This is a genomic window from Amycolatopsis nivea (genome assembly GCF_004522235.1).
Lineage (GTDB): Bacteria > Actinomycetota > Actinomycetes > Mycobacteriales > Pseudonocardiaceae > Amycolatopsis > Amycolatopsis nivea.
Genome location: NZ_SDLT01000049.1, coordinates 1 through 57264 on the forward strand (window position 1 = coordinate 1; position 57264 = coordinate 57264).

Consider the following 57264-nt stretch of genomic DNA (forward strand, 5'->3'; position numbering starts at 1 on the left):
ATCCTGCTAACTCGGTGTCCACGACCCGGGGTGAACCTCAGCAGGCGGCACCTCAACCCTCGTAGGCGCAAGCACGACTTCGGCATTCAACGTAGGAAACACCGTCGGCCCGTGGCTCGGCGGCACCACGATCAGCGCGGGAATGGGATTCTCCAGCGTCGCCTGGGTAAGCGTCGCACTCGGCGCACTAGCCGTAGCCGCCCTCACCGCGGCCCTGCGCTTCCACCAACGCGACACCGCACCGGAACTGGTGGCCGCCTAAAAAGCGAATGGCCCCGCGGGAACACTCCCGCGGGGCCATTCGCAGCACCAAACTCAGATCCCGAGCGCGTGCACTCCACCGTCGACCATGATCATCGAACCGGTGGTCGCAGGCATCCAGTCGGACAGCGCGACGCACACCGTCTTGGCGGTCGGCTCCGGGTCCGCGGAGTCCCAGCCAAGCGGGGCGCGGCCGTCCCAGCCGCCTTCGAGTTCGCCGAAGCCGGGGATGGACTTCGCGGCCATGGTCTTCATCGGGCCGGCGCTGACCAGGTTGACCCGGATGCCCTGCGGGCCGAGTTCCTTGGCCAGGTAGCGGTTCACCGACTCCAGCGCGGCCTTCGCGACGCCCATCCAGTTGTACACCGGCCAGGCGACGCGCGCGTCGAAGTCCATGCCGACGATCGAGGCGCCGCGGCCGAGCAGCGGCAGCGTCGCGACCGCGAGCGACTTGAACGAGAACGCCGAGACGTCGACCGCGACCTTCACGTCGTCGCTGGGGGCGTCCAGGAACGGCGCGCCGAGGCAGCTCTGCGGCGCGAAGCCGATCGAGTGCAGCACGCCGTCGAGGCCGTCGACGTGCTCGCGGACGCGGTCGGCGAGCGAGTCGAGGTGCTCCTGGTTCGTGACGTCCAGTTCCAGCACCGGGGCGGGCTCCGGCAGCCGCTTGGCGATGCGCTCCACCAGCGACAGCCGTCCGAAGCCGGTGAGCACGACCTTCGCGCCCTCCTGCTGGGCGATGCGGGCCGCGTGGAACGCCAGCGAGGCGTCGGTGATGACGCCGGTGATCAGCAGCCGCTTGCCTTCGAGCAATCCGGGCAACACGTCCTCCAGGTCGTGGGGTGTTCTTCTCGGGAAAAGTCAGTGGCCGAGGCCGAGGCCGCCGTCGACGGGCAGCACCGCGCCGTTGACGTAGCCCGCCTCGTCCGAGGACAGGTACCGCACCGCGGCGGCGATCTCGGCCGGTTCGGCGTAGCGGCCGGACGGGACGTTGGCGAGGATCTCCTTGCGCCGGTCCTCGCTCAGCGCGTCGGTCATGTCGGTGTGCACGAAACCGGGCGCGACCACGTTCGCGGTGATGTTGCGCGAGCCCAGCTCCCGCGCGAGCGAACGCGCGAAGCCGACCAGGCCCGCCTTCGAGGCCGCGTAGTTCGCCTGCCCGGCCGAGCCGGAAAGGCCCACCACGGACGAGATGAACACGAACCGGCCCCAGCGGGCGCGCAGCATTCCGCGCGAGGCCCGCTTGGCGACGCGGAACGCGCCGGTGAGGTTCGCGTTCAGCACGCGCTCGAACTGCTCCTCCGACATCCGCATGAGCAGGGTGTCGTCGGTGAGCCCGGCGTTGGACACCAGGACCTCGACCGGCCCCTGGTGCTCCTCCACGAGCTTGAACGCCGCGTCCACCTGCTCGGCGTCGGTGACGTCGGCCTGCACGCCGAACAGCCCCTCCGGCGCGCCGGACCCGCGGTGCGTGACCGCGACCCGGTGGCCCTGCTCCGCGAGGTCGCGGGCGATCGCCAGCCCGATGCCCCGGTTGCCGCCGGTGACCAAGACCGACCGTCCCACTGCGTTCTCCTCGTCGTCTTCGCGATTGCGCCCGCCTGAGGCTATCGGCTGCGCTGACCGGCGGCGCACCCGGCACTCCCGTCCTAAGCGACGGTAAGGAACCGCGTCTCGACCTTGATGGTTACTGCCCGGTTGGTCACCGTGAGTCGCGACACAGGAGGTCAAGGATGACTACCCGGATCCAGGACGCCGGCTCGGCGCGGGACGAGCGGCGCGTGGTCGGCAACGTGCTGCGCGGCTCGATCGGAAACCTCGTCGAGTGGTACGACTGGTACGCCTATTCGGCGTTCACCGTCTACTTCGCGAAGGCGTTCTTCCCCGGCGGCGATGCCACGGCGCAGTTCCTCAACACCGCGGCGGTGTTCGCCGTCGGATTCCTCATGCGGCCGCTCGGCGGCTGGCTGCTCGGCCGGTTCGCCGACCGCTACGGACGGCGTTCCGCGCTCGTGCTCTCGGTTTCGATGATGGCGTGCGGCTCGCTGCTCATCGCGCTGACGCCGGGCTACGCGACGATCGGCATCGCGGCACCGATCCTGCTGGTGTTTTCCCGTCTGCTGCAAGGGCTTTCGGTCGGCGGCGAGTACTCCACCTCGGCGACGTACCTGTCCGAGGTGGCCACGCCAGGCAAGCGCGGGTTCTACTCCAGCTTCCAGTACGTGACGCTCGTCGGCGGGCAGCTGCTCGCGCTGGGGCTGCAGCTGATCCTGCAGAGCGTGCTCACCGACAAGCAGATGGGCGACTGGGGCTGGCGGATCGCGTTCGTCGTCGGCGCGCTCGCGGCGGTGATCGTGATGGCGCTGCGGCGGTCGATGGACGAGTCGGAGAGCTACCAGCGGGCCACCGAGGGGGCGGAAGCCGGCAAGGGCGAGCGCGGCACGCTGCGCCAGCTCGTGAAGTACCCGCGGGAGATCCTGCTCGTCGTCGGCCTGACGCTCGGCGGCACGGTCGCGTTCTACACCTACGCCACCTACACGCAGAAGTTCCTGGAGAACACCGCGCACATCCCGCGCCGCACGGTCACCGTGATCATGTTCGTCGCGCTGCTGATCTTCGCGATCCTGCAGCCGCTGGCCGGACGGCTGTCGGACCGGATCGGCCGGCGGAAGCTGCTGATGTTCTTCGGCATCGCGGGCACCCTGCTGACCGTGCCGATCATGACCCTGATGGCGCGCACCAGCCAGCCGTTCCTCGCGTTCCTGCTGCTGCTCGGCGCGCTGGTGATCGTGACCGGCTACACCTCGATCAACGCGATCGTGAAGGCCGAGCTGTTCCCGACGCGGATCCGCGCGATCGGCGTCGGCCTGCCCTACGCGCTCACCGTCGCGATCTTCGGCGGGACCGCCGAGCTGATCGCGCAGGCGCTGAAGAAGGCGGGTCACGAATCGCTCTTCTTCTGGTACGTCGCGGGTTGCGTCCTCGTGTCGCTCGTCGTGTACGCGACAATGCGGGAAACTTCGCGTTCGTCCGCCCTCGAACGCGGCGAGGACTGATCGGGAGGACGGCCGTGCGCGTGCTGCTCGTGGAGGACGACACCGGGGTCGCCCGGGCACTCGCCGAAACGCTGCAGGCGCACGGCCACTCGGTCACCGCGGTCGGCCGCGGCTCGGACGCGCTCACCCGGCACCGGGACGCGGACCTGCTGCTTCTCGACCTCGGCCTGCCGGATCTCGACGGGCTGGACGTGCTCCGCAAGATCCGGCAGGTCTCTCCGGTGCCGGTGATCGTGCTGACCGCGCGCGACGACGAGCGTTCGGTCGTCCGGGCGCTGCGTTTCGGCGCGGACGACTACCTGGCGAAACCGGTGCGGATGGCGGAGTTGCTGGCCAGGATGGACGCGGTGGCGCGGCGGGCGGGCAGCTCCTCCCCCGCGCCGAAGGACCCGGTGGTGCAGATCGAGGACGTCGAGATCGATCTGGGCGCGCGCCGGGTCGTGGTCGGCGGCCGCGACATCGGGCTGACCACGAAGGAATTCGCGGTGCTGGCGGTGCTCGCCGCGCGGCCCGGCACCGCGGTGAGCCGCCAGCAGCTGATGGACGAGGTGTGGGGCGACGCGTACCTCGCCGTTTCCCGCTCGCTCGACGTCCACATGACGCAGCTGCGCGCGAAACTCGACCGGCCCGGCCTGCTCACCACGATCCGCGGCTTCGGCTACCGGCTCGGCCGGAGCTGATCGGTGCGCACTCGCCTGCTGGCTGTCCTCGTCACGCTCGCGCTCGCCGTCGTGGCGGCGTTCGCGGTTCCGCTGCTGTCCGCGACCGCCGATCAGCGGACCCAGCAGCTGGTGATTTCGCGCAGCAGCGACGTCGACCGCTTCGTGGTGCTCGCGCAACAGGCGGTCGATTCCGGCGACGCGACCGCGTTGAACGCCGACGCGCGGCAGTATTCGTCGTTATACAGCGAAGGCGTGCTGATCGTCGACGCGCAGCGGCAGCCGCTGGTCGAAACCGGCGGTCTGACCAGCAGCGATCCGGACGCGCGGACCGTCATCGAGGCGACGCTCCGCAACGAGCCGGAAGCGCCGGTCGAGCGGATCCAGCCGTGGTCGGACACGCCGGTGCTGTTCGCGCGCCCCGTCGGCACCGGGACGCGGGTGTCCGGCGTGGTGCTGCTGCGTGCTTCGGTGACCGCCGCGGCGCAGGACGTCGCGGCGGCGTGGAGCGCGATCGCGGCCGGGGCGATGGTGGTCGCGGCGCTGTTCGTGCTGCTCGCGGTCCTGCTGTCGCGATGGATGGTGCGACCGCTGGTGGAGCTGGAAACCGGCGTGCTGGCGGTAGCGGGCGGACGCCGCGCGCAGGTGCCGGAACGGTCCGGGCCGCGCGAACTGCGGTCGCTCGCGGCATCGGTGAACCGGATGTCCGACGCGGTGGTCGAGTCCGCGAACCAGCAGCAGCGGCTCGTCGCGGACACCTCGCACCAGCTGCGGAATCCGATGGCCGCGCTCCGGCTCCGGCTCGACCTGCTCGGCACCGAGGTCGAAAACCGCCCGGCTTACGAGGCGACGGTGGCGGAAGTCGAGCGCCTGGAACGAATTCTCGACGGTCTGCTCGCCCTGGCCACCGCGGAAAGCACCGCGACCCGCCTGGCCGCGCGCGCCGACGACGAGCCCGCGGACCTGGCCGCTGTCGTGGCGGAGCGGGTCGACGCATGGCGGTTGTCCGCCGACGAAGCCGGCGCGACCCTCGTGCCGTGCGAAGTGCATACTGAGCCGCTGCTGGTGCGTACGCCGGAAAGCGAACTGGCGCAGATTCTCGACGTCCTGCTGGACAACGCCGTCCACCACGCCGGTCAGGGAGCGACCATCACCGCCGCTTGGGAGTCCACTTCGGACAGTGTCACGCTGATCGTCTCCGACGACGGTCCGGGCCTTCCTCCGGAGGACCTCGCCCGGGCCACCGAACGGTTCTGGCGCGCGGGCGGCGACGGCGCGCCTCGCGGCACCGGCCTCGGTCTCGCCATCGCGCGGGAGCAAACCCGTGCCCGGGGCGGGGTTCTGGAGCTGCGCGCGGTCGAACCGCACGGCCTGCAAGTCCGGATCACGCTGCCCGCGGCGGTGACGCCGTGAAGGTCACCCGCCGCACCGCGCTCCTCGGCGGCCTCGCCCTGACGCTCGCCGCCTGCGACGACACCTACCGCGGCCCGGACCGGAAGATCACCATCGCGTCCGGCGAACCCGGCGGCTTCTACCTGGCCTTCGCGGAGGTCCTGGCCGCCGAACTGTCGCGCGCCGAACCGCGGCTGCACTGCAGCGCGCTGCCCACCGAGGCGAGCGTCGAGAACGTGCAACGCGTCCAGGACGGAACGGCCGACTTCGGGCTGGCGCTCGCCGACGTGGCGCAATCCGCGATCACCGGCGGCACGCCGTTCGGGAAACCCGTGCCGCTGCAAGCACTCGGCCGCGTCTACGAGAACTACCTCCAGCTGGTCGTCCGCGCCGAGGACCAGCTCACCGACCTGCGCTCGCTGGCCGGCCGCCCGATCTCGGTCGGCGCGAGCCGCTCCGGCGCCGCGCAACTGGGCGAACGGGTCTTCGCCGCGAGCAACATCCCGGTCCAAGCACAGCACCTGCCGCTGAACGACGCGGTCGCCGCCCTGCACGACCGCCGGATCGACGCGTTCCTCTGGTCCGGCGGCATCCCGACGCCCGCCCTCGCCGACCTCAACCGCACGACGCCGCTCTCGCTCATCCCGCTGACGTCGGTGCTCCCCCAGCTGCGCAAGGCCTACGGTCCGCTGTACGAACAGGTGCAGGTGCCCGCCGGGGCTTACCGCGGGGTCGGCGCGCTGGGCACGATCGGGGTGGCGAATCTGCTGGTCTGCTCGCCCAAGCTGCCGTTCGACGTGGCGGCGGCGGTGGTTCGGGTGCTCGCGGGGCGGGCTGCCGAGCTCGTGCCCGCACAGGCGGTCGGGACGCAGTTCCTGGACGTGCGGACGCTGATCGGCACCCAACCGGTCCCGCTGCATCGGGGGGCGGCCGACACCTACCGCGCCCTGCACGGCTGATCGCTAGATTGGTCGGGTGACCGAACGCCGCCCTCTCGTTGAAATGCCCCTGCGCGTGCGCTACCACGAATGCGACGCTCAGGGGATCGTCTTCAACGCGCATTACCTTGCCTACGCGGACATGGCGGCGTTCGAGGTGGAAAGAACCCTCTTCGGTTCGCACGACGCACTGCTCGCCACCGGCGTCGACCTGGTGGTCGCCGAGTCGAATCTGCGGTATTTCGCGCCGTGCCGTTTCGACGACGAGCTCGTGGTGTCGGTCTATCTGGTGCACCTGGGCACCACGTCGATGCGGTTCGAGCTGGACATCCGCCGCGGCGACACCGTGACCACCGAGCTCCGGCTGCGGTACGTGTTCGTCGACACCGAGAACTACCGCAAAGCGGAGCCGCCGCCGGAAGTGCGCGCGGCTTACGCGAAGTATCTACCCGAGGCGGCGTGAGGCATCCCGTGTTCCGAGTCTTGTTCTACTGCCCCGAAATCCCGCCCAACACCGGCAACGCGATCCGGCTGGCCGCGAACACCGGATGCGAGCTGCACCTGGTCGAACCGCTGGGGTTCACCTTGGAGGACAAGCAGCTCCGCCGCGCCGGGCTCGATTACCACGACCTCGCGCGGGTCCACGTGCACGCCGATCTGGCCGCGGCGTGGCAGGCGTTGCTGCCCGCGAAGGTGTACGCGTTCAGCGCCGGGGCGACCCGGCTCTACACGGAGGTTTCTTACGCCCCAGGGGATGTGCTGATGTTCGGGCCGGAGTCCGCCGGGCTGCCGGACGAGGTTCAGCGCGCCCCGGAGGTCACCGAACGGCTGCGGTTGCCGATGCTGCCCAACAACCGGTCGCTGAACCTGGCGAACACGACGGCGATCGCGGTGTACGAAGGCTGGCGGCAGAACGGTTTCGCGACGCCGTGAAGGCGGCTCGCCCCAGGAACCGCGCGGCGGCATGGTGTGGATCCGCGTGCCGCTTCCGGCCGGGACCGCTCCCCGCCGGAAGCGACCGGCGTCAAGGCAGTCTCTGGCCGAACACCAGCGCGGTCGCCGCCCCGGCCATGAGGATGATCGTCCCCAGCACCACCCACGGCTTGCTCGCGTCGGCGTTCTTCAGCTCGTACCCGATCTGCTCGCCCAGGTCGGCGTACACGCGTTTCAGCTCGTCCGCGCTCGCCGCCTTGTAGAACTCTCCTCCGGACAGCCGGGCGATCTCGCGCAGGGATTCGTCGTCCACGCGGACGTCCTGCTGCTTGCCCTCGATGTCGACCGACCCGTGCTCGGTGCCGAACGAGATCGACGAGATCGGCATCTGTGCCTGTTTCGCCGCCTGCGCCGCGGTGTACGCGCCGCGCGGGGCGTACAGGTCCTCCGGCACCGTCTGCTTGCCGTCGCTCATCAGGACGATCCGTGCGGGCGGCGGACCGTCCGCGCCGCCGACCACCGCGGAGAAGCTCTGGATCGACTGCATCGCCGCGTAGATGCCCTCGCCGGTGGCGGTGGACTGGGCGAGCTTCAGGTTGTCGATCGCCTTCGTCACGCCTGCCCGGTCCGTGGTCGGGTTGACCAGCACGGTCGCGGTTCCGGCGAACGAGATCAGGCCCAGGTTGACGCCCGGGGTCATGTTCTGCGCGAACTGCTTCGCCGCGTCCTGCGCCGCCTTGAGCCGCGTCGGGGCGACGTCGGTGGCTTCCATCGACAGCGACACGTCGATCACCAGCATGACCGTCGCCCGGTTGCGCGGCACCTTCTGCTCCGCCGTCGGACCGGCCAGCGAGACCGTCAGGAACAGCAGCGACAGCACGATCAGCACCGCGGGCACGTGCCGGATCCAGCCCTGCGCCTTGGGCGCGACCTTCTCCAGCAGCTCCAGATTCGCGAACCGCATCACCCGGCGGCGCCGCTGCCGCTGCGACAGCACGTACGCGGCCGCCACCGCGGCCACTGCGATCAGCAGCAGGAACCACCACGGCGAACTGAATCCGGCGAGGCTCATGCCGTCGCCTCCTTACCGGTTGCCGCGTGCATCGTGGTCATGCGACGCCTCCCGACCAGCGGCGCTTGCGGGCGACCACGAACCGCACCATGTCCGCGATCCAGTCGGAATCGGTGCGCAGCACCAGATGCGCGGCCCCGGCCCGGCGCAGACCGGCCGCGACCGCCTGCCGGTGCGCGTTCGCCGCCGCGCCGAACTCCTTGCGCAGCAACGCCGAAGCGTGCACCTCGCGCTGCCGGCCGGTCTCCGGGTCGGCCAGCACGACGGTGCCGACGTCCGGCAGGTCCACGTCGCGCGGGTCGACGATCTCGATCGCGATCAGCTCGTGCCTTCCGCCGAGCGCGCGCAACGGGCGCTCCCAGTCCATCGGGCCGAGGAAGTCGGAGATCACCACCGCCAGTCCGCGCCGCCGCGGCGGACGGCGCAGCTTTTCCAGCGCCTCGGCGAGGTCGCCGCGGACGCCTTCGGCGGCACGGGGCGTCTCGGCGAGCCGCCGGACCAGGCCGCGGGCGTGCGGAAGCCCGCCGCGCGCCGGGAGCCGGGTGATGCCTTCGCCGTTGGACACGAGCGCGCCGATCCGGTTTCCGCCGCCGCCGGTCAGATGCGCGACAGCGGCGGTCGCGCAGACGACCAGATCGCGCTTCTCGCACAGCGCGGTGCCGAAGTCGAGGCTCGCCGACATGTCCGCGACGACCCACGTCTCCAGCTCGCGGTCCGCGACCGTCTCGCGGATGTGCGGCGTCGTCGTGCGCGCGGTGACCGCCCAGTCCATCCGGCGCACGTCGTCGCCGGGCTGGTACGGCCGCGCCTCGCCGGGCTCGGAACCCGGCCCCGGGACGAGCCCGAGGTGGTTGCCCTGGAGCAGCCCGTCGAGGCGGCGGCGCACTTCGAGTTCGAGCGTGCGCAGTCCCGCTTCCATCCGGTCGCCGCGCAGGATCGGCGGGGCCCAGCCGGGCCGTCCGCCCGGTTCTTTCGAGGAGGTGCCAGCCACGCCGCTACCTGACGGGCGCGCCCGCCGGCACGGGGCCGGCGCCGCCCTGCGGCCGGGCCGAAACCTGCGGCAGCGGCACGGTCTGCAGCACGCGGGTGACGATGTGGTCCACCGGGACGCCGTCGGCCAGCGCGTCGTAGGACAGCACGAGGCGGTGCCGCAGCACGTCCGGCACGACGTCGACGACGTCCTGCGGGAGCACGTAGTCGCGGCCGCGCACGAGCGCCAGCGCCCGCGCCGCGGCGATGATGCCGAGGCTCGCGCGCGGCGAGGCGCCGTACGACACCCAGCCCGCGACGTCGGACAGCCCGTGGTCGTTCGGGGTGCGCGTGGTGAGCACCAGCCGCACGACGTAGTCGACCAGCGCGTGGTGCACGAACACCTGCGACGCGACGCCCTGCAGCCGCACCAGCTCCGCCGGGCTCAGCACCTCGTGCGGCTCCGGCGGCGTGACGCCCATCCGGTAGATGATCTCGCGCTCCTCCTCGGCGGAGGGGTACTCGACCAGGATTTTGAACAGGAACCGGTCGCGCTGGGCTTCCGGCAGCGGGTAGACGCCCTCGTTCTCGATCGGGTTCTGCGTGGCCAGCACGAGGAACGGGTCGGGCATCGGGAAGGTCTTGCCGCCGATCGACACGTGCCGCTCGGCCATCACCTCGAGCATCGCCGACTGCACCTTCGCCGGGGCGCGGTTGATCTCGTCGGCGAGCACGAAGTTCGCGACGACCGGGCCCAGTTCGACGTCGAAGCGCTCGGCGCCCTGGCGGTAGATGCGCGTGCCGAGGATGTCGGCGGGCACCAGGTCGGGGGTGAACTGCACGCGGGAGAACGACCCGCCCACCACGCGCGCGAACGTCTCGACCGCGAGCGTCTTCGCGACCCCGGGCACGCCTTCGAGCAGCAGGTGCCCCTTCGCCAGCAGCCCGACGAGCATGCGCTCCACCAGCCGGTCCTGTCCGACGATGACGCGCTTCACCTCGAACACGGTGCGTTCCAGCAGCTGGGCGTCCCGCGCCGGGGTGCCGGGCTGCTGCCCGTTCGCTCCCTCGGCGAAGCCGGGCTCGGTCACTCTTCCTCCAGGGGTTTCCGCGTCTGCGTGCTCGCCCGCGACCCTACTGGGTCGAGAACTTCCCGCGACGGTAGCCAATCGCATCGCCGGTGTGACAGCTGTGAAGCCCCTGTCAGCGGTGCTTTTCCAGGTCCTCCGGCGTGTCGATGTCGTCGCTCTCGCCGGGCTCCGCGGGGACCTCGGCGATCCGCAATCCGCCGAGCGTCCGGCGCAGCGACGCGTTTTCCGGACGCTCCGGCATCGCCTCGCGCAGAGCCGCCGTGTGCCAGGCGCTCACCAGCCACTGTCGCTCCCCCGCCGCGTCGACCAGCACCGCGCCGTCCGCGCTGACCACAGTGGACCGCAGTCGGTCCACTGTGGAGCGCCGGATGCCGGGGAGATCAGCGGCAAGCAGCACGACAATGTCCGCATCGACCGCCTCAAGCCCAGCGGCCAGCGCCGCCACCGGCCCCGCGCCGGCAACGGCCTCGCAGGTCCAGACGACGGTGTCGTATCCCGGCCGCTGCGGACCGCACACGACGACCGGATCCGCTCCGGACAGCGCCTCGACCGCCCGGCCCAGCAAGGAGATCCCGCCGACCCGCAGCTCCGGCTTGTCCACTCCGGACAGGCGCCGCGCGGACCCGCCGGCCAGCACGATCCCGGCGAACCGGGGGCTCTCAGTCATGCACCCAGCGTGCCCGCCCCGGAAACCCGCGCGCGCTGCGGGGTCGTCCGGGTTAAATTCCCGGGCGTGCCCGACGCCGCGCGGCTGCTCGCCGCTTACGACCGCGAAGTCCGCCAAGCCGAACTGACCCAGGCCGAACCCGGACAGCAGCTGACCGCCGACGGCCCGCTCGCCCGCCTCACCGGCGGCCGCCGCGGATTTGTCTCCGGACCACCCGACCTCGGCGTGACCGGCGGCGCGCTCGACGACCTGATCGCCCGCCAGCGCGCGTTCTTCGCCGCTCGCGGCGAGGAGTTCGAGTGGAAGACCCGCAGCCACGACCGTCCCGCGGAGCTGCCGGAGCGGTTGCTCGCGGCCGGATTCGTCCCGGAGGAAACCGAAACCGTCCTGATCGCGCCGCTGGACGCGGTCGCCGCCTCCGCTCCGCCGTCCACCGACGTGGTCGTGCGCGAAGCCGACAGCAGCGACGACCTGCTGCGCATCGCGACGTTGTCGGCCTCGGTGTTCGGTCACGACGAAGCCGCGGTCGCTGCGGATCTGCTCGCCCGGGCCCGCGCTGACGCCGGGACCACCACGCATGTCGTGGCTGAAGCGGACGGCAGGTTCGTCGCCGCGTCTCGGCTGGAACTGGTGCCCGGCACCGGATTCGCCGGACTCTGGGGCGGCGCGACGCTCCCGGAATGGCGCGGCCGAGGCCTCTACCGCGCGCTCGTCGCGCACCGGGTCGGCGCGGCCCGGGCTCGCGGCGTCGCCTACCTCCAGGTCGACGCGCTGCCCACGAGCCGTCCGATCCTCGAACGGCTCGGCTTCACCGCGGTGACCGAGACGACGCCCTACGTGTGGAGCCCGCTCAGCCGATGAGGCGCGTCGCGTACGGCATGATCCCGCCGTAGCGGACCGACGTCACGCGGACGTACGAACCCGACTGCGGGGCCTCGACCATCTGCCCGTTGCCCAGGTACAGCGCGACGTGGTGGATGCCGCCCGAGCCGCCCCAGAAGAGCATGTCGCCGCGGCGCATCTGCGACAGCGGGACCCGGCGGCCGGAGGTGTACTGGTAGCCGCTGAAGTGCGGCAGGCCCTGCACGCCGGCGAAAGCGTAGATCATCAGGCCGGAGCAGTCGAAGCCGATCTTGCGGTAGTCGCCGTACCGGTCGGCCACGCCGCCGTCGCGGATGCCGCGGGTCGGGCCGCTGCCGTTGCCGCCGCCCCACGCGTACGGCATGCCCACCTTGGACAGCGCCCGCGCGATCACGGCCTCGATCGAGCTGCCCGCCGCCGGGGACGGCCGGCCGCGGCTTCCGCCGCCGTTGTCGCCTCCGTCGTCGTTGTTCGCCGCGGCTGCCCGCAGGGCCGCCTGCCGGGCGCGCTCCTCGTCCTCGCGCTGCTTCTGCGCGAGCCAGTCCTGGTAGCGCTGGCGCTGCCCCTGCAGCCCGTTGACCTTCGCCTGCGCGGCGTACAGCTGCTGCTCGACGGCGTTCTTGTTGGCTTCCAGCTGCGTGTTCTGCGCGGCCTGGGCCTGCTGCGCGGACACGGCGGCGGACTGCGCGGCGTCCGCGGTGCCCTTCGCCCGCGTGGCCGCGTCCTGCTTCTGCTGCGCCAGCTCCAGCGCCTTGCGCGCGGCGGAGTCCTTGTTGGCCTTCTCCGTCTGCGCCTGCTGGAGCCGGTCCATCGCGTTGAGCCGCGAGCCGCCGATGGAGTTGAGCAGCTGGGCGCGGGCGAGCAGGTCCTTCGGGCTGTCCGAGGTCAGGTACGCCGAGATCGACCCGATCGTGCTGCCCTGCTCGAAGCTCGCGGCGGCGAACTTCTTCGCGTCCGCGCGGGCCTTCTCGATGGCGCCGACCGCCGCGTCCGCCTCCTGGCGCGCCGACTTCGCGTCGTTCTGCGCCTGGGTCGCCTCGTCCTGCGCGGTCTGCAGGTCGACCAGGGCCTTCATGGCCTGTTCCTGCTTCAGCTCGACGTTGTCCTGCAGCGCGCTGAGCTTCTGCTCGGCCTGCGCGAGCTGGTTGGTGAGCCTGCCGACCTCGCCGGCCTTCGCGTTCGCGTCGCCCTTGGCGGAGTCGATCGAGGAGTCGCTCGGATTCGGCGGCGGCGGGGGCACCGCGAGCCCGGTGCTCGTCGCGCCGAGCAGGGCCGCCAGGGTGACCGTCGCGATCGCCAGCCCGCGCCGGGCCCCGGCTCCGCGCACCAGCGCGCCCGCCGTCCCGGACTGTCCACGCCGGACCCTCACGCCCGCCACCTCCGCTCGCCCGCTGCCGTCCCGCGGGCACACCGCGTACCTCTGCAGTCACACCACTATCACAAGCCTCAGGAAGAACTTACACACCGCGGAGATCATTTCCCCTGTTCGGGGGACCTGGCGGGACCGCGTGTCCGGATGGCGCACGTCACTCCGCGTGTCGTCTTGAACGAAATACAGGACACGCGTACTGTTTGGGTCGAGAAGACGAGGTGTGCCCTCCCGGTTCCGGTTCTACGGTGGGGGTGCGCAAGACTCGCGCGGGTCGATCCCGACGACCCGGAGACCGACACCGAACTGACCCGGGAGGACACGCCGGCGGCGGCGTGGAATCCATGCCACTGGAGTTAGACGTGACTGCACCTAGCAAGGACAGCTTCGGCGCCAAGGACACCTTGCAGGTGGAAGAGAACTCGTACGAGATCTTCCGCCTGGACAAGGTCGAAGGCGCCGCCCGGCTGCCCTACAGCCTGAAGATCCTCCTCGAGAACCTGCTGCGCACCGAGGACGGCGCGAACATCACCGCCGACCACATCCGCGCGCTCGGCGGATGGGATCCGAACGCGGACCCGTCGATCGAGATCCAGTTCACGCCCGCCCGGGTGATCATGCAGGACTTCACCGGCGTGCCCTGCGTGGTCGACCTGGCCACCATGCGCGAGGCCGTGACCGCCCTCGGCGGCGACCCGGACAAGGTCAACCCGCTCGCGCCCGCCGAGATGGTCATCGACCACTCGGTGATCATCGACGTGTTCGGCCGCGCGGACGCCTTCGAGCGCAACGTGGAGATCGAGTACGAGCGCAACCGCGAGCGCTACCAGTTCCTGCGCTGGGGCCAGGGCGCCTTCGACGAGTTCAAGGTCGTCCCGCCGGGCACCGGCATCGTGCACCAGGTCAACATCGAGCACCTGGCGCGCACGGTCATGGCCCGCAACGGGCAGGCCTACCCCGACTCCTGCGTCGGCACCGACTCGCACACCACCATGGTCAACGGCCTCGGCGTGCTGGGCTGGGGCGTCGGCGGCATCGAGGCCGAGGCGGCCATGCTGGGCCAGCCGGTCTCCATGCTGATCCCGCGCGTCGTCGGCTTCAAGCTGACCGGCGAGATCCCGGCCGGCGTGACCGCGACCGACGTCGTGCTCACGATCACCGAGATGCTGCGCCGCCACGGCGTGGTCGGCAAGTTCGTCGAGTTCTACGGCGAGAGCGTCGCCCAGGTGCCGCTGGCCAACCGCGCCACCATCGGCAACATGAGCCCGGAGTTCGGCTCCACCGCGGCGATCTTCCCGATCGACGAGGAGACCGTCCGCTATCTCAAGCTCACCGGCCGTTCGGCCGAGCAGGTCGCGCTGGTCGAGGCGTACGCCAAGGAGCAGGGCCTCTGGCACGACCCGTCGCACGAGGCGCAGTACTCCGAGTACCTCGAGCTGGACCTGTCGACGGTCGTCCCGTCGATCGCCGGCCCGAAGCGCCCGCAGGACCGCATCGAGCTGACCGACGCGAAGTCCTCGTTCCGCAAGTCGGTGCACGACTACGCCGAGGACGAGCAGCCGACCCCGCACACCAACGTCGACGAGACCGTCGAGGAGACCTTCCCGGCCTCCGACCCGGCCGCGCTGTCGTTCCAGGACGAGACCGCGGTGCCGGTGCAGTCCGCGGCGAACGGGGCCACCGGGCGCCCGACCAAGCCGGTCAAGGTGTCCACCGCCGACCGCGGCGAGTTCGTGCTCGACCACGGCGCCGTGGTGATCGCCTCGATCACCTCGTGCACCAACACCTCGAACCCGTCGGTCATGCTGGGCGCGGCGCTGCTCGCGCGCAACGCGGTCGACAAGGGCCTGTCGGTCAAGCCGTGGGTCAAGACGTCGATGGCGCCGGGTTCGCAGGTCGTCACCGACTACTACGACAAGGCCGGCCTCTGGCCGTACCTGGAGAAGCTGGGCTACCACCTGGTCGGCTACGGCTGCACCACGTGCATCGGCAACTCGGGCCCGCTGTCGGACGAGATCTCCGCCGCGATCCAGGAGAACGACCTCACCGCGGTCTCGGTGCTCTCGGGCAACCGGAACTTCGAGGGCCGGATCAACCCGGACGTCAAGATGAACTACCTGGCGTCCCCGCCGCTGGTCATCGCGTACGCGCTGGCCGGGACGATGGACTTCGACTTCGCGACCCAGCCGCTCGGCCAGGACAGCGACGGCAACGACGTGTTCCTGAAGGACATCTGGCCGTCGCCGCAGGAGATCCAGGAGACCATCGACTCCGCGATCACCCAGGAGATGTTCAAGAAGGACTACGCCGACGTGTTCGACGGCGGCGAGCGCTGGAAGTCGCTGCCGACGCCGACCGGCAAGACCTTCGAGTGGGAGGCCGAGTCCACCTACGTCCGGAAGCCCCCGTACTTCGACGGCATGACCGCCGAACCGGCCCCGGTGCAGGACATCTCCGGCGCCCGGGTGCTGGCGAAGCTGGGCGATTCGGTCACCACCGACCACATCTCCCCCGCCGGCGCGATCAAGCCCGGCACGCCGGCCGCGCAGTACCTGGTCGAGCACGGCATCGAGCGCAAGGACTTCAACTCCTACGGCTCGCGCCGCGGCAACCACGAGGTCATGATCCGCGGCACGTTCGCGAACATCCGGCTGCGCAACCAGCTGCTGGACGACGTGCAGGGCGGCTACACCCGCGACTTCACCGTCGAGGGAGCCCCGCAGGCGTTCATCTACGACGCGGCCCAGAACTACGCGGCGGCAGGCACCCCGCTGGTCGTCCTGGGCGGCAAGGAGTACGGCTCCGGTTCGTCCCGCGACTGGGCGGCCAAGGGCACCAGCCTGCTGGGCGTGCGCGCGGTGATCACCGAGTCGTTCGAGCGCATCCACCGCTCCAACCTGATCGGCATGGGCGTCATCCCGCTGCAGTTCCCGGAGGGAGAATCGGCGTCGTCGCTGAAGCTCGACGGCACCGAGACGTTCGACATCGAGGGCATCACGAAGCTGAACGAGGGCGAAACGCCCCGAACGGTCCACGTGACGGCCACGAAGGAAGACGGCTCAAAGGTCGAGTTCGACGCGGTCGTCCGCATCGACACCCCCGGCGAAGCGGACTACTACCGCAACGGCGGCATCCTGCAGTACGTGCTGCGGAAGATGACCCAGTCCTGACGGTCTGACCTCCAAGTTGTTGGCCCGCTCCGATCTTTCGGAGCGGGCCACACTTGTCTCCGGCTTCGCCCGCTTCGCCGCCGTGCGTGAGGGGAACCCCCGTTGACTCTGATTCCCCCAGGGTTCCCCTCACGACCCGCCCGCCGGCCGTGAGGGCCTCCTTCACGGACTTGGATTCCCTCAAAGAGCCCTTCACGGACCACCCGGCCCCGGCCCCGGCTCCGCCCCGCCGCCGCGATGCGCCCCCAATGCGGCATTGGGTGCATCGCATGCCCCCAATGCGGCGTTCGGTGCGTCAGACGCACCCAATGCCACATTGGGCCGCTACCCCCACCCCAACCGACACCCGCATACCCCATCCCAACCACGCACCCACCCGCGCGCCCGAAAACCGCAGCCAATGCACCCAACGCATCAAGGCACCCGGCCCTAAAACCGCCGCCAATGCACCCAACAATCGAGGCACCCACACCACCCCCGCACCCCGATACGAAGCCAAAAATGCGGTCCGGGGGTGCTTGTCAAGGCATCTTTCCCGCCTTGACAAGCACCCCCGGACCGTCATCACAATGGGCTTCGGGGTCCCCCACGCAACCAAGGCCGCAATGTCGCCGCCAGGCGACGAGCCGCCCCGTAACCGCAGCGCCCCTAACCAACCACCGCCCCAGTCTTAGGATCCAACTTCAACGACTTCGCCTTAGCATGCGAAAAATCGAACATCCCAGTCAACGGAGCCGCCATCACATCAAACGACCCGCCACCAATCCGCCCCAAATGCCAGTTGTCCTCAATAAACCGCAACACCGAAGTCTGATCAGTCATAGTGTGATCAACATAATTAACCCTGCTATAAGGCGAAATCACCAGCAACGGCAACCGAGGCCCATACCCGCACCGATCCGCGAACCCGCCCAGCTTAACCGGCTTCGAAGTACAAACCGAAGCATCCTGCGCCGAATCGTGCGACCCGTTCAGAATCTTCGGCGCAACATGGTCATACCACCCGTCCGAATCGTCATAAGCCAACACGATCGCCGTATTCTTCCACTGCGGCGAAGCCTGGATCCGATTGACCTCCTCAGCCACAAAGGCCTGCTCGTCCAACGGATCCGAATACCCAGCATGCCCGTCCTGATACTCCGGAGCCTTCAGAAAACTCACCGCAGGCATCGTCCCCGCAGCGAGTGCATCATTGAAGTCCCGGACGTCATACTGATGATTAGCCTGATCCTGCTGCCCCACCGCATGCAAGGAGGACGGCGGAAGGTGCTTCCGATTAGCCGTCGACCGGTAGTACTGGAACGGCTCGTGATGCGGACTGTAGTCAACGGACGCCTGCCCACCCACGTTAGGATGCTTAGTCCCGCAGACGGCATACCCGTTAGCCTCGCCAGTAGGCCGGAACCCACCCTCGAACCAGCCCCAAGTAACCCCGCGAGCATTCAGCAAATCCCCGACATTCCGCCCCTGGAACGCCCCGAGATTGTCCTTAGCCGTGTGATTCTTGTCCGAACAGTCGTCGAACGCCGGATCCGGATCGGTAATCATCGTCCCGACCCCATGAGCATCCGGCGAAGCCGCGGTATGCGGATCAACCTTAGGCTCCCCGGTAACCGAATCCACCGGCTGCAACCCATGCGTCTGCCCCGACACGAGATTGATCGCCCCGGGACTAGACGGCCCAAACACAGTATTGAACGAATTATCATTCAACGAGTAATGCTGTGCATAATTCCACATCGCAGTAACAGTATTGCCGTCGAAGTAATTCATCACCAGACCAGGCTCGCCGAACAACACAGGCTGCCCAGTGCACTTGTCCTTCTCGGTGTACTCGACGAACTTGTCCATCTTGCCGCCGTTGAACGCGGCCTGTTCCTTCTTGTAGTCATGCGCCTGATCACAGGTGAGCGCCTGGTCCGGGCTCAACCGCTTCGGGTTGTAAGCGTTCGGGTTGTGCTGCAGCAGTTCCGGAGTCAGGCCGTTGACCTTCGGAGTGCCGGGCGCGGCATGGAACGGAGTGCCGTTCTCGTTCGTCGCGTTCGGATAGGTGCCGAAGTAATGGTCGAAGGAGATGTTCTCGCCGAAGATCACCACGACGTGCTTGATCGGCGTCGACGTCGTGAACGTCTCGGCGGCGATCGCGTGCGCCGGGGCCGAGGTCGACGCCGAACTGCTCGCGCACGCCGCGGCCAGCGCCGCGGTCGCCGCCAGCGCGGCCGCCGCGGTGGCCCGCTTCCTGGTCCGCTTCACTGCAGAACTCCTTCCGCTCAGCCCAGCACTGCCCGGCCGTAGTGGTCGGCCGGATCCGTCACGCCCGGGAACAGGTGGAAATATCCGCCCCCGAACGGCGAGACGTAGTCGGTGAGCGGCTCGCCGGCGAGCCGCTTCTGCACGGCCTCGAACTGCTGCTCGAGATCGCGCTGGTAACAGGTGAAGACGAGGCCCATGTCGAGGTTGCCGTTGGAGTCGACGCCGCGGTCGTAATTGACCGCGCGGCGCAGGATCCGCTGTCCGTCCGTCTGCGGCGTGCGCGGGTTCGCGAGCCGGATGTGGCTGGTCAGCGGGATGACCGTGCCGATCGGGTCGTCGGCGTAGCGCGGCGCGTCCTGCTCGGCCGCGCCGTCGAGCGGGGCGCCGGTGTCGCGGCGGCGGCCGATCATGTTCTCCTGCTCCGACAGCGACACCCGGTCCCAGAACTCGACCAGCATCCGGATCAGCCGGATGACCTGGTAGCTGCCGCCGTCGTCGGTCCACACCAGACTGTCCGCTTCGGACGGCCCGGGATTCGCGGTGCCGTCCTTGAACCCGAGCAGGTTGCGCGGGGTCCCGGACGGCCGCGGCGGCGAGCTGAATCCGTCGATCTTCCAGCGCAGCTGCATCCCGCCCCGGGTCGCGCGGGCGATGTCGCGCAGCGCGTGCAGCACGGTGTCCAGTTCGGCGGCGTTGAGCACCAGGGACAGATCGCCGTGGCACCACTGCGGATCGAGCGCGTCGTCCGGGAACATCGGCATCTGCTTGAGCTTCGGCGGTTTGCGCGCGGCGAGCCCGTACCGGTCGTCGAACAGCGACGCGCCCGCGCCCACCAGCACGGACAGCTGTCCTTTCGGGACTTCCGGACCGAGCACACCGGAGTCCGCGGGCGGTCCGGTGATCCCGACGGACGCGGAGGCACCACCGCCGGTGAGGAACCGCGCGCGGTCGGTCAGTTCCTTGAGCAGGGCGGTGAGTTCGGCGCGATTCTCGGCGACGACGTCGAACGCGGCGACGACTGAATGTCTCGCCGGTTCCGCCAGCACGGCTGTCTGATGTGGACCGTGGAACGGCACCGCTCCCCCGGCGGCTGTCGCGCTTCCGGACAGGCCGACCAGACCCGCGCCCGCCCCGGCGGCTGCCGCTCCGCGCAGGAACGCGCGCCGTCCCAGGCTCACGAGACCCTCCTCGGCTCCGCGATCGCCGCGACCGGGGCCAGGCGTTCGGTCAGCTCCGAGACGTCGGCGTTGATCCGCTGCCGCTGCTTCCGGTCGAGAGCGGAGAGCGGTTTCCCGGCGACCGCTTGGAGATCGTGGTCGGTGCGGGCGATCCAGGCGTCGAGATCCTTCAAACCGGGGAACCTCGTCGTCAGCAACGGGCGCAGCACGTCGAGCACCGCACGGGTCCCGGCGAGGTTCGCGCGCGCGGTCGCCAGGGTGGAGCCGCTGCCGTAGTCGGTGCGGCCGGTCAGCTCGAACTGGAGGGTGTTCTCCATGATCTCGTGCGCGCGCAGGCCGAGATCGTTCTGGTCGATCTGGGCGTCGGCGAACGACGTGCGCAGCTTCTGGACCACCTGGTCGAGCTGATCGGCGATCGGGCTCAGCGCGGGCACCGCTTCGTTGTGCCACAAGCCGTTCTCGAGGCGATGGAAGCCGGTGAAGCCCGGATCGGCGGCACCGCCCGGCAGCCCGGCGGTGGTGCCGTTGATCGCCCCGTCCGAGTCTCCGAAGGCGTCGTAAGCGGCGCCGAGCCGTTCGTAGGTGAGGTGCGCGGTGAGCCAAGCCTGTTGCGCCGCACCGCGATTGCCCGCGCGGACGGCTTGCGCCAGCGCCGCGGTCTGGCCGGTGAGCGTGCCGAGGCCGTCGGCGACGTAGGCGTGGTACTGCTTGAGCGGGCCGAGCAAATCCGCGTTGGTCACCGGCACCACCGCCGGGCCCGGGCGGTCCGCGCCGCCGGTTACCTGCACGGTCGGGCCGACGAAGGGCGTGCCGTCCTCGGGGGCGCAGCGCAGGGCGTACGCGCCGTTGCCGAAGTTCACCGGCAACGCGCGCGTCGTGCCGGGGCCGACGCCTTCCAGTTCCCCGAAGACCGTCCCGGTGGCCGGGTCGACGAGTTCGATCTCCATCGTGACGGCGGCGTTGTTGCGGACCTGCAGGGTCTGCGGCCCGGCCGGCGGCGCGGTCCAGCCGTCGCCGCAGGCCGAGCGCGAAACCTCGACCGGGCCGGGCTGGGCGGGCGAGCCGGAGCACCCGGCGAGCGCCGCGGTCCCGGCAAGGACCGCGGCCGCGCCGAATCCGCCCGCCCAGCGCCGCACGTCAACCCCCCTCAGGTGAACTTCTGGCGGACACTTTCACCGATCCGCCGGGCGCTGACAAGAGGGTTGTGCCGATATGCCCGATTCCGGGCCGAAGATCAACCGATCAGCCCTTCGCGGGCGTCGTGAACGGCTGCTGGTCCGGCTGGAACACCTGGCCGGCGGCGGGCACCTTCAGGTCGATCAGGTACGCGGCGGTCGCGTCGTCCACGCCGCGCGCCTTGCCGAGGATGCAGTGGCCGAACGCGTCGACCGACAGCAGCCGCGAGTTGCCCAGTTCCTCGGCCATCCGCTGGCCGAAGCGGTACCGGGTGGCGGGGTCGTAGAAGTTGCTCACCACCAGCACCGGCGTCGCGGTGTTCGCGCGCCACGGCCCGCGGTACGGGTCGGACGTCTTCGCGGCGGGCCACACCGGGCACGCGGCGATGTCGGAGAACACCTGGTAGCGGCCGAAAGTCGGCGATTCCCGGTCCGCCTTGGCCGCGATGCCCGGCACCTGCTCCTGCCGGATCCGCATCGGCTTGTCGGCGCAGTTCACCGCGAAATACGAGTCGTCGCCGGTGTACGGGCTGTCCGGGGCGAGGTCGAGCAGACCGCCGCGGCCCGCGGACAAGGTGCCCTTCCGCGCGGACTGCGCCTGCAACGACGGATGCAGCACCGAGTACGCCTGCTGCAAGCCCTCCGCCAGCTCGCCGAACGAGGCGGGCGAATACAGCGAGCTCGACACCGCGCCGGTCAACGCGCCGAGGTCGATCTTCGTGCCGTCGGGCAACGTGATCGGGTCGGTGCGCACGTGCTCGCGCAGCTCGTCGAACTTCGCGCGCGGGTCGCCCGCGCTGAACGCGCATTTATCGCCGGCCTGGGCGCAGCGGTCGAGGAAACCGGCGAGCGCGATCTCGAAGCCCTGCGCCCGTGCGAGGTCGTAGGTGACACCGTCGTTGGTGCGCAGCTGCGGGTCGACGTTCCCGTCGATCACGATCGCCCGCGTCTGCTTCGGGAACATCGCCGCGTAGGTGGAGCCGACGAGCGTGCCGTAGGAGAACCCGGTGTAGGTCAGCTGCTTGTCGCCGACGGCGGCGCGCAACTGGTCGAGGTCGCGCACGACGTCGCGGGTGGACATGTGGTCGAGCAGCGCGCCCGCGTTGCGGCGGCAGAACTGGCCGTAGTCCCGGTACGCGGCGAGCGTGCCGGAGATTTCCTTGCGCGACAACGGAACCGGGACCATCTCGTTCTGCACGTCCGCGGCGTCCTCGGCGGTGGTGAAGCAGCGCAGCGGATTGCTGGCCCCGACGCCGCGCGGGTCGAACCCGACGAGGTCGAAGCGGTCCATCACCTGCGGGCGGAAGTAGCGGTCGCCCGCGATCGGCATCCGCAGCCCGGACCCGCCCGGACCGCCCGGGTTGAGGAACAGCGACCCGATCCGCTGCCCGGGAACCCTGGCGGCGCGCTTCATCAGCGCGATGTCGATGCTGCCGAGCGACGCGTCGTCGTGGTCGACCGGCACGCGGTAACGCGAGCAGCTGTACAGCTTCACCTGGTCTTCCGGGACCCCGCGCAACTGGTCTTTGGTGCAGTCCTCCCACCTGACCGGCGCGGTGCGCGCGATCTCCGCGGGTGTGGCCTGCTGCGCCGCCGGACCGGCGGGCGCCGCGACGGCAGTGCCCGCCAGCCCGGTCAGCGCGGCCGCGATCGCCGCGACCAGTGCTCCGGCTCGTGCTCTTTTCGCTCCGCGCACGTGGAATCTCCCCTGGTTGCGCACCCGTCTGATTACGGGGCGTCACCGAGACTGGCACAATCCGGCCAAGCCGGGCACCGGCCAAAAGGAGGATGTGCGGGGTTCTGCCGAGCGACCGCCGATCAGGGATCCTCGACGACGGGCTGGATCGGCGAGAGGAACGGGTCCAGCCGGAGACTCAGTTCCCCGCGCGCCATGACCCGGACCCGGAACCCGTTCTGCCCGGGCGCGTCGGTAGCCTCCTCGTCTCGTTCGTACAGGAGCCCGTGCGACCCGGGAAGCAGCCGGGCGACGTACTCCAGGAATCCGATCACCTCGGGTATTTCCGTCCCGCGGTGGTTGGGAGCCCCGTCCACCCTCAGGACGTAGATGCCGTTGAAGATCTTCATCGTCACTTCGCTGGTTCCGAAGTCGGTGCCGGCGATCCGCGCCCGGACCTCTTCGACCAGCTCGTCGAACTTCTCCTCGCCCCACTCCGGCTCGGCCGGGGATTCCCACAGCTCGAACCAGCCGTGCACCACATACATTCAGATCTCCGAGATAGGTCCGATTTTGACAACAGGCTCGATACCGTACTGCTGCCAGCGGCTGCCGCGGCGATCCTCGCCAGCGACCACGTGCAGCTGATCAGCGGCGACGGCCGCGTTCTCTACAGACCCTGCCCCGCGCCCGAAACTGTCGGTCTGACCATCGTCCGCTCCACCGACCGGATCGGCTCGGCGGGCAACGGCAAACTCTGCTTCGAGGTCACCGGGTCCGCCGGGCAGCTGACACGACGGCGGACGTCAACCCCAACACCGACACCCAGATCGGGATCGCGACCACCCCGCCCGGAGACGCGACAGCCTCGCTCCGCTTGGACGCATCGCGCTGATCCGCGGTCAGCGACGATTTCCAGCAACCGGCCACGCGCACTCTCTCGCGCATTGCCTCCCCGCGGGGGCCAAGCACGCTCACGGCTGGTTTCGCAAACCCGTGCGGAGCCCAGCAGCTCGATTCCGCTCACCGCTCGATCGTCAGCAGCGGGTCAGCACGAATACGGGCAGCTCCCGCCCCGCCGCGTCGCGTTCCATTTCGTAGCCCGGCCAGAATTCGAGCAGTTCCGCCCACATCCGGTCGTACTCCGCGCCTTCCAGTTCCCGCGCCTTGACCTCGATCTCGCGGCCGCGCAGCGCGACCGTCGCCTTCGGGTTGTCGCGGAGGTTGTGCGTCCACGCCGGGTTCTTCGGACGGCCCCAGTTGGAGCCGGTGAGCACGAACTCGCTGCCGTGGGGGTAGTACAGCAAGTTCGTGCTCCGCGGGAGGCCGCTGCGCCGTCCGGTGGTGGTGAGGCGCAGCGACGGCAGTCCGGCCAGGCCGACCAGGCTGATCCGGCCGCCGAACCACCGGTGCAGCTGCCGGTCGGTCGCGATGATGGCGCGCGAGGCGCCCATCAGCCGGCGCTGGGTGCCGAGCTTGCGGGCGAGTGCCGCGAGAGGGTTACGCACGCACTGATCTTGCCAAACTCACCCCGAACCGCTGCTGTGAGTCTGTCCACCATCGCTCGAGCGCGAACCCGGCGGCGTTCAGTTCCGCCTCGACGCCGTCGGGGCGGAACTTCGCGGACACCTCGGTGCGGATGTGCTCGCCCTCGGCGAACGGCACGATCAGGTCCGCGCCGGGGATTTGCACCTCCGTCCGGCGCCGGGCGCGCAGCCGCATTTCGATCCACTCGCGGTCGGCGTTCCAGTGGGCGACGTGGTCGAACTCGTCCGGGTCGAAGTCCGCGCCCAGTTCGGCGTTGATCACGCGCAGCACGTTGCGGTTGAACGCCGCGGTGACGCCCGCGGCGTCGTCGTAGGCCCGTTCCAGCGTCTCCCGGTCCTTCACCAGGTCGGTGCCGAGCAGCAGCCACTCCCCCTCGCCGAGCACGTCGCGCACCGAGTGCAGGAACTCGGCCCGCTCGTCGGGCAGGAAGTTGCCGATCGTGCCGCCGAGGAAGGCGACGACCCGCGGCGCGGTGCCGGGCAGCAGCTGCAGGTGCTGGGTGAAGTCGCCGACCACCCCGCGCACCTCGAGCTTCGGATAGTCCGCCGTGATCGCCGCGGCGGCCTCGGCGAGCGCGGTTTCCGACACGTCCATCGGCACGAACGCCTCCAGCGTGCCGTGCGCGGTGAGCGCGTCCAGCAGCAGCCGGGTCTTCTCGCTCGACCCCGACCCCAGCTCGACGAGCGTGTGCGCGCCGGTGCGTTCGGCGATCTCGGCCGCCCGTGCCGCGAGCACCTCGCGCTCGCTGCGGGTCGGGTAGTACTCCGGCAGCGCGGTGATCTTCTCGAACAGCTTGCTGCCTTCGGCGTCGTAGAACCACTTGGGCGGCAACCACTTCTGGTCGGCCGTGAGCCCCTCGCGCACGTCCGCGCGCAGTTCGGCGGTCACGTCGCGGCGATGGCTCTCCAGGTCCGCTTCGGTCATCGGGCGGTGCTCCGTTCCAGGGTCAGGGGAAGGACGTCGACGCCGGCCGCGGTGACGCGCACGGCGTGGTGGTCGGGCACGGCGGTCCAGGCCGGGTCCGGATCGCACGGCTCGGACGCCAGCACCACGCCGGTTTCGGTGCGGCGCACGGACAACGCGTGCGTCCAGGCGGTGGCGACGAGCAGTTCGCCGTCGGTGAGCAGCAGGTTCAGCCGGGAGCCCGGGGCGACCGCCTCGACCTCCCGCACGAGGCCGGTCACCGCTTCGAGCGGCTCCTCCCCCGCGCGCAGCCGGGCGCGCAGCAACGCCCACAGCAGTGCGGAATCCGTCGGCGCTTCGAGCGTGAACAACTCGGTGACGTCCAGCCGCCCGGCCAGCCCGCGCATCGAACCGGGCCAGCCGCGCACCACGCCGTTGTGGCTGAACAGCCAGCGGCCCTCGGCGAACGGCGCGGCGGCCGCTTCGGTGACCGGCATTCCGGTGGTGCCGTTGCGCACCGCCGCGACGAACGCGCGAGTGCGCACCGACGCGGCCAGCGCGGGCAGCGTCTGGTCGGTCCACAGCGGTTCGCGGCGGCGGTAGCGCTGCGGCGGCGCACCCGGCTCCGGGTACCAGCCGAGGCCGAAGCCGTCGGCGTTCACCGAACCGCCGCCGCGCATGTCGAGCGGCGCGTACGACTGCACGAGCAGCGCGTGCGGCGCGGCGAACATCAGCTCCGCCGGGGACACCGGCGCGCCGAGATAGGCGAGATGACGGCACATCCGGCTAGCCTGCCTCGCCCGGGCGCGGATCGCGCGCGCACCGGAAACCGGAGAAGATCTGCCGCCGGATCGGGTAGTCCCAGTTGCGGAACGTGCCCCGGATCGCCGCCGCGTCGGTGCCGAACGACCCGCCGCGCAGGATCTTGTACTCCGGTCCGAAGAACACCTCGGAATACTCCCGGTACGGGAACGCCGCGAAGCCCGGGTAGCCGTGGAAATCGGTGCTCGTCCACTCCCAGACGTCGCCGATCAGCTGGTGCACGCCCAGCGGCGACGCACCTGCCGGATACGCGCCCGCCTCGGCCGCGCGCAGGTGGCGCTGCCCGAGGTTGGCGTGCTCGGCGGTCGGTTCCTCGTCGCCCCAGGGGAATCGCCGCGACCGTCCGCTCTCGGGGTCGTGCCGGGCGGCCTTCTCCCACTCCGCCTCGGTGGGCAGCCGCTTGCCCGCCCAGCGCGCGTATGCCTCCGCCTCGTAATACGAAACGTGCACGACCGGCTCGTTCTCCGGAACGCGTTCGCGCACACCGAAACGGGTGCGCCACCAGCCGTCCGGTTCGCGACGCCAGAACCGGGGCGCGGTGATGTCGTGCTCCTGCCGCCAGGCCCAGCCGGGCTCGCTCCAGAACCGCTGGTCGTGGTATCCGCCGGATTCCAGGAACTCGACGTACGCCCCGCAGGTGACCGGGGTGGTGTCGAGGACGAAGGCGGGCACGTCGACCTCGTGCGCCGGGCGTTCGTTGTCCAGCGCCCACGGTTCGGCGGTGGTGCCCATGGTGAACCGGCCGCCGGGCACGAGCACCTCGGCGGGCAGCTTCCGGGCGGGCGCGCGCGGCGGCTCCGGCGCGTGCAGCACCGGTTCGCCCTTGCGCAGCTGGTGGGTGGCCAGCATGGTCTCGTCGTGCTGCTGTTCGTGCTGGGTGATCATGCCGAACGCGAACGCGCTCTCGGTGAGCCGCCTGCCTTCCAGCGGGGCGGTTTCCAAGACGTCGAACGCCTTTTCGCGAACTTCCTTCACGTACGCCCGGGCCTCGGCCGGGCCGAGCAGCGGCAGCGCCGGGCGGTCCGCGCGGGCGTGCTGGAAGGCGTCGTACAGGTCGTCGATGTCCGGCCGCAGCGGCTCCCGGCCGCCGACGTCGCGGACCAGCCACAGTTCTTCCTGGCTGCCGATGTGCGCGAGGTCCCACACGAGCGGCGACATCAGCTTCGAATGCTGCCGCACAAGGTCCTCGTCGTCGACCGCGTCGGTGAGGGCCACGCTGCGCTCGCGCGCCCGGGTGAGGGCCGCGGCCGCGTGCGCCCGCAGGTCTTGCGGGCTCAGCTCCAGCAACGGGTTCTGTTCGGGGATGGTGCTCATGGCTCCTGACTCCTCGAGTCCGGTTCGCCGGGCTCCCCGCCCGGCGGTGTTCTCGGTCCTGCTCATCGGTCCTGGCGCGGCACCCCGGCGGCCCGCGTCCGCAGCCCGGCGGCCAGCCGGGCGACGGTGTCGTCCGGAAGCCCGGTGGCGGGCAGCTCGGCGACGCCCAGTTCCACCAGCTCCCTGGCGACCGCCGCCAGCTGCGCGTCGGCCATCCCGCACCGGGCGGCGTCGGCCCAGCGGCCGGCCGCGGGCGCGCACACCTCGCGTACTTTGTCCACAGTGGACTGATTCGCCAGCAGCGCGGTGACCAGCGCGACCGGCGGCAGCCATTCCCCCGGCGGCTGCCCGTCCAGGTACCTCAGCTCGAGGTAGCCCTGCGGCCGCACCGGGGTGAACATCGTGGTGAGGTGGTAGTCGAGGTCCGCGGCCGTCGGGCGGCGCAGCACGGTGGCCGCGCCCCGGCCGGCGATCCACTCGGCGAAGGTCAGCCCCTCCGGCGCGTCCCACGGCCGTTCGCCGCGCGGGAACACCATCAGCGGCGTGTCCATCATCCGGCGGGCCCATTCGCGCGCCGGGTCTTCCCCGGGTTCGGGCGACTGGGTGCGGACCGGTTCGGTTTCCATGACCGCGAGCCAGCGCGCCGATGCGAATCCGGTGTCGGTTCCGGCGTGCACGCGGGAATTCGCGAACAGGGCCAGCAGCGGCGGGCCCAGCGCGTGCGCGGCCGCCCAGCGCGCGGCGACCTCGTGCGCTTCGCCCGCGTCGACGCAGATCTGCAGCCCCGCGGTACTGCACATCATGGTGATGCCGCCCGCCCCGATCGGGGCGAACCGGCGTTCCATGGCGGCGTAGCGGGGCGTGCGCAGAACGCGCCGGGGCGGACGGTGTTCGTCGATGCCCGCGGCCCCGAGTTCGAGGCCGTGGCGGGCGAGAAGACCGGTGAGATGAGCGAGATCGGCCTCCACAGCCGCGTGCAGGGCACGCAGCGAGGCCTGGGGCGGAGCGGAGATCTCCACCTGGCAGCCCGGTTCCAGGCTCACCGGCGCGCCGGCCGGGAGCGGGATCGCGGGACTGTCGGGGCGCAGCGTCCGCGGGGTGTGCGGGCCGAGCGCCGTCGCGAGGACATCGGGGTCGAGCGGGCGGACCGGGTCGCCGGAATGGTGCACGGTGAACTCCAGTTCCACCCCGAGCAGTCTCGGCGGGCCGTGCTTGAAACAGACCGACGCGACGTACCGCTCCCCCTCCGCGCGGTCAGCGAGCACCCGCGCGGTCCGGTTCGCCGCACTCCCCGATCTGTCCGGAAAGTCGTGCACTGCAGTCATCTGTCGCCGTCCCCGTCAGGAGGTCCGCGGGGCCGGACCTCGTCGCTTCGCGACGCTACACGCGGGGTCCGACAAAAACAGGGCCGAGAAGCGCCGGAGAAGATCGATAAGGAACCCGTAATCCTGGTTGACCTGGGAGTTCACCGAATGGATCAACCTGGCGGCACTGCTCCATCCGGGGCACCCCGGGCTCAGGGCAGAGCGGGCTCGGTCCCCAGTCCCAGCTCCGCCGCCGCTTTCTGCACCGCCGCCACCACCAGGTGCAACGCCGGCCGCCGGATCTCCGTGCGGCGGTAAGCGATCGACACCGTCCGCAGCAGGGGCGGGGCCAGCGCGACGACGTCGATCCCCGGCGGGCGCAGCAGCCGCAGGCCGAGATCCGACACCAGGGTGACGCCGAGCCCGGCGCCCACCATCGCCATCGCGGTCGACTGCTCCTCGACCTCGTGATTGATTTTCGGCTGGAAACCGTGCCGCTGGCAGGCAATCCGGATCGCGCGGCCGAAATGGGACTTAGGGCTCGCCAGGATCCACGGATGCTCCGCGAGCGCGTCGAGCGGCACCGTGGCCGACTGCAGCGCGCCCGCCGGGACCGCCGCGTGCAGCCGTTCCACCGCCACGACCGCGCGCTCCAGCCCGTCGCTCCACTCCATCGGGGCATCCGAGTAGTCGATGACGAACGACAGGTCCAGCGAGCCGTCCCGCACCGCGTCCGCGGTCGCCTCCGGGGCCAGTTCCTTCGTCCGCACTTGGATTCCCGGGTAATCCGCGGCCAGCGCGGTGAGCGCGGTCGGCAGCAAACCGGACGCCACCGACGCCCAGACTCCCGCGGTGAGCCGCGCGGACATCGAACCCTGCGCTTCCTCCAGCGCGAGCGTCGCGCGCTCGACCGAACCCAGGATCTCCTCGGCGTGCTCGGTGAGCAGGATGCCGAGCTCGGTCAGCTGGACCCGGCGGCCGAGCCGTTCGAACAGCTTCGCGCCGACGTCGCGTTCCAGCTGCGCGAGTTGCTGCGACACCGCCGAAGCGGTGTAATGCAACGCCGCGGCAGCCGCGGTGACCGTGCCCCTGCGGTGCAGTTCGCGGAGCATCCTCAAGCGGTGCAACGAAAGCTCCATGTACGAACCCTAAACAACTTCGTGCACATTCGGTAAATGGACGCGGCCCCCGAAGTGGCAGCACCCTCGGAAGCAGGCGGCGAAGCGCGCTGCCAAGGACTCGAGGAGGTGAGTGGCTCGATGGACACGCGGATCGCCGAACCGCTGATGAAGCTCACGTGGACGGACCCGGTCACGGGCGCGCGCGGCTACCTGGTCGTGCACAGCCTGGTTTCCGGCGTCGCCACGGGCGGCACGCGAATGCGCGCCGGCTGCACGGTCGACGAGGTGGCCGACCTCGCGCGCGGCATGGCGAACAAGACGGCCGCGTTCAACCTCCCGGTCGGCGGCGCGAAGGGCGGCATCGACTTCGACCCCAAGGACCCGCGCGCTACCGGTGTGCTCACCCGGTTCTGCGAGTTCCTGCGTCCCTGGCTGGACTCCAGCTGGGTGACCGCGGAGGACCTGGGGGTGCCGCAGCATCTCATCGACGAGGTTTTCGCGACGCTCGGGCTGGAGCAGTCGTACCACGCCGCGATCCGCCGGTCGGCTGATCCGGCGCGCACGCTTCGGCGGGTTCAGGCTGGGCTGAACGCGCCGGTTCCCGGCGGGCAGTTGCTCGGGGACGTGATCGGCGGGTACGGGGTGGCGCAGGCTTGTCTCGGGGCGGCCAACACCTGGGGGTGGGCTGTTCCGGAGACGACTGTCGCTATCCAAGGCATCGGGACGATGGGCGGCGGCGCGGCTTGGTACCTGCACGAGGCGGGGATGAAGGTCGTGGCTGTCGCGGATGCGGCGGGGACGTTGTACGACCCGGAGGGGTTGGACATTCCCGCGTTGCTGGAGTTGCGGGACCGGTTCGGGGAGGTTGACCGGGGGCGGTTGCCGGAAGGGGTCCAGTCGTTGCCGCGGGAGGCGGTGGTGGCTGCTGAGGCGGATATCTTTGTTCCGGCGGCTATTTCTTACGCGTTGCGGGTGGACAACGAGAATCTCGTCAAGGCCAAGGTGGTGGTGGAGGCGGCTAACGCTGCTACTACTCCGGAGGCCGAGGCGGCGTTGTCGGCTCGTGGGGTTGCGGTGATTCCGGACTTTATCGCCAATGCCGGGGCTGCGGCTTGGGCTTGGTGGTTGTTGCTCGGGGAAGTCGGGGCGGATCCGGCTGATTCGTTCTTGCGGTTGCGGACGGAGATGCAGGCCAAGGTGGCGTTGGTGTTGGCGGAGTGGCACTTGGATCGGGTTCCGCCTCGGGTTACTGCGTTGCGGCAGGCTGAAGCTACTCGGGAGGCGCGGAATGCGGAGGCGTCGAGTCCGACGGGGGTGCCTGCGTTGATGATTCCGTAGGAGAGGCGGCTCGTCGCCTGGCGGCGACATTGCGCCTGTTGGTTGCGTGGGGCACCCCGAAGCTGATTGTGATGACGGTCTGAGGGTGCTTGTCAAGGCGGGAAAGATGCCTTGACAAGCACCCTCAGACCGCATTTTGGCTTCGTATCGGGGTGCGGGGGTGGTGTGGGTGCAGCGGTGGCGGTTGTGTGTGGTGTTTTAGCGGTCGGCGGCGAATTTGTCGGTGGCTGCGATTAGGGTGTTTTCCATCGAGGGGACTGCTGTCGTGTGGCCTGCGCCGCTTACCAGGATTAGTTCTGCGTCCGGGATTGCTTGTTCCAGGAGCCAGGGGGTGCCTGCCAGGCTGCTCAGGTCCAGGATGCCTTGTGCCAGCACTGTCGGGATTCCGGCCAGTTTGCCTGCGTTGCGGAGGATTCCGCCGTCTTCCAGGAAGCAGCCTTGGGAGAAGTAGTGGGTGACCATTCTGGCGAAAGCCAGGCGGAAGCGGGGGTCTTCGAATTTCGGGGAGGGCGGGACGCCGGGGAGCATGGCGGATTCCCAAGCGCACCAACGTTGTGCGGCTGGCTCGTGCACTGCGGGGTCCGGGTCGGTGAGCAGGCGGTAGTAGGCCGCTGACAGGTCGCCGTCTCGTTCGGTTTCCGGTACGCCGTCGCGGAATCTTGCGTAGGCTTCCGGGAACATTTCTGCGAGGCCGCCGGTCAGCTGGTCGATTTCGATCTGACGGTCGGTGGCCAGGCCCATCATGACGATTTCCGTCACTCGTTCGGGATGCTGTTCCGCGTAAGCCAGGCCCAGTACGCAGCCCCAGGAGCCGCCGAAGAGTTGCCAGCGGTCGATTTTCAAGGTTTCCCGCAGCAATTCCAGATCTGCGATCAGGTGGCTGGTGGTGTTCGCCTTCAGCGCTTCTACGGTGTCGCCTGCGTGCGGGGTGCTGCGGCCGGAGCCGCGTTGGTCCAGCAGGACGATTCGATATTTCTCCGGGTCGAAAAACTGCCGCATGCCTTCGCTGCAGCCGGTTCCCGGGCCGCCGTGGAGGACTGCGACCGGTTTGCCCTCGGGGTTTCCGCAGGTTTCCCAGTACACCCGATGGCCGTCGCCGACGTCCAGCAGGCCGCTGTCGTACGGTTCGATTTCCGGATAGCGCACCGCAGCGTCCCCTCAGTTCAGGGTGCGCTCCAAAGCCCGCAGCGCACCGCACAGTTCGGCCGGGCCGGCCGGCCCGATCCGGATTTCCGCGTCCGGCCCGGCCCCGACGGTGTAGCTCAGGTACCGGCCCCAGTCCGTGTCCGCGTAGTGCAGGGGTTCTTCCAACCGGACGTACCGGCCGACGTCGTCGCGTCGTCCCGCGTACAGCTCTCCGCTTCCGTGCACCGGACGCTGCACCAGGGTTAGCACGTCCGACAGCACCGGGTCCAACGGAAAAGCGTCCTCGCCGCGACGGGCGGCTTCGGTCAGGTCCGCGACGCGCACGGTGCGCACGTAACCGCCGCCCGGGCCCACCGCGGGCAGCTGCTCCACCAGCGTTTCCAGCACGCGTTCGCGGTCGATCTCCTGGACCCCGACGTGTTCGCCGTCCGACACCGCGAGCACCGCCTGCAGCCCGCTGGCCGCGGCGAGCACGCCGTACGTGCGGTCGCCGGTCGCGACCCAGCCGTAGTACTCGACCACCGGGCGCACGAGCAGCGGCAGCCAGTCCAGGAAGTCCACCGTGGCCCGGCCGCGCGAGTCGACCAGGCCGGCCAGCGCCAGCGCGTCGTCCACCCGCTTGGCGGCTTCGTCGCGTTCGGTTTCCGACAGCCACGCCGGATCCGGCCGCAGCGTCACGTGCAACCGGCCCACCTGCTCGCGTTCGGCCAGCGCCGCGAGCGCTTCGACCGGGACGTCCACCCGTCCCGCCGGATCGGCCACCGGCTACTCCTCCTCGTCGCCGAGAACCGGCTGGGTCGCCGAACCGTCCGCCCCGAACACGCCCTCCGGATCGGACTCGAGGAGGTACTCCGGCCGCCAGTGCAGGCCGTCGCCGGGGCCGCCCGCCGCGACGGGCGCGCCGCCGACCGCCGGACCCGAGCCGCGCTGGGACGGTTCGCTCACCGGAGCGGGCAGCACCGCGGCACCGGGACCGTTCCGGTCGTGGCTCGCGGCGGTCTGCGTGGCCGTACTGTCCGAAGTGGTCCGGCGGACCGCGACGCCGTCGGCGACGATCGGGCCGTATTGCTTCGGCAGCACGCGTTTCGTGTTCGCGGTGACGCCGTGGTACTGCTCCATCACCCGGACGTTGTTCTCGTTCGCGCCGTGGAACCGGTCGATGCTGTCCTGAAAGGACACTGGCGCGGCCGACGCGGGCAGCACCGCCTGCAACGGCCCGGCCCACGGCTGCGGCCGCTCCGGGCGGGGCGGCACGTCGACGACCGCGTGCCGGGAGCTTTCGAAGCTGCTGGCCTGGGTGTCCATCGACGCGCTGGTGAGGTCGAGCGGGTCGACGGACTCCCGGAACCCGGCCTCGACCGGTCCCGCGCCCGCCTTCGCGGCGTCGGCGGAGTCGCCGGTCCACGAGCGCGCCATCCGCTCTTGAAGTTCTTTCACGCTCTGCGCGCGCTCCAGGTAGGCCGCCGAAAGCTCCTGGACCTTCGCCGCGGCGGCACGCAAACCGGACGTGTCGCCGCCGCGGAAGTTGTCGAAGATCTGCTTGCCGTCCACCTGGTTCCCTTCGTGCGCGGCCGGGGCCGTTCGCTTACCGGCCGCGACCGAGGTCGGCGCCGGCCTGGTCCGCCTCGGCCGTCCGGTCCCGCGCGGCGCGCAGCTTGTCGAGGTATCCGGCGGCGTACCGGCGCAGCGCCTCGTTCTGGTCGCGCAGCGTGTGCAGGGAGTCCGCGCCGGCGGCCGCGTACTCCGTGCTCGCCGGGTCCGAGCCGGGGGCGGCGAAGACCGCGAGGATCTCGTCGATCGCGCGGCCGTCGGCGGCGATCTTCGCGAGCTGGTCCTCCCACAACCGGATGACCGCGGTCAGCTCCGCCGCGTCCATGGCGAAACCGCCGCGCGCACGGCCCGACTCGCCGATGACCAAGGCCGCTCCCTTTCCGGTGCTCACGTCGTGATGTGCACAGCGTAGTCAACCGGCCCGGTCGTGTCAGCCGAGAACCCGCCAGTGTGACGGCGCGCATCCGTTCCGCCGTCTCGTCACAGTACGTACGTACGGATTGCGAGAACCCGGTCCTCGATGTCAGGATTTCAGGATGCCACGGGTCAGCCAGGATCACCTCGACGCACGCCGCCGGCAGATCCTCGACGGCTCGCGCGTGTGTTTCGCACGCTACGGCTACGAGGGTGCCACGGTCCGCCGTCTGGAAGAAGCCACCGGATTGTCGCGCGGGGCGATCTTCCACCACTTCCGCGACAAGGAATCGCTCTTCCTCGCCCTCGCCGAGGACGACGCGGTGCGGATGGCCGACGTCGTCGCCGAACAGGGCCTGGTCCAGGTCATGCGCGACCTGCTGGCCGGGAACAGCGAACATCCGGCGGACTGGCTCGGCACCCGGCTGGAGGTGTCGCGGCGGCTGCGCACCGACCCGGAGTTCCGCGGCCGGTGGGCGGAACGCTCGCAGCAGCTGACCGAGGCCACCCGCGACCGTCTCGAATGGCAGCGCAAGGCAGGCAACCTGCGCGACGACGTCGACGTCAGCGTGCTGACCGCGTTCCTGGAACTCGTGCTGGAAGGGCTCGTGTCGCACCTCGCGATGGGCCTCCCGGGCGACGATCTGGGCCCGGTGCTGGACCTCGTCGAAGAGACCGTGCGACGACACCGGCCGGGCGCGCGCAGCTGAATCGTGTTCAATGTGCCCCGTGGATCTCCTCGCCGCCCACGGCAGCGCACTGGACGTGTTCGACGCCGCCGTGCGCGCCGCCGGTCCGGGCGATTGGGCCCGCGGCACGCCGTGCACCGATTGGTCGGTACGCGATCTGGTGAATCATCTGGCCGTCGAACAACTCTGGGTACCCCATCTGCTCGCCGGTGCGACGCTTGACGAGGTCGGCACCCGCTACGACGGAGACGTCCTCGGCGACGACCCACTCTCGGTGTGGGAGAAGGCGTCCGCCGCCGCCCGCGAAGCGTGGCTCTCCCCCGGCGCGCTGCGCCGCACCGTGCACGTCTCGTTCGGGCTGGTGCCCGCCGAGGAGTACGGCTGGCAGATGACGCTCGACCTCGCCGTGCACGGCTGGGACCTCGCCACCGCGCTCGGCCGCCCGAACCCGGTCCCGGACGTCCTCGCCGGGCGGCTGCTCGACGTGCTGCGCCCGATGATCGACGACTGGCAGGGCCTCGGGCTGTTCGACCCGCCAGTCGCGGCCGGCCGCAACGCGGCGGCTCCGGACCGGCTGGTGGCGTTGCTGGGGCGACGGCCGCGCTGAAGCACCACTGTGGACGGACGTGCGGCCGCCGGGTGGGTGGCGTGGTCTCGCTGAGGTCGTGAGGGGGACCCCTCACGGGCATTCCCGCCAGTCGGGCCGCGCCCAGCAGCCAGGCGCAGGCGCGGCGACCAGCGGCAGCAGGCGGCGAGGCGGGCCAGGGGAAACAGGGCAGGCAGCAGCAAGGGCAGAGGCACCGAGCGGCAGGCAGCGGCCGCAGGGCAGGCAACGGCCGCGGGACGGGCAACGGCAACGGGACGGGCAACGGCCGCGAGGCGGGCAACGGCAACGGGACGGGCAACGGCAACGGGACGGGCAACGGCCGCGAGGCGGGCAACGGCAACGGGACGGGCAACGGCAACGGGACGGGCAACGGCCGCGAGGCGGGCAACGGCAACGGGACGGGCAACGGCAACGGGACGGGCAACGGCCGCGAGGCGGGCGACGGCCGCAGGGCGGGCAACGGCAACGGCAACGGGCAGCTTCGCGCACTGCGCCCGCGGGGTTCTCGCCCTGCCGCGGCGGACACGCGCGTTTGGCGAGGTCCGTGAAGGGCTCCTTGAGAGAATCAGATTCCCTCAAGGAGCCCTTCACGGACCGCAGCGGGAGAGAAGCCGTCCGGCGCGTCTCGTCCGCCGGAGTTCCGCATCGCTGGCGAGCGCCGCGCTCACCCTGTTCAGAAACCGCAACGCGGCACGGGGGCTTGGAGCACGTCAGCGGCCCGGGATGCCGCAGGCGGGAGCGCGGTTCCCGCAGCGGCGGGCGGAAAAACGGGCGCCAGGTTCGCGTCCTGCCGCCGCACGGCTGCCCGGACCCGGTACGATTGTCGGCATCGTCGCACTACAAACCCGTTATGCCGAGGAGTGACTTCCATCCGTGCGCGCTGCGCCATCGCCCGGTGACAGTACCGGGCCGGGTCCGCATCGACCCGGCTTTCCGCCCGCCGTCCGTTCCGCCGTCCCGGACGGTGCGCTGTGATCCACGTCCTGCTTTCCGTGCTCGGCGTGCTGCTCTTCCTTCTTCTCACGATCGGCACCGGTCTCGCCGTGGCGGCCGAGTTCTCGCTGACCGCGCTCGAGCGCAGCACGGTCGACGCGGACGTCCGCCAGGTCGGTGACAAGCGTTCGCGCACCGTCCAGAAGGCGCACCGCACGCTGAGCTTCCAGCTCTCCGGCGCGCAGGTCGCGATCACGCTCACCACGCTGATCACCGGTTTCCTCGCCGAACCGCTCATCGGCGACCTGGTCCGCCCGCTGCTCGACGCGACCGGCCTGCCCGCTTCGGCGGCGTCCGGGGTCGCGGTGGCGGTCGCGCTGGTGCTGGCCACGTTCCTGTCGATGATCCTCGGCGAGATGGTGCCGAAGAACATCGCGATCGCGCGGCCGCTGCCGACCGCGCGCGCGGTTTCCGGCTACCACGCCCGGTTCTCGGCGCTGTTCCGCTGGCTCATCACGCTGATGAACAACAGCGCCAACTTCCTCGTCCGCAAATTCGGCATCGAGCCGCAGGAGGAGCTCCGTTCCGCGCGGTCGCCGCAGGAGCTGGGCTCGATCGTCCGCTCCAGCGCGGAAAGCGGGAAGCTCGACACGTCCACCGCGGAGCTGCTGGACCGCTCCCTGCGCTTCGGCGACCGCACCGCGGACGAGCTGATGACCCCGCGCGTGCAGGTCGAATCGCTCACCGTGGACGACACGATCGACGACCTCATCGACATCTCGCGGCGCACCGGGTTCTCGCGGTTCCCCGTGTACACCGAGGATCTCGACGACGTCCAGGGCGCGGTGCACGTCAAGCAGGCGTTCGCCGTCCCGGCCGCCGACCGCGCGACCACGCGGATCCGGTCGGCGATGCGGCCGGTGCCGACGGTGCCGGAATCGCTGCCCGGCGACGATCTGCTGAACCGGCTGCGCGATTCGCGCTACCAGCTGGCGATCGTGGTGGACGAGTACGGCGGCACCGCCGGGCTGGTCACGCTGGAGGACGTGGTCGAGGAGATCATCGGCGACGTCCGCGACGAGCACGACGACCGCGAGGCCCCGGCCGCGCAGCAGCTCGGCGCGGACCGCTGGCTCGTGTCCGGGCAGCTGCGCGCGGACGAGGTCCGCGACATCACCGGGTTCCGGATGCCCGAGGGCGACTACGAAACGATCGCCGGGCTGATCCTGGAGCGGCTCGGCGCGATCCCGGCCGAGGGCGACGCCGTCGAGGTCGACGGCTGGCGGCTCGCGGTCACCAGCATGGACCGGCACCGCGTCGCCGAGGTCCAGGTGCGCCCGGCCGAACGCGAGGTGACCGCGTGAGCGACTGGCTGAACATCGCCCTCGTCGTGGTCCTGCTGCTGGCCAACGCGTTCTTCGTCGGCGCGGAATTCACCCTGATCTCCTCGCGCCGCGACCGGCTGGAAGCGTTGCTGGAGCAGGGAAAGACCCGCGCGCAGATCGTGATCAACGCGAGCAAGCACGTCTCGCAGATGCTCGCCGGGGCGCAGCTCGGGATCACCATCTGCTCGCTGCTGCTCGGCCGCTTGGGCGAGCCCGCGGTCGCGCACCGGCTGTCCGGGTTCTTCGATCTGCTCGGCCTGCCCGACCAGCTGCTGCACCCGATCTCGTTCGCGATCGCGCTGGCGTTCATCACCATGCTGCACGTGCTGATCGGCGAGATGGTGCCGAAGAACCTCGCGATCGCCGAACCGGAGCGGCTCGCGCTGTGGCTCGTGCCGGTGCACGTGGCGTGGGTGAAGGTGGCGAACCCGGTCATCGCGTTCCTCAACTTCGTCGCGAACTCGCTGCTGCGCCTGATGAAGGTGGAGCCGAAGGACGAACTGGAGACCGCGTACAGCTCCGACGAACTCGCCGAACTGCTCAGCGAATCGCGCCAGGAAGGGCTGCTCGACCAGTCCGAGCACCGGCGGCTTTCGCAGACGCTGTCGTCGGTCGCGAAGACCGTCGCGGACGTGCTGGTGCCCACCTCGGAGCTCACGACGCTCCCCTGCGGGCCGACGCTCGGCGACGTCGAGCGAGCGGTGTCCACCACCGGGTTCTCGCGCTTCCCGGTGTGCACCGACGACGGTTCGCTCACCGGCTACATCCACGTGAAGGACGTGCTCGACCTCGTCGGCCAGGACCCGGACACGGTGGTGCCGGACGACAAGACGCGACCGCTCACCGAACTGCGGTCGGACGCGCGGCTCGACGTCGCGCTTTCGGCCATGCGCAAGGAAGGCAGCCACCTCGCGCGGGCGCTCGACGCTTCCGGTGCGGCCGTCGGCGTGGTGGCGCTGGAAGACCTCGTCGAGGAGTACGTGGGGACCGTGCGCGACGGCACCCACGTGGCGGCATGAGCGCGGTCGTCGTGCTCGCCGAGGCGGACTGGCAGGCCCGGGAGCACGCGCACGCCGAGCGGATGCGCGCGTGGACCGGGCCCCATCAGGAACGCCGGGCGCGGGGCGAGAAACACCCCGTGCTGGATTTCCTGTTCACGTACTACTCGCACCGGCCGGGGCATCTCGAACGCTGGCAGCCGGGTCCGGGCGTGGTGCTCGAGGGCGCGTCCGCGCGGCGGTTCCTCGAGCGTCCGGCCTACGTCGAGACCGAGGCCGGGGTGATGCTCGACCCGGCGGCGTTCACCGGCCGCCGGGCGCGCACCGCGGAGTTCGTGCTGAAGCTGCTGTCGGCCACGGCTTCGCGAGCGCCGCGGCTGAGCTGCTTCGGGCTGCACGAATGGGCCATGGTCTACCGCGAGCCCGCGGACTCGGTCCGGCACGCGCAGGTCCCGCTGCGGCTCGGCTCGGCCGGGACCGACCGGGTCGTGGAATCGATGGACATCCGGTGCGGGCACTACGACGCGTTCCGGTTCTTCACCGGTCCGGCGCGGCCGCGGAACACCCTGGAGCCGACCCGGGAATCGCAGGTCGCGCTGGAGCAGCCGGGCTGCCTGCACGCGAACATGGATCTTTTCAAGTGGGCTTACAAGCTCGATCCGTTCGTGCCCGCGGAGCTGGTCGGCGACTGTTTCGCGCTCGCCGCGGACGTCCGTGAACTGGACATGCGGGCCAGCCCGTACGATCTAGCGGACTACGGCTACCGGCCGGTGCCGATCGAGACCGCCGAAGGGCGGGCCTCCTACGCCCGCGCCCAGGCCGGATTCGCCGAGCGGGCCGCGCCGCTGCGGGCCCGCCTGATCGGCCTCTGCCGCGACCTTCTCGCCGACCCGGCCCAGCCGCCGGATCCCGTGCCGGAGTCGCCCGGCCGTGGAGCTGACAACTCTGCGTAACGGTATTCACCGCAGGTCGCTGGCCTGATAGAGTGATAACGGTTCGATTGCATAACTGAGCGTGTTGTGCAGGTCACGAAAGGACAACGATGGGGCGTCACAGCCTGCCCGAGGAGCCGGTGCCGCACCCTCTCGACCCGCCGAAGCGGCCCGCCGGCCGCAGCGAGACGACCGGGTCGCACCGGATCGTCGCCAAGAAGGCGCCTCGCAGGCGGATCGCGAAGTGGCCTCTCGTGGCCGTCGGGCTCGTGGTGCTGGCCACGCTCGGCGTGGTCGGCTGGAACTGGGCCGACAGCGTGCTCAACAACCGCGCCGAGGCGCAGGCCGCCAGCTGCAACGGCGGCCGCACCGACGTCCGGATCGTGGTGACCCCGCAGATCGCCAAGCCGGTCGAGACCGCGGCGGCGCGCTGGAACCAGGACCTCACCCAGGTCCACGGCAGCTGCGTGCACGTGGCCGTGCAGAGCAAGCCCGCCTCCGAGGTGCTGAACGCGCTCACCGGCAAATCCTCGCTCGACACGATCGGCGGCCTGCCCGACGGCTGGATCCCCGAATCGTCGTACTGGGTGACCCAGCTCTCGAAGTCCAAGCCGGACGTCATCGGCTCCCCCGCGATGCCGATCGGCTCCGGCCCGCCCGCGGACTACCCGTTCGTCGGCCTGTCCGGGAAGACGATCGACGAGGTCCAGCAGCGCGGCACGCAGAGCTTCCGCGCGTTCCTCAAGGAACCGGCCCAGCTGGCCGACTTCGCGGCGGCGGGCATCCGCGCTTCCTGACTCTCTGACCCGCTGGCACCGCCTCCGCCCTCGACCGGGCTGGGGCGGTGCGGTGTATCTGGGGCAAGCCTCGAGGACATCGCCAGAACCCGCGCAGCAGCCTGGCACCGCAACGACGGGCATGCGCCCCCTCGAACGGCAAGCACCGCCTCCGCCCACGGCTGGGGCGGTGCGGTGTTTCCGGGGCCGCGAGGAAGTCGCCAAAACCCGCACAGCTGGCTGCCTCCGCAGCTACGCGCATGCGCCCTGGGCTGTGGCAGTGAGGGCGTATCCTGGGCAGGCCTTGGGCTCCCGAAGCCGCAGCGACCGGCATCCGCGCAGCTGACTGCCGCTGCGACGCGCATGCGCCCTGGGCTGAGGCGGTGCGGCGCGTCCGGGGCAGGCCTTGATTCCCGAAGCCGCGGCGGGCATCCGCGCTTCCCGACCGGCCGTTCAGGAGTCGAGTTCTGCCAGGGCCAGCAGGTCGTCCTCGGCGAGCTCGAAGTCGAACACGTCCGCGTTCTCCCGGATCCGCGACGGGGTCGCCGACTTCGGGATCGCGATGATGCCCAGCTGCAGGTGCCAGCGCAGCACCAGCTGGGCGGGCGTCTTCCCGTACTTCGCCGCCAGCGCCGTGATCACCCGGTCGTTCAGGTTCCGGCCGCGGGCCAGCGGGCTCCACGCCTCGGTCGCGATGCCGTGCTCGGCGTGGAACGCGCGCAGCGGGGCCTGCTGCTGCCACGGGTGCAGTTCGACCTGGTTGACCACCGGCACGACCTCGGTCTCGTCGAGCAGGCGGCGCAGGTGGTCGACGCCGAAGTTCGACACGCCGATCGCCCGGACGCGGCCCTCGTTGAGCAGCAGTTCGAGCGCGCGCCAGGTCTCGACGTAGCGGTCCAGCTCCGGTTTCGGCCAGTGGATCAAGTACAGGTCGACCGGGCCGAGGCCGAGGGCTTCGGCGCTGCGGTCGAACGCGCGCAGGGTGTTGTCGTAGCCGTGGTCGGTGTTCCAGACCTTGGTGGTCACGAAGACGTCCTCGCGCGGCAGCCCGGACTCCCGCACCGCCGCGCCGACCTCGGCTTCGTTGCCGTACATGGCGGCGGTGTCGATGCTGCGGTACCCGGCTTCGAACGCCGTTGCGACGACCTTCGCGACCTGGTCCGGCCGGACTTGGTACATGCCGAGTCCGAGCTGCGGGATGACGACCGAATTGTTCAGCGTGAGCAGGGGCGGCACAGCCATGCGGCGATCCTCACTGCGGTGTTCTCGGGAACGGGTCTCCTGGGGAACACCGCAGATCTTGCCACTGTCCGGCCGCCGCCGCTCGCGTCCCCCGCCGCTCGCGTCCCCCGCCGCTCGCGTCCCCCGCCGCTCGCGTCCCCCGCCGCAGTCCGCCGCCCGACGTCCGTGAAGGGCTCCTTGAGGGAATCAGATTCCTTCGAGGAGTCCTTCACGGACCCGCACCGCCTCCGTGACCCGGGCGGCTCTCTCGGCGATCTCGTCCGGCTCCGCGGCCAGCAGGACGCCGTGCCGGGCTTCGACGGCGACTCGTGCGGTCATCGCGGACGAACGCGCCATTTCCGCCGCCGCGGAGACGTCCGGCAGGGCCGCCGGGTCCACAATGGACAGCAGCCGTTCCGCCACCCGGACCACCTCCACTGCCACCGCGACCACGTCCGCGGCGGGCTGGGCGCGGTCGGGCACGTCGTGCGTGACGGCGTGGGCGTCGATCTCCGCCAGCCGCAACGCGTGCCGGGTCAGCTGGTCCGCTTCGGCGTCGCCGCCGGCGGCCCGGCTGAGCAGGGCCGCCGCTTGGGCCAGGGCGAGGGCCGCGACCGTCGCCCCGGCCGGAGCCGGGATCGCGGGCCGGGCGAGGGTGTTCAGGAAGTCGCTCACGATCTGGTCCCGCATGGCAGGGTCCCTTCCACTCAGCGCCGGATGCGCTCCATCCCGGGGTCGACCAGCGGTTCCGCGGCTACCGTCGCGGCGACTCGCCGTCCGAAATACTCGATTTCCACCTGGTCGCCGATCGCCGCCGAGCCGGGCAGCCAGGCGTACGCGATGGGACGGCCGATCGTGTAGCCGTAAGCCGCGCTCGTGACGTAACCCGCGGCGGCGCCGTCCACGAACACCGGTTCCTTGCCCAGCACGACGGTCCGGCCGTCGTCCACGGTGAGGCAGCGCAGCCGCCGCGCCGAGGTTTCCTCGCTGCGGCCGTCGATGGCGGCCCGCCCGGCGAACTCGCCCTTCGCCGGGCGCACCGCGAACCCGACCCCGGCCTCGTACGGGTCGTGCTCGGTGGTCATGTCGGTGCCCCACAGCCGGTAGCCCTTCTCCAGCCGGAGGCTGTTGAACGCGCCGCGCCCGGCCGCGATGACGCCCAACCCTTGCCCGGCCTGCCACAGCGCGTCCCACAGGCGCTGGCCGTTGTCCGCGGAGGTGTAGATCTCCCAGCCGAGTTCGCCCACATAGGACAGTCGCAGGATCGTCACCGGCACCCCGGCGATCCGGGCCCGGCGGCCGCGGAAGTACTTGAGCCCGGTGTGCGAAAGGTCTTCCGCCGACAGCGGTTGCACCAGGTCGCGGGCGAGCGGACCCCATACGCCGATGCAGCAGGTGCCGCCGGTGGTGTCGACGACCCGGACGCCTTCCGGGGCGCGGCTGCGCAGGTACGCGACGTCGATGTTCCCGTTGATGCCGACCTGGAACAGTTCCGGTTCCAGCCGTGCCACGGTGATGTCACTGCGCACGCCGCCCGCGTCGTCCAGCATCAGCGTGTACGTCACCGAGCCGACCGATTTCGCCAGCTGGTTCGTCGTGAGCCCCTGCAGGAACTCCAGCGAACCCGGCCCGCTCACCTCGACGCGCTTGAGCGGCGTCATGTCGTACATCGCGACGCGGTTTCGGGTGTGCCAGGCCTCGGCCGCCACGATCGGCGAGTGGAACTGCCCGGCCCAGGCGTCACGAGCGGGCGGGAGGAAGTCGTGCGGCAGGTCTTTCAGCAGCGACGCGTTGGCCTCGAACCAGTGCGGCCGTTCCCAGCCGCCCGCCTCCAGGAACACCGCGCCCAGCTCGCGCTGCCGGGCGTGGAACGGGCTGACCCGCAGGTCGCGCGGGGAAAGCCGGGGCTGCAGCGGGTGCAGCACGTCGTAGATCTCCACGAAGTTCTGCTGCGCGGTCTCGCGGATGTACTCCGGGGCCAGCTGGACGTCCTCGAACCGGTGCACGTCCAGTTCGTGCAGATCGGTTTCGGAGCGGCCGTCCACAATAGACTCCGCGACCGCCTTCGCGATGCCCGCGGAATGCGTGACCCAGATGGCCTCGGCGATCCAGAATCCGCGCACGTCGCTCGATTCGCCCACGAGCGAACCGCCGTCCGGGGTGAAGGAGAAGATGCCGTTGAAGCCCTCCTCCGCCTTGGTCCGGCCGAGCGCGGGCAGCAGGAGCTTGCTTTCCTCCCACGACGGCGCGAAATCGTCCTCGGTGAACGGCAGCATCGAGGGCATCGCGGACGCGGTGACCTCGCCGGGTTCGGCGAACTTGTCCACCGGCATCGGGCGGTGCGCGTACGAGCCGATGCCGAGCCGGTCGCCGTGCTGGCGGAAGTACAGGTCCTGGTCCTGGTGCCGCAGGATCGGCAGCGCCGGGTGCACCGGGTCGGCCCCGGCGAGTTCGGCGAGCTGGCCCGTTTTCGCGTACTGGTGCGCGAGCGGCAGCAGCGGCACGGTCATGCCGGCCATCTCGCCGATCTCCCGGCCCCAGAATCCGGCGCAGGACACCACGATGTCGGCCGGGACCACGTCGTCGCCCGTCTTGACGCCGGTGACGTGCCCGTGCGCCTGCTCGATGCCGGTCACGCGGGTCGAGCCGACGAACCGGGCGCCGCGCGCGGAAGCGCGCTTGATCAGCTCGTCCACCGCGCGCGAGGCGACGGCGAGCCCGTCGGTCGGGACGTACAGCGCGCCGAAGATCCGGTCCTCGTCCAGCATCGGCCAGCGGCGGACGCACTCGTCCGGGTCGATCAGCCGCGCCTCGACCCCCCACGACGTCGCCCAGCCGTGCTTGCGTTTCAGGTCCTCCCAGCGCGCCGCGGTGCTGGCCACCTCCATGCCGCCGACCTGCTCGAAACAGCCGAGGTCGAGCAGTTTCGCGACGGTGTAGCCGGCGAATTCGGTCATCGCCTTGGACGGGTTGGTCTGGAACACCAGCCCGGGCGCGTGCGACGTCGAACCGCCGGTCAGCGGCAGCGGGCCCTGGTCGAGCACGGTGACGTCGGTCCAGCCGCGCAGGGTCAGCTCGTCGGCGAGGTTCGCGCCCACGATTCCGGCGCCGATGATCACGACACGGGTCATGAGAACTCCCTGGGATAGGTCAGCGGAAGACGACGGTCCGGTTGCCGTTGAGGAGAACGCGCCGCTCGCAGTGCCAGCGCACCGCGCGGGAAAGCGCGAGGGCTTCGGCGTCGCGGCCGACGGTCGCGAGCGCGCGCGGCGAGTGCGAATGGTCGACCCGCTGCACCTCTTGTTCGATGATCGGGCCCTCGTCGAGTTCGGGGGTCACGTAGTGCGCGGTCGCGCCGACGTACTTGACGCCCCGGTCGTAGGCCTGCGCGTACGGTTTCGCGCCCTTGAACCCGGGCAGGAACGAGTGGTGGATGTTGATCGCGCGGCCCTGGAGCTTCTGGCACAGCTCGTCGGAGAGGACCTGCATGTACCGGGCCAGCACGACGAGGTCGATGTCGTGGTCCCGCACCAGGTCGAGGAGGCGCTGTTCGGCGTCCGGCTTGGTCGCCGGGGTGACCGGGATGTGCACGAACGGCAGTCCGGCGGCCTCGGCCATCGGGCGCAGGTCCTCGTGATTGGACGCGACGAGCGCGATTTCCGCGCCGAGCGCACCCGCGCGCCAGCGGAAGAGGAGGTCGTTGAGGCAGTGCCCGGCCTTCGACACCATCACCAGCAGCCGGTCCGGGGTGCGGTCGGAGAACCGGTACCGCATGGCGTAGTCGCGGGCGACGACGTCGAACTCGCGGGTGAGATCGTCCACAGTGGCCGGTCCGGCGCAGGCGAATTCGGTGCGCAGGAACAGTTCCCCGTGCACGTCGTCGTCGAACTGCTGGTGCTCGACGATGTCGCAGCCGTTGCTCACGAGGAACGTCGTCACGGCGTGCACGATCCCGGAGCGCTCGGGGCAGTGCAGGGTCAAGGTGAACTGGGTCAAGACTCCTCCTCTCGGTATTCCAGCGCCGCGTCGGCGAGCCAGGCGGCGAAATAGGGGGCGAACGACTGGCGCACGAGCACGGTGAACTCGCCCGCTTCCCGCACCAGCAGGACGATTCCGGTGCGGGCGTACAGCGTCTGGACGCAGGTGCCCGGCGGCGCGGCCTTCGGGTGGAGGTCGACGGCGCAGCCGTGCGCCAGGACGTCGCGGGCCGCCGGTCCGGCCAGCCGCACCGTGGTGCGCTGCGCGGACACGTCGGTCACCGCTCCGACGGCGATCGCTTCCCGCAATGCTTGTTCGGTGCCTTCGGGCGCGCCGAGCACGAGGTACTCGTCCGGGCCGAGCCACAGGACGTCGCCGATGCCGCTGGTGAACCGGCAGACGTCCGGCAGCGCGGTGCCGAGCACGGCCGCCGCGGCGTCGTGGCCTTCGCGGATGCGGACGTTGAGCTGCGAGACGAACGGGCGTTCCTCGGCGAGCACGGCCGGCGCGCAGCCGGCGAGCAGGCTCGCGTGCTCCGCGAGCGGAGACAGGGTCTTAGCCGTCACGGCGGGTCCCCTCCTTGTCGTAGAGCACGGATTCGGTCACCGTCACCGGCACCACCTCGTCGCCGACCGGGACGTACAGCGTCTCCCCGATCCGTTCCCGGCCGGAGCGGACGAGGGCGAGCGCGAAGGTGCGGTCCAGCGCGGCGCTCGGGTAGCTGGAGGTGACGTGGCCGAGCATGCGGACCGGCGGCTTCGGGACGTGCGGGGTCTCGATGATCTGCGCGCCCTCCGGCAGCAGCACCGTCGGATCGGCCGGCAGCAGGCCGACGAACTGCTTGCGGTCCGGGCGCAGGTTTTCCGCCCGGGAGAAGGACCGTTTGCCGAGGAAATCGGCCTTCTTCTTGGACACCGCCCAGCTCATGCCGAGGTCCTGCGGGGTTACCGTGCCGTCGGTGTCCTGGCCGATGATCGGGTAGCCCTTCTCCGCGCGCAGGACGTGCATGGTTTCGGTGCCGTACGGCGTGATTCCTTGCGCCGCCAGCGCTTCCCAGAGCGCGAGGCCGTACCAAGAGGGCACGTTGATCTCGTAAGCGAGCTCGCCGGAGAAGCTGATCCGGCACACCCGCGCGGCGATCCCGGCCACCTCGGCGTCGCGCCAGGCCATGAAGCCGAAGGCGTCGTTGCTGACGTCCAGCTCCGGCGCGAGGCCCGCCAGGATCTCGCGCGAACGCGGGCCGACGAGCGCGACTGTGGCCCAGTGCTCGGTGACCGAGGTGGCGAACACGCGCAGGTGCGGCCACTCGGTCTGCAGCCACTCCTCCATCCAGTCCAGCACCATCGCGGCGTTGCCGGTCGTCGTGGTGACGAGGAAACGGTCCTCGGCCACGCGGATGACGGTGCCGTCGTCGATCACCATCCCGTCGACGCCGCACATCACGCCGTACCGGATCCGGCCGACCTTGAGCGTGCTCATCAGGTTCGTGTAGAGCAGGTCGAGGAACTCGGCGGCGTCCGGACCCTGCACGTCGATCTTGCCGAGGGTGGAACCGTCCATCATGGCCACGTTGGTACGGGCGGCAAGGCATTCGCGCCGGACCGCGGCATCCATGTCCTCCCCCGGCTGCGGGTAGTACCACGGGCGCTTCCACTGGCCGACGTTCTCGAATTCCGCGCCGTGCTCGACGTGCCACGAATGCAGCGCGGTGACGCGGACGGGGTCGTGCAGCTCGCCGCGGTTCCGCCCGGCCAGCGCCGCGAAGGCGACGGGCGTGTACGGCGGGCGGTAGGTGGTCGGGCGGCGGTCCGCGAGGTCGACGCCGAGGGCTTCGGCGGTGATCCCGGCGGCGAGCATGCCGGAGGTTTTGCCCTGGTCGTGCGCCGTGCCGATGGTGGTGTAGCGCTTGACGTGCTCCAGCGAGGTGAGGCCTGCGCCGGTCGCGCGGAGCACGTCGGAGACGGTGGCGTCGCGCTGCAGGTCCACGAAGCGGGTGTCCACTTCGGACTCCGCGCCGGGGATCTGCCATTCGACGGCGGGGGCCAGCTCGCGGGGACGCGCGTCCGAGACCGGGAGCGGGTTCTCCTCCGGTGCCCCGGCGACAGCCTCCCGGCCTTCTCGCACGCACCCGGCGAAGTCGAAGGTTCCGTTGGCGCTGCCTGCCACGCGTGCGGTCGGGAGGTCGCCGTCGGGGAGATAGGCGCCGAGCGCGGGTTCGTAGCGCAGGGGGCCGCGCTGCTGGCTGAACAGGTGGACCGCCGGGGTCCAGCCGCCCGAGACCAGGAGCGTGTCGCACGGGATCAGTTCGTCGGCTACGCGCACGCCGGTGACGCGCTCGGTCCCCTCCGTCCCCGTCACCGCGGCCCCGGCCCGGACTTCGATGCCCCGCTCCGCGCAGGCGGCGGCCCAGTTTTCCGGGGCGGCCGGGCGGACGTCGACGACCAGCGGGATTTCCACGCCCGCGTCGGCGAGGTCGATCGCGGTGGCGTAAGCGGAATCGTCCATGGTGAACACGACGGCGCGGCGGCCGGGGACGACGCCGTACCGGTGCAGGTACGTCCGTGCGGAGTTGGCGAGGAGGATGCCGGGGCGGTCGTTGTCCGGGAACACGATCGGACGTTCGTGCGCGCCGGTCGCCAGGACGGTCTGCTGCGCGCGGATCCGCCAGACGCGCTGCCTGGCCGCGCCGGACGTCCGATGCTGCACGGCCAGGACGAAACCGTCGTCGTACGCACCGAAGGCGGTGGTCCGGTCTAGTACTTCCACGTCCGGAGTCGCGCGGAGCTCGTCGGCGATCGCGCGGGCCCATTCGACGGCGGGCTTGAGGTCGAGGTACTCGTTCGAGCCGAGCAGCGAACCGCCGGGTTCGGGCTGATCGTCCACCAGCACGACCCGCGCTCCGGCCCGTGCCGCCGTGCGGGCGGCGACGAGCCCGGCCGGACCGGCACCGACCACGAGCACGTCGCAGTGCAGGTGCTTCGCGTCGTACCGCGCGGGGTCCGGTTCGGTCGCCAACCGGCCCTGGCCGGAGAGGCTGCGCGCGACCAGGCCGTCGTACAGCTCGACGGTGGTCGCGGTCTGCATCGGTTCGGGGAACGGCTTTTCCAGCTGCACCACCGCGTTCGGCTCTTCGACCCCGGCCGCCATGATGCCGCGCGGACGGCCGAGCTTGACGCTCCGCGCGACCTGGTGCACGCCGTTGGCGAGCAGCGCGGACGCGAGCGTGTCGCCGGGGTGCCCGGTGAGGACGCGGCCGTCGAAGGTGAACTGGAGCAGGGTGTCGCGGTCGACGTGGCCGCCGCTGGGGAGGCGGAAGGTCATGGGATCACCGGCCGGGGTTCGTCGAGGCGGTAGACCGCCGCGAGTTCGTGGGTGCGGGTGTCGCGGACGGCGTTGAACCAGCGGCGGCAGCCCGCGCTGTGCGTCCAGCGCTCGGCGAGCGGGCCGCTCGGGTTGGCGCGGAAGAAGACGTACTTCGCCCACTCCTCGTCCGACAGCGCCGCCGGTTCCTGCGGGTACGCGACGTGGGCTTGGCCGCCGTAGTGGAATTCGGTCTCCTCGCGGGGACCGCACCAGGGGCAGGGAATCAGCTGCACAGTGGCTCCTAATGCGCGACGGCGGCGGCGCCGTGCTCGTCGACGAGCGCGCCGGTGGTGAACCGGTCGAGGGCGAACGGTTCGGCGTACGGATGCGGTTTGCCCTTCGCGACGGTGTGCGCGAAGCAGTCGCCGACGCCCGGCGTGGCCTTGAACCCGCCGGTCCCCCAGCCGCAGTTGAGGTACAGGTTCTCCACCGGGGTCAGCCCGACGATCGGCGACGCGTCCGGGGTCACGTCGACGATGCCCGCCCAGGTCCGCAGCAGGTGCGCCCGCGCGAACACCGGGAACAGCTCCAGCGCGGCGGCCATCTGGTCCTCGATGATGTGGAACGCGCCGCGCTGGCCGTAGCCGGCGTAGGAGTCGATGCCCGCGCCCATCACGAGTTCGCCCTTGTGCGCCTGGGAAACGTAGACGTGCACGGCATTCGACATCACCACCGTCGGGTGCACCGGTTCGAGCAGCTCCGACACGAGCGCCTGCAGCGGATGCGACACCAGCGGCAGGTCGATCCCGGCCATCCGCGCCAGCACCGAACTGTGCCCGGCCGCGCACAGCGCGACCTTCCCGGCGGCGATCCGGCCCCGGCTCGTCTCGACCGCGACGACCTTGCCGTCCCGCGTGTCGATGCCGGTGACCTCGCAGTTCTGGATCAGGTCGACGCCCATCGCGGCCGCCGCGCGGGCGAAACCCCAAGCCACGTAATCGTGTTTGGCGATCCCGGCGCGCGGCTGGTAGGTCGCGCCGAGCACCGGGTACCGGACGTCCGGCGAGGTGTTGACGATCGGGCAGAGTTCCTTGACCCCGTCCGCGTCGACCCATTCCGCGTCGATCCCGTTGAGCCGGTTGGCGTTCACCCGGCGCACGCTGTCGCGGACGTCCTGCAGGCTGTGCGCGAGGTTCAGCACGCCGCGCTGGCTGAACAGGATCGGGTAGCCGAGGTCTTCCTCGAGGCCCTCCCACAGCTTGAGCGAGTGCTCGTAGATGCCGGAGCTTTCGTCCCACAGGTAGTTGGAGCGGATGATCGTCGTGTTGCGGGCCATGTTCCCGCCGGCGAGCCAGCCCTTCTCCAGCACGGCGACGTTCGTGATGCCGTGCACCTTGGCGAGGTAGTAGGCGGTGGCGAGGCCGTGCCCGCCGCCGCCCACCACGACGACGTCGTACGCGCGCCGCGGCTCCGGGTCCCGCCAGAGGAAATCCGGATGGTCCGGGAGGTCCGCGCCCGGCGGCCGGGGCTGGTCCGTCGTGGTCATTCCGGCTGGCCTCCTGTATCGGACGACTGGTCGACTACTGATATATCAACCTTCGCTGTAGAGTAAGCCGGGTGAGCACCCCGGTCAACCACGTCATCCCGGCCGCCGCACCGTCGCTGGCCGAACGCGCCTACGAGTTCCTGCGCGACCGCCTCGTCATGCTCGACATCAAGCCGGGCGACCCGATCAACGAGGAGTGGGCGGGCAGCGTCCTCGACATGGGCCGCACGCCGATCCGCGAAGCGCTGAAGCGCCTCGAAACCGAACGGCTCGTGGTCGCGTACCCGCGTCGCGGCACGTTCGCCACGGACGTCAACATCTCCGACCTCGCCCACATCTCCGAGGTCCGGCGCACCCTCGAACCGACCGCCGCGGCGTCCGCCGCCACGCGCGCGACCGACGAGGACCGCGCCGATCTGGTCCGGCTGCGCGACCAGCTGGATTCGGCCACACCGAGGGAAAACGCCGAACTCCTGCGCACCGATCTCGAACTCCACCGCGCGATCTACCGCTGCGTGCACAATCCGTTCTTCGAAGACACGCTCGTTCATTACGACAACCTCGCGACCCGGATCTGGTGCGTGTTCCTCCCCCGGCTGCGCGGCATGGCCGGGCACGTGGACGAGCACTCGCCGCTGCTGACGGCGATCGCCGAGGGGAACGCGAAGAAGGCTTCGGCGCTGACGCTCGAGCACGTGACCGGTTTCGAGAAGGCGATCCGGGCGCTGATCTAGCGCCCTAGTCCCCGACCTGGGCGCGCACCCAGGCATGGAACTCTCCGATGTGGTGTTCGCTCGGCACCAGCACGCCGCCGCGGGCGTAGGCGCGCGAGCCCATCGCCTGCTGGCACCGTTCGCACGCCTCGAAATCCTGCTGGTTCACGCGGTGGAACAGCTCCACCGAACGGTCGAGGTCCGCGCCCGATTCCACGACCTCCGGCAGGTACAGCCAGTCGCAGCGGACGAGCGTGCGGTCCGGGGCGAGCGGGAACATCCGGTGCACGATCACGTGGTCCGGCACCAGGTTCACGAACACCTGCGGCCGGATCGTGATCGCGTAGTACCGGCGGTCCTGGTGCTCGCCGACGCCCGGGAGGCGCTGCAAGCCGTCGCCGCCGTCCACAGTGAACCCGGTGACGTCCGAGCCGAATTCCGCGCCGTGGCCGACGAAATACTGCGCGGCGTACCCGTCGGCGAACTCCGGGAGCACCTCGGTGAGTTCCGGATGGATCGTCGCGCAGTGGTAGCACTCCATGAAATTCTCGATGATCTGCTTCCAGTTCGCGCGCACGTCGTACTCGATGCGCCGGCCCAGCGACAGATTCTCGATCCCGTACGCCTCGATCTCGCCCGGGCCGCCGAGCCGAGCGCTCACGTCCGCCTGCACAGTATCCGCAAAGGACGGTGCTTCTTCGGCGAGGCAAACCCAGGCGTAGCCGAGCCATTCGCGCAGATGCACCGCGGTCAGGCCGTATTCGACGCGGTCGACGTCCGGCATCCCGGTCAGATTCGGGGCGGCGACGAGCTTTCCGTCGAGACCGTAGGTCCAGGCGTGGTACATGCACTGGAAAGCGCGCTTCACCGAACCCTTCTCGTCGGTGCACAGTCGCGCGCCGCGGTGGCGGCACACGTTCAGGAACGCGCGCAACGCCCCGTCGCGGCCGCGCGCGATCAGCACGCTTTCGCGACCGACCTGCACGGTCTCGAACGAGCCGGGCGACGGCAGGTCGGCACTGCGCACCGCGCAGAACCACCCCGCTTCGAAGATCCGCTCCTCCTCCCGGGCGAAGATCGCCGGGTCGGTGTAGTGCGGCCCGGGAAGGGTCGGCAGCAGGCTCTGCGGGAGGTCGACAGCGGTCACCGGCAGGGCTCCTCTCACACACGATCGAAGTTGCGTATTACGCGTCTTGTTGCCCTCTCCGGAACAAGATGAGGCTCAGCGGGGGCGCTGTCAAGCACCCGCGGCGGTGCCGCACCCGTTCGCGGGAACCGCCCTCGACCAGGGCTTTCATCCGGAACTGCGCTCCGAAAAACTCCACCCCGGAACCTCTTGACGGCACCCCTCCGGCACGCCCAGACTCTGTTGCGTATCACGTCGGGTGTTCCTCAATACGCAACAATCACTGGCTTCGGAGGAATCAATGCTGCGCGCGTGCACTGTGGACGAGCTGCCCCCGGGCGAGTCCGTCCGGATCGCGGGGCCCGAGCCCATCGCCGTCTTCAACGCCGACGGCGAGCTGTACGCGATCGGGGACACCTGCACCCACCAGGACGCGTCACTGGCCGACGGCTGGCTCGAAGGCTGCTTCGTGGAGTGCCCGCTGCACGCGGCGCTCTTCGACCTGCGCACCGGGATGCCGTCCTGCCTGCCCGCCAAGCAACCGGTGCGCACGTACCAGGTGCACGTCGACGAGGGCGTGATCTACGTGCTCGCCGACGCCGCCGAGGACGCCGCGTGAAAACGGTCGCGATCGTCGGCGCCTCGCTCGCCGGCGCCCGCGCCGCGCAGGAGCTGCGCGCCCAGGGGTTCGACGGCCGGGTGGTGCTCGTCGGCGAAGAGCCGCATCTCCCCTACGACCGGCCGCCGCTGTCGAAGGCGTTCCTGGCCGGGTCCGCGTCGCGCGAGTCGCTGGACCTGCTCGACGCCGACGATCTGGCTTCGCTGGACGTCCGGCTCGGCACCCGCGCGGAACGGCTCGACCCGGCGACCGGCCGCCTCGTGCTGTCGGACGGGGAGCTGGAAGCGGACGGCGTGATCCTGGCGACCGGCGGCCGTGCGCGCGCCTTGCCGGGGACGGAATCCGTTGCCGGAGTTCACGTTCTGCGCACCTTGGACGACGCGCTCGCCCTGCGCGACGAGCTGGTTCCCGGTGCGCGCGTGGTGATCGTGGGCGGCGGGTTCATCGGGGCCGAAGTGGCGTCGACGGCCAACAGCCTGGGCTTGGAGGTCACCGTGCTGGAGGCGCTGCCGACCCCGATGGCCCGCGTGCTGGGTCCGGAACTCGGCTCGATCTGCGCGCGCCTGCACGACCGGAACGGCGTCACTCTGCGCTGTGGCGCCTCGGTGGCCGGACTTTCCACGCTCTCCGGCCGGGTCACCGGGGTACAGCTGGAAACCGGCGAGAATCTGCCCGCTGACGTGGTCGTCGCCGGGATCGGGATGGTGCCGGCGGTCGAGTGGCTCGACGGCTCAGGGCTGGCGGTGAGCAACGGCGTCCGCACCAATGCCGGTCTGGTCACTTCGCTGCCGAACGTGGTCGCGGCGGGCGACGTCGCGTCGTACGGGCCGATGGGTACACGGCACGAGCACTGGACGAACGCGACCGAACAGGCTTCGGTCGCGGTCGCCAATCTGCTGGCCGGGCAAGTGGTCCGGGAGTACGAGCCGAGCGGCTACGTCTGGTCCGATCAGTACGCCGGGACCATCCAGCTCGCCGGGCATCCCGCGCCGGAGGACGAGGTGCGCTTCGCCGACGGCAGTCCGGACGACGAGTCCTTCCTCGCCACCTATCACCGCGGCGGGCAGACCGTGGCGGTGTTCGGCCTCAACAATCCGAGGGGGTTCGGCCGCCTGCGCCGGCAAGCGCTGCGGCGGCCGATGCCCGTCGGGTGATTACCGCACGACCTGCACCACGTCGCCCGGCTGCAGCGTGTTGAAGAACGCCACCGCGTCAGCGTGCGAGAGGTGGACGCAGCCGTGCGACTGGACCTTCAGGCTGCCCTGGTGGAACGCGACCCCGGTGTTGGTGAAGAAGACCGAGTACGGCATCGGACCGTGGAACTGCTTGCTGTAGTGGTCGATGTCCTTGTACTGCACGCGGAACGTGCCGACCGGGGTCGGGTACTTGGGCTTGCCGACCGTGACCGGCACGCCGCCGCGGGTGACCTTGCCGTTGTCCATCAGCCACGCCGTGTTCGCCGAGAGCTTCAGGCACGCCTTCGCCTGGGGGCCGCACGGCGGGCCCGCCGCCTCCGCGGTCGCGGAGAATCCGATCGTTGCCGCCATCGCCGCGATACTGGCCAGTGTTGCCGTGAGTTTCCGGTTCATCCTGTGCCTCCCCGAGATGGTCGTACTTTGGATCTTTCCCAGAGAGGTCAGTCTTAAACCAAAAGTGCGCCCATGTGGGTGAGGTCTAACGGGAGCGCCACGACAGCGGCGACGTCGCCAAGGCTGCTTCGGCGACGCGTCGCGCGGTTTCGGTGAAGAGCCCTGCCTGCGCCGACGCGAGCCATTCGTCCACTGTGGAGACTCCGGTCGCGCAGTATTCGAGAGCCTGGAAAAGCATCTCGAGTTTGTCCGCGTCCTTCGCGCATCGCGCTTCGGGCGACTCGCGCGTTTCGTACTCGTCTACCGCCGACTGCACGGTTTCCGCCGACGCACGCGGGAGGCCCGCGGTCTGGTCCGCCGTGATCGCCCTCGGTTCCGGCTTCGTCAGGTACGGCGCGGCGGTGTGCGGCAGGTCGCCGGTGCGAGTCTCCTGGGTGTCGTGCCACAGCGCGAGAAACGCCGCGCGCTCGGGGTTCGCGCCTTCCTCGGCGGCGAGCAGCGCGGCCAGCTGCGCCGCGCGGAGGCTGTGCTCGGCGACCGACTCCGGGTCGCGGACGCCCGCCTGCCACCAGCCCGCGCGGCGGACCCGCTTGAGCACCCCCAGCTCGAACCCGAACGCGGCCAGGCCGTCCATTCCGCACTCCCCTTCCCGTGCCGACACCAGTGCCGGAGCCTACGGGGCGTGGCATGCTGCCCGGACAGCCGCTTCTTCCCCCAGGAGGCCCCGCGTGAGCACTGTGCTGGTCGAGCACGACGGTCCGGTCACCACGATCGGCATCAACCGGCCGGAGCGCCGCAACGCCGTCGACCGCGCCACCGCCGAGGCGCTCGCCGACGCCTTCCGGGAATTCGACGCCTCGGACGCCTCGGTCGCGGTGCTGTACGGCGTCGGCGGGACTTTCTGCGCGGGCGCGGATCTCAAGGCGGTCAGCGAAGGGCACGGCAACCGCACCGAGCCGGACGGCGACGGCCCGATGGGACCGACTCGCCTGCGGCTGCGCAAACCGGTGCTCGCGGCGGTGTCCGGCCATGCCGTCGCGGGCGGGCTGGAACTGGCGATCTGGGCCGACCTCCGGATCGTCGAAGAAACGGCGGTGTTCGGCGTGTTCTGCCGCCGCTGGGGAGTCCCGCTGATCGACGGCGGCACGGTGCGGCTGCCGCGGCTGATCGGCCGGAGCCACGCGCTCGACCTGGTGCTCACCGGCCGCCCGGTCGACGCGGCGGAAGCGCACCGGATCGGTTTGGCGAACCGCGTCGTGCCTGCCGGGCAGTCCCTGCCCGCCGCGATCGCCCTCGCACGGGACATCGCCGCGTTTCCGCAGACCTGCTTGCGCGAGGACCGGGCTGCCTTGCTGGAAAGCGAGTCCTTGAGCGAGGAGTCCGCACTGGAGAACGAATTCCGGCACGGGATTCGGTCCTTGAAATCGGACACGCTCGCGGGTGCTGCCCGGTTCGCCGCGGGCGCGGGCAGGCACGGGTCGTTCAAGAAGTAGTCGCGTCCGATTACCGTTGCATCGCAAGGTGCATACCCGCGTCCCGGCAGGACCGGCCGCCATGCTCCTTCCCCAGGCGAGCACAGAGCGGCGGTTCTTCCTTCGTCCTCGCCTCCGCGCTCGCGCGCAGCCGGTACACGTGGTGCCATCGGATCACGGAATTCGTCGAGCAGCTGACCGCGCTCGACCGGCGCGCCGCTCCGGTCCCGCGGTGACGCAAACCGTGCCACGGCGCTCCGGCTGGCACCGGATTCCGGAATCCGACCCCGGTTCCGGCCCGTTTTCCTTCCCTGCGGGCGAATTCTCCGGTTGCCGTCCCGCTCACCGGCACGACCCCCCGATCGTGGCCGCGCGCGGTGCGCCGCCGGGCGCGCGGATCTGGGTAGCCTGACGGCGTGGCCGACCCGATCCCCCCAGTCCCCGCCCCCGGCGAGTCCGGATCCGACCGTCCCGGCGCGGACGAGCCGCCCAGGAAGGGGCGGCGCAAGCGCCCGTTCTGGCAGGAGCTGCCGATCCTGATCGGGATCGCGCTGGTGCTGACGATCCTGATCCAGCAGTTCGTCGCGAAGGTGTTCCTGATCCCGTCGGCGTCGATGGAGACGACACTGCACGGCTGCGACGGCTGCTTCGGCGACCGGGTCGTCGTCGACCGCGTCACCTACGACTTCACCGACCCCGCCCCCGGCGACGTCATCGTGTTCCGCGGCCCGCAGCCGTGGACCGCGAACGAGATCGCGCCGCAGGAGTCGGGCAACTTCTTCACGAAGACGTTGCGCGGCCTCGGTTCCCTCGTCGGCTTCGCTCCGCCGGACGAGCGCGACTTCGTGAAACGCGTGATCGCCGTCGGCGGCCAGACCGTCCAGTGCTGCGATCCGCAGGGCCGCGTCCTGGTCGACGGCAAACCGCTCGACGAGCCGTACGTGCACTGGCTCGACCAGCCGCCGACGGCGCGGCAGACGTTCGCCCCGGTCACCGTCCCGAAGGGCAGCCTCTGGGTGATGGGCGACAACCGCGAGAACTCGTGCGACTCCCGCTGCCAAGGCGGCGGTGGGGTCAACGGCACCGTCCCGGTGGACGACGTCATCGGCAAGGCGCGGGTGATCGTCCTGCCGCCGTCGCGCTGGGGCGGCGTCAGCGACCACGACCCGCAAGCCGCGCCCGCCGCTCTCGGGGCCC

Annotated in this window: 53 protein-coding genes (1 of these 53 only partly in view); 20 read left to right on the forward strand and 33 right to left on the reverse strand. The window is 70.5% G+C overall.

The window, feature by feature from the left end; genetic code table 11:
* Positions 1 to 315 precede the first annotated feature (315 nt).
* Both fabI and fabG read right to left on the reverse strand, forming a co-directional pair.
* Positions 316 to 1083, reverse strand: a complete 768-nt coding sequence (gene fabI / locus EIZ44_RS38520) for an enoyl-ACP reductase FabI (protein WP_037806844.1) — start codon at positions 1081 to 1083, stop codon at positions 316 to 318.
* Between the two features lie 39 nt (positions 1084 to 1122).
* Positions 1123 to 1827 (reverse strand): beta-ketoacyl-ACP reductase, encoded by a 705-nt coding sequence (fabG, locus tag EIZ44_RS38525; protein ID WP_043826988.1) that lies wholly within the window; start codon positions 1825 to 1827, stop codon positions 1123 to 1125.
* A gap of 167 nt (positions 1828 to 1994) precedes the next feature.
* Between fabG and EIZ44_RS38530 the strand changes: the two genes are divergently transcribed.
* From EIZ44_RS38530 to EIZ44_RS38555, 6 genes are read left to right on the forward strand one after another with little or no spacing between them, the layout of a single operon-like run.
* A complete protein-coding gene (locus tag EIZ44_RS38530; RefSeq protein WP_134733969.1) occupies positions 1995 to 3317 on the forward strand; it encodes an MFS transporter in 1323 nt (440 codons plus the stop codon).
* Positions 3318 to 3331: 14 nt separating this feature from the next.
* Positions 3332 to 3997 carry a response regulator transcription factor gene (locus tag EIZ44_RS38535; RefSeq protein WP_037806515.1) on the forward strand — a complete coding sequence of 222 codons (666 nt, stop codon included), beginning with the start codon at positions 3332 to 3334 and terminating at the stop codon, positions 3995 to 3997.
* Between the two features lie 3 nt (positions 3998 to 4000).
* Positions 4001 to 5389: a sensor histidine kinase gene (locus EIZ44_RS38540; protein ID WP_037806517.1), complete on the forward strand. Its 1389-nt coding sequence runs from the start codon at positions 4001 to 4003 to the stop codon at positions 5387 to 5389.
* Positions 5386 to 6327, forward strand: a complete 942-nt coding sequence (locus EIZ44_RS38545) for a TAXI family TRAP transporter solute-binding subunit (protein ID WP_037806519.1) — start codon at positions 5386 to 5388, stop codon at positions 6325 to 6327. Before EIZ44_RS38540 ends, EIZ44_RS38545 begins: the two co-directional genes overlap by 4 nt.
* A 16-nt stretch (positions 6328 to 6343) precedes the next feature.
* A complete protein-coding gene (locus EIZ44_RS38550) occupies positions 6344 to 6769 on the forward strand; it encodes an acyl-CoA thioesterase (protein WP_134668433.1) in 426 nt (141 codons plus the stop codon).
* 8 nt (positions 6770 to 6777) lie between these two features.
* Entirely contained in the window at positions 6778 to 7239 is a 462-nt protein-coding gene (locus EIZ44_RS38555) for a tRNA (cytidine(34)-2'-O)-methyltransferase (protein ID WP_037806523.1), read from the forward strand.
* A 91-nt stretch (positions 7240 to 7330) separates the two neighbouring features.
* Here EIZ44_RS38555 and EIZ44_RS38560 read toward each other — a convergent pair whose 3' ends face one another.
* From EIZ44_RS38560 to mobA, 4 genes are all read right to left on the reverse strand, one after another.
* Complete coding sequence (locus EIZ44_RS38560) at positions 7331 to 8311, reverse strand: VWA domain-containing protein (protein WP_009078098.1); 981 nt, start codon at positions 8309 to 8311, stop codon at positions 7331 to 7333.
* 37 nt (positions 8312 to 8348) lie between these two features.
* Entirely contained in the window at positions 8349 to 9230 is an 882-nt protein-coding gene (locus EIZ44_RS38565; protein ID WP_235146550.1) for a DUF58 domain-containing protein, read from the reverse strand.
* A 76-nt stretch (positions 9231 to 9306) separates the two neighbouring features.
* Entirely contained in the window at positions 9307 to 10371 is a 1065-nt protein-coding gene (locus tag EIZ44_RS38570; protein WP_037806526.1) for an AAA family ATPase, read from the reverse strand.
* Positions 10372 to 10483: 112 nt separating this feature from the next.
* Positions 10484 to 11038 carry a molybdenum cofactor guanylyltransferase gene (mobA, locus tag EIZ44_RS38575; protein WP_134733970.1) on the reverse strand — a complete coding sequence of 185 codons (555 nt, stop codon included), beginning with the start codon at positions 11036 to 11038 and terminating at the stop codon, positions 10484 to 10486.
* Between the two features lie 66 nt (positions 11039 to 11104).
* Here mobA and EIZ44_RS38580 point away from each other — a divergent pair, with 66 nt between their 5' ends.
* Complete coding sequence (locus tag EIZ44_RS38580; RefSeq protein ID WP_134733971.1) at positions 11105 to 11899, forward strand: GNAT family N-acetyltransferase; 795 nt, start codon at positions 11105 to 11107, stop codon at positions 11897 to 11899.
* On the opposite strand, the gene EIZ44_RS38585 is transcribed toward EIZ44_RS38580, so the two are convergent.
* Positions 11889 to 13268, reverse strand: a complete 1380-nt coding sequence (locus EIZ44_RS38585; RefSeq protein WP_051728557.1) for an NlpC/P60 family protein — start codon at positions 13266 to 13268, stop codon at positions 11889 to 11891. The genes EIZ44_RS38580 and EIZ44_RS38585 overlap by 11 nt on opposite strands.
* Before the next feature lie 344 nt (positions 13269 to 13612).
* Here EIZ44_RS38585 and acnA point away from each other — a divergent pair, with 344 nt between their 5' ends.
* Positions 13613 to 16438 (forward strand): aconitate hydratase AcnA, encoded by a 2826-nt coding sequence (gene acnA / locus EIZ44_RS38590; RefSeq protein WP_240014254.1) that lies wholly within the window; start codon positions 13613 to 13615, stop codon positions 16436 to 16438.
* Between the two features lie 648 nt (positions 16439 to 17086).
* On the opposite strand, the gene EIZ44_RS38595 is transcribed toward acnA, so the two are convergent.
* The 11 genes from EIZ44_RS38595 to EIZ44_RS38645 form a co-directional block, all read right to left on the reverse strand.
* Entirely contained in the window at positions 17087 to 18691 is a 1605-nt protein-coding gene (locus EIZ44_RS38595; RefSeq protein WP_037814274.1) for a phospholipase C, read from the reverse strand.
* Between the two features lie 17 nt (positions 18692 to 18708).
* Positions 18709 to 19869 carry a Dyp-type peroxidase gene (locus tag EIZ44_RS38600; RefSeq protein ID WP_037814276.1) on the reverse strand — a complete coding sequence of 387 codons (1161 nt, stop codon included), beginning with the start codon at positions 19867 to 19869 and terminating at the stop codon, positions 18709 to 18711.
* Positions 19866 to 21005: an EfeM/EfeO family lipoprotein gene (locus EIZ44_RS38605; protein ID WP_037814278.1), complete on the reverse strand. Its 1140-nt coding sequence runs from the start codon at positions 21003 to 21005 to the stop codon at positions 19866 to 19868. The genes EIZ44_RS38600 and EIZ44_RS38605 overlap by 4 nt, the downstream gene beginning before the upstream one ends.
* A 106-nt stretch (positions 21006 to 21111) precedes the next feature.
* Positions 21112 to 22740, reverse strand: a complete 1629-nt coding sequence (locus EIZ44_RS38610; RefSeq protein ID WP_037814280.1) for an alpha/beta hydrolase — start codon at positions 22738 to 22740, stop codon at positions 21112 to 21114.
* 122 nt (positions 22741 to 22862) lie between these two features.
* Entirely contained in the window at positions 22863 to 23267 is a 405-nt protein-coding gene (locus EIZ44_RS38615; RefSeq protein ID WP_037814282.1) for an Imm7 family immunity protein, read from the reverse strand.
* Positions 23268 to 23756: 489 nt separating this feature from the next.
* The gene (locus tag EIZ44_RS38620) at positions 23757 to 24173 is read right to left on the reverse strand and encodes a nitroreductase family deazaflavin-dependent oxidoreductase (protein ID WP_050788444.1); all 417 of its coding nucleotides are present in this window, start codon (positions 24171 to 24173) and stop codon (positions 23757 to 23759) included.
* A 46-nt stretch (positions 24174 to 24219) separates the two neighbouring features.
* Positions 24220 to 25191 carry an L-histidine N(alpha)-methyltransferase gene (gene egtD, locus EIZ44_RS38625; protein ID WP_037814285.1) on the reverse strand — a complete coding sequence of 324 codons (972 nt, stop codon included), beginning with the start codon at positions 25189 to 25191 and terminating at the stop codon, positions 24220 to 24222.
* Positions 25188 to 25952, reverse strand: a complete 765-nt coding sequence (gene egtC, locus EIZ44_RS38630) for an ergothioneine biosynthesis protein EgtC (protein ID WP_037814287.1) — start codon at positions 25950 to 25952, stop codon at positions 25188 to 25190. The genes egtD and egtC overlap by 4 nt, the downstream gene beginning before the upstream one ends.
* Before the next feature lie 4 nt (positions 25953 to 25956).
* Positions 25957 to 27306: an ergothioneine biosynthesis protein EgtB gene (gene egtB, locus EIZ44_RS38635; protein ID WP_037814289.1), complete on the reverse strand. Its 1350-nt coding sequence runs from the start codon at positions 27304 to 27306 to the stop codon at positions 25957 to 25959.
* 62 nt (positions 27307 to 27368) lie between these two features.
* Positions 27369 to 28631, reverse strand: a complete 1263-nt coding sequence (locus EIZ44_RS38640) for a glutamate-cysteine ligase family protein (RefSeq protein WP_037814291.1) — start codon at positions 28629 to 28631, stop codon at positions 27369 to 27371.
* A 191-nt stretch (positions 28632 to 28822) separates the two neighbouring features.
* Complete coding sequence (locus EIZ44_RS38645) at positions 28823 to 29749, reverse strand: LysR family transcriptional regulator (RefSeq protein ID WP_037814293.1); 927 nt, start codon at positions 29747 to 29749, stop codon at positions 28823 to 28825.
* Between the two features lie 120 nt (positions 29750 to 29869).
* Here EIZ44_RS38645 and EIZ44_RS38650 point away from each other — a divergent pair, with 120 nt between their 5' ends.
* The gene (locus EIZ44_RS38650; RefSeq protein ID WP_134733973.1) at positions 29870 to 31069 is read left to right on the forward strand and encodes a Glu/Leu/Phe/Val dehydrogenase dimerization domain-containing protein; all 1200 of its coding nucleotides are present in this window, start codon (positions 29870 to 29872) and stop codon (positions 31067 to 31069) included.
* A 198-nt stretch (positions 31070 to 31267) separates the two neighbouring features.
* Here the strand turns inward: EIZ44_RS38650 and pip are convergent, their stop codons facing one another.
* From pip to EIZ44_RS38670, 4 genes are read right to left on the reverse strand one after another with little or no spacing between them, the layout of a single operon-like run.
* Complete coding sequence (gene pip / locus EIZ44_RS38655) at positions 31268 to 32215, reverse strand: prolyl aminopeptidase (RefSeq protein ID WP_134733974.1); 948 nt, start codon at positions 32213 to 32215, stop codon at positions 31268 to 31270.
* Positions 32216 to 32227: 12 nt separating this feature from the next.
* Positions 32228 to 32956, reverse strand: a complete 729-nt coding sequence (locus EIZ44_RS38660) for an ESX secretion-associated protein EspG (protein ID WP_107051067.1) — start codon at positions 32954 to 32956, stop codon at positions 32228 to 32230.
* Between the two features lie 24 nt (positions 32957 to 32980).
* Positions 32981 to 33766 carry a WXG100 family type VII secretion target gene (locus tag EIZ44_RS38665; protein ID WP_134668403.1) on the reverse strand — a complete coding sequence of 262 codons (786 nt, stop codon included), beginning with the start codon at positions 33764 to 33766 and terminating at the stop codon, positions 32981 to 32983.
* A 34-nt stretch (positions 33767 to 33800) separates the two neighbouring features.
* A complete protein-coding gene (locus tag EIZ44_RS38670; RefSeq protein WP_240691532.1) occupies positions 33801 to 34157 on the reverse strand; it encodes a hypothetical protein in 357 nt (118 codons plus the stop codon).
* A gap of 145 nt (positions 34158 to 34302) precedes the next feature.
* Between EIZ44_RS38670 and EIZ44_RS38675 the strand changes: the two genes are divergently transcribed.
* From EIZ44_RS38675 to EIZ44_RS38705, 6 genes are all read left to right on the forward strand, one after another.
* Positions 34303 to 34890 (forward strand): TetR/AcrR family transcriptional regulator, encoded by a 588-nt coding sequence (locus EIZ44_RS38675; RefSeq protein ID WP_037814298.1) that lies wholly within the window; start codon positions 34303 to 34305, stop codon positions 34888 to 34890.
* Between the two features lie 10 nt (positions 34891 to 34900).
* On the forward strand, positions 34901 to 35476 hold the full coding sequence (locus EIZ44_RS38680) for a TIGR03086 family metal-binding protein (RefSeq protein ID WP_134733975.1): 576 nt from the start codon (positions 34901 to 34903) through the stop codon (positions 35474 to 35476).
* Between the two features lie 974 nt (positions 35477 to 36450).
* On the forward strand, positions 36451 to 37773 hold the full coding sequence (locus tag EIZ44_RS38690; protein ID WP_439098637.1) for a hemolysin family protein: 1323 nt from the start codon (positions 36451 to 36453) through the stop codon (positions 37771 to 37773).
* Complete coding sequence (locus EIZ44_RS38695) at positions 37770 to 38813, forward strand: hemolysin family protein (protein ID WP_037814302.1); 1044 nt, start codon at positions 37770 to 37772, stop codon at positions 38811 to 38813. The genes EIZ44_RS38690 and EIZ44_RS38695 overlap by 4 nt, the downstream gene beginning before the upstream one ends.
* Positions 38810 to 39745, forward strand: coding sequence for a 3-methyladenine DNA glycosylase (locus EIZ44_RS38700; protein WP_134733976.1), 936 nt, complete (start codon positions 38810 to 38812; stop codon positions 39743 to 39745). The genes EIZ44_RS38695 and EIZ44_RS38700 overlap by 4 nt, the downstream gene beginning before the upstream one ends.
* An 89-nt stretch (positions 39746 to 39834) precedes the next feature.
* Positions 39835 to 40521, forward strand: coding sequence for a substrate-binding domain-containing protein (locus EIZ44_RS38705; protein ID WP_078870511.1), 687 nt, complete (start codon positions 39835 to 39837; stop codon positions 40519 to 40521).
* 432 nt (positions 40522 to 40953) lie between these two features.
* Here EIZ44_RS38705 and EIZ44_RS38710 read toward each other — a convergent pair whose 3' ends face one another.
* From EIZ44_RS38710 to EIZ44_RS38745, 8 genes are all read right to left on the reverse strand, one after another.
* Entirely contained in the window at positions 40954 to 41742 is a 789-nt protein-coding gene (locus EIZ44_RS38710) for an aldo/keto reductase (RefSeq protein ID WP_134733977.1), read from the reverse strand.
* Between the two features lie 186 nt (positions 41743 to 41928).
* Complete coding sequence (locus EIZ44_RS38715) at positions 41929 to 42411, reverse strand: hypothetical protein (protein WP_134733978.1); 483 nt, start codon at positions 42409 to 42411, stop codon at positions 41929 to 41931.
* 17 nt (positions 42412 to 42428) lie between these two features.
* The gene (locus EIZ44_RS38720) at positions 42429 to 44852 is read right to left on the reverse strand and encodes a GcvT family protein (protein ID WP_134733979.1); all 2424 of its coding nucleotides are present in this window, start codon (positions 44850 to 44852) and stop codon (positions 42429 to 42431) included.
* A gap of 19 nt (positions 44853 to 44871) precedes the next feature.
* The gene (gene purU / locus EIZ44_RS38725) at positions 44872 to 45717 is read right to left on the reverse strand and encodes a formyltetrahydrofolate deformylase (RefSeq protein ID WP_134733980.1); all 846 of its coding nucleotides are present in this window, start codon (positions 45715 to 45717) and stop codon (positions 44872 to 44874) included.
* Positions 45714 to 46265: a sarcosine oxidase subunit gamma gene (locus tag EIZ44_RS38730; RefSeq protein ID WP_107051063.1), complete on the reverse strand. Its 552-nt coding sequence runs from the start codon at positions 46263 to 46265 to the stop codon at positions 45714 to 45716. The genes purU and EIZ44_RS38730 overlap by 4 nt, the downstream gene beginning before the upstream one ends.
* Positions 46255 to 49020: a 2Fe-2S iron-sulfur cluster-binding protein gene (locus EIZ44_RS38735; RefSeq protein WP_134733981.1), complete on the reverse strand. Its 2766-nt coding sequence runs from the start codon at positions 49018 to 49020 to the stop codon at positions 46255 to 46257. Before EIZ44_RS38735 ends, EIZ44_RS38730 begins: the two co-directional genes overlap by 11 nt.
* Entirely contained in the window at positions 49017 to 49295 is a 279-nt protein-coding gene (locus EIZ44_RS38740) for a sarcosine oxidase subunit delta (protein WP_037814329.1), read from the reverse strand. The genes EIZ44_RS38735 and EIZ44_RS38740 overlap by 4 nt, the downstream gene beginning before the upstream one ends.
* Before the next feature lie 8 nt (positions 49296 to 49303).
* On the reverse strand, positions 49304 to 50548 hold the full coding sequence (locus tag EIZ44_RS38745; protein WP_134733982.1) for a sarcosine oxidase subunit beta family protein: 1245 nt from the start codon (positions 50546 to 50548) through the stop codon (positions 49304 to 49306).
* Between the two features lie 71 nt (positions 50549 to 50619).
* Here EIZ44_RS38745 and EIZ44_RS38750 point away from each other — a divergent pair, with 71 nt between their 5' ends.
* On the forward strand, positions 50620 to 51282 hold the full coding sequence (locus EIZ44_RS38750) for a GntR family transcriptional regulator (protein ID WP_199817716.1): 663 nt from the start codon (positions 50620 to 50622) through the stop codon (positions 51280 to 51282).
* A 4-nt stretch (positions 51283 to 51286) separates the two neighbouring features.
* On the opposite strand, the gene EIZ44_RS38755 is transcribed toward EIZ44_RS38750, so the two are convergent.
* On the reverse strand, positions 51287 to 52408 hold the full coding sequence (locus tag EIZ44_RS38755; protein ID WP_134733983.1) for an aromatic ring-hydroxylating oxygenase subunit alpha: 1122 nt from the start codon (positions 52406 to 52408) through the stop codon (positions 51287 to 51289).
* A 280-nt stretch (positions 52409 to 52688) separates the two neighbouring features.
* On the opposite strand from EIZ44_RS38755, the gene EIZ44_RS38760 reads away from it, so the two are divergent.
* Both EIZ44_RS38760 and EIZ44_RS38765 read left to right on the forward strand, forming a co-directional pair.
* Positions 52689 to 53006 carry a bifunctional 3-phenylpropionate/cinnamic acid dioxygenase ferredoxin subunit gene (locus tag EIZ44_RS38760; protein ID WP_037814333.1) on the forward strand — a complete coding sequence of 106 codons (318 nt, stop codon included), beginning with the start codon at positions 52689 to 52691 and terminating at the stop codon, positions 53004 to 53006.
* The gene (locus EIZ44_RS38765) at positions 53003 to 54160 is read left to right on the forward strand and encodes an NAD(P)/FAD-dependent oxidoreductase (RefSeq protein ID WP_134733984.1); all 1158 of its coding nucleotides are present in this window, start codon (positions 53003 to 53005) and stop codon (positions 54158 to 54160) included. The genes EIZ44_RS38760 and EIZ44_RS38765 overlap by 4 nt, the downstream gene beginning before the upstream one ends.
* Here the strand turns inward: EIZ44_RS38765 and EIZ44_RS38770 are convergent, their stop codons facing one another.
* Together EIZ44_RS38770 and EIZ44_RS38775 are read right to left on the reverse strand one after the other, a co-directional pair.
* Positions 54161 to 54595 carry a L,D-transpeptidase gene (locus EIZ44_RS38770; protein WP_134733985.1) on the reverse strand — a complete coding sequence of 145 codons (435 nt, stop codon included), beginning with the start codon at positions 54593 to 54595 and terminating at the stop codon, positions 54161 to 54163.
* A gap of 85 nt (positions 54596 to 54680) precedes the next feature.
* Complete coding sequence (locus EIZ44_RS38775) at positions 54681 to 55229, reverse strand: HD domain-containing protein (RefSeq protein WP_134733986.1); 549 nt, start codon at positions 55227 to 55229, stop codon at positions 54681 to 54683.
* Positions 55230 to 55323: 94 nt separating this feature from the next.
* Here EIZ44_RS38775 and EIZ44_RS38780 point away from each other — a divergent pair, with 94 nt between their 5' ends.
* Positions 55324 to 56088 carry a crotonase/enoyl-CoA hydratase family protein gene (locus tag EIZ44_RS38780; RefSeq protein ID WP_134733987.1) on the forward strand — a complete coding sequence of 255 codons (765 nt, stop codon included), beginning with the start codon at positions 55324 to 55326 and terminating at the stop codon, positions 56086 to 56088.
* A 395-nt stretch (positions 56089 to 56483) separates the two neighbouring features.
* Positions 56484 to 57264, forward strand: partial view of a signal peptidase I gene (gene lepB / locus EIZ44_RS38785; RefSeq protein ID WP_134670012.1) — the 5' portion only. It continues 104 nt past the right edge of the window; only the first 781 of its 885 coding nucleotides appear in the window; it begins with the start codon at positions 56484 to 56486; its stop codon lies off the right edge, out of view.

Bases quoted from the DNA above. Each gene is read 5' to 3' on its own strand.
- EIZ44_RS38620 (WP_050788444.1), bottom strand. From the start codon at position 24,173: ATGGGCGCCTCGCGCGCCATCATCGCGACCGACCGGCAGCTGCACCGG.
- EIZ44_RS38560 (WP_009078098.1), bottom strand. From the start codon at position 8,311: ATGAGCCTCGCCGGATTCAGTTCGCCGTGGTGGTTCCTGCTGCTGATC.
- EIZ44_RS38700 (WP_134733976.1), top strand. From the start codon at position 38,810: ATGAGCGCGGTCGTCGTGCTCGCCGAGGCGGACTGGCAGGCCCGGGAG.
- acnA (WP_240014254.1), top strand. From the start codon at position 13,613: ATGCCACTGGAGTTAGACGTGACTGCACCTAGCAAGGACAGCTTCGGC.
- EIZ44_RS38680 (WP_134733975.1), top strand. From the start codon at position 34,901: ATGTGCCCCGTGGATCTCCTCGCCGCCCACGGCAGCGCACTGGACGTG.
- mobA (WP_134733970.1), bottom strand. From the start codon at position 11,038: ATGACTGAGAGCCCCCGGTTCGCCGGGATCGTGCTGGCCGGCGGGTCC.
- EIZ44_RS38675 (WP_037814298.1), top strand. From the start codon at position 34,303: ATGCCACGGGTCAGCCAGGATCACCTCGACGCACGCCGCCGGCAGATC.
- EIZ44_RS38735 (WP_134733981.1), bottom strand. From the start codon at position 49,020: ATGACCTTCCGCCTCCCCAGCGGCGGCCACGTCGACCGCGACACCCTG.
- EIZ44_RS38640 (WP_037814291.1), bottom strand. From the start codon at position 28,631: ATGACTGCAGTGCACGACTTTCCGGACAGATCGGGGAGTGCGGCGAAC.
- EIZ44_RS38650 (WP_134733973.1), top strand. From the start codon at position 29,870: ATGGACACGCGGATCGCCGAACCGCTGATGAAGCTCACGTGGACGGAC.
- EIZ44_RS38615 (WP_037814282.1), bottom strand. From the start codon at position 23,267: ATGTATGTGGTGCACGGCTGGTTCGAGCTGTGGGAATCCCCGGCCGAG.
- EIZ44_RS38760 (WP_037814333.1), top strand. From the start codon at position 52,689: ATGCTGCGCGCGTGCACTGTGGACGAGCTGCCCCCGGGCGAGTCCGTC.
- EIZ44_RS38530 (WP_134733969.1), top strand. From the start codon at position 1,995: ATGACTACCCGGATCCAGGACGCCGGCTCGGCGCGGGACGAGCGGCGC.
- egtD (WP_037814285.1), bottom strand. From the start codon at position 25,191: ATGACCGAAGCGGACCTGGAGAGCCATCGCCGCGACGTGACCGCCGAA.
- EIZ44_RS38705 (WP_078870511.1), top strand. From the start codon at position 39,835: ATGGGGCGTCACAGCCTGCCCGAGGAGCCGGTGCCGCACCCTCTCGAC.
- EIZ44_RS38710 (WP_134733977.1), bottom strand. From the start codon at position 41,742: ATGGCTGTGCCGCCCCTGCTCACGCTGAACAATTCGGTCGTCATCCCG.
- EIZ44_RS38775 (WP_134733986.1), bottom strand. From the start codon at position 55,229: ATGGACGGCCTGGCCGCGTTCGGGTTCGAGCTGGGGGTGCTCAAGCGG.
- EIZ44_RS38645 (WP_037814293.1), bottom strand. From the start codon at position 29,749: ATGGAGCTTTCGTTGCACCGCTTGAGGATGCTCCGCGAACTGCACCGC.
- EIZ44_RS38565 (WP_235146550.1), bottom strand. From the start codon at position 9,230: ATGGAAGCGGGACTGCGCACGCTCGAACTCGAAGTGCGCCGCCGCCTC.
- egtC (WP_037814287.1), bottom strand. From the start codon at position 25,952: ATGTGCCGTCATCTCGCCTATCTCGGCGCGCCGGTGTCCCCGGCGGAG.
- egtB (WP_037814289.1), bottom strand. From the start codon at position 27,306: ATGAGCACCATCCCCGAACAGAACCCGTTGCTGGAGCTGAGCCCGCAA.
- EIZ44_RS38720 (WP_134733979.1), bottom strand. From the start codon at position 44,852: ATGACCCGTGTCGTGATCATCGGCGCCGGAATCGTGGGCGCGAACCTC.
- EIZ44_RS38770 (WP_134733985.1), bottom strand. From the start codon at position 54,595: ATGAACCGGAAACTCACGGCAACACTGGCCAGTATCGCGGCGATGGCG.
- EIZ44_RS38715 (WP_134733978.1), bottom strand. From the start codon at position 42,411: ATGCGGGACCAGATCGTGAGCGACTTCCTGAACACCCTCGCCCGGCCC.
- EIZ44_RS38745 (WP_134733982.1), bottom strand. From the start codon at position 50,548: ATGACCACGACGGACCAGCCCCGGCCGCCGGGCGCGGACCTCCCGGAC.